Source organism: Bradyrhizobium sp. HKCCYLS3070 (genome assembly GCF_051167575.1).
Classification (GTDB): Bacteria; Pseudomonadota; Alphaproteobacteria; order Rhizobiales; family Xanthobacteraceae; genus Bradyrhizobium.
In genome coordinates this window covers 113,549-171,219 of record NZ_JBNPTI010000001.1, presented here as the reverse complement: position 1 = coordinate 171,219, position 57,671 = coordinate 113,549, and the positions used below count along the sequence as shown (strand labels likewise).

Here is a 57,671-nt window from a genome sequence, read left to right as displayed (position 1 = left end):
CATCATCGGCGGCATCTCGTGCACATTGGCGTCGCCCGCGACCTCCCTGGCGGCGCGGATCGCGATCTCGGTCTGCTCGGCGTGATTGATGACGACAGGATAGCCGCGTGCATAGTTCAGGTCGATCTTGGCGCCGGTCATCTGGGCGACGCCGGTCACGACCTCGCGCACGCGCTTCTCCATCAGCTCACGTACCTTCGGCGTCAGCGTCCGCACGGTGCCGCGCAGCACCGCGCTCTGCGGAATCACATTACGGGCATTGCCGGCGTGGAACTCGCAGATCGACAACACCGCGGCCTCCAGCGGGTCGACGCTGCGCGACACGATCTGCTGCAGCGCGGTGACAAGCTGGGCGCCGACCAGCAGGGAGTCGATGCAATTGTGCGGCTTGGCGGCATGACCGCCATGGCCCTCGATCGCGATGTCGACCGCATCGGTCGATGCCATCAGCGGGCCCTGGCGAATGGCAAACGCGCCGACCGGCAGGCCGGGCCCGTTGTGCATTCCGTAAACCTGGTCGATCTTGAAACGGTCGATCAGCCCGTCCTTGATCATCGCGTCCGCACCGCCACCGCCCTCCTCGGCGGGCTGGAAGATCACCGCGACCTCGCCGGCGAAGTTGCGGGTCTCGGCGAGATAGCGCGCGGCGCCGAGCAGCATCGCGGTGTGACCGTCGTGGCCGCAGGCATGCATCATGCCCGGGGTCTTCGAGGCATAGGGCAGCCCGGTCGCCTCCTCGATCGGCAGCGCGTCCATGTCGGCGCGCAGTCCGAGCACCTTCACCTCGCCGTGGCCGGGCTTGCGGCCCTTGATGACGCCGACCACGCCGGTCTTGCCGAGGCCCGTCACGACCTCATCGCAGCCGAACTCGCGCAGCCGCTCGGTGACGAAGGCCGCCGTCCGGTGCACGTCGTAGAGCAGCTCCGGATGCGAATGGATATCCCGCCTCCAGGCCTGGATATCGGGCTGCAGATCGGCGACGCGGTTGACGATGGGCATGGGGAATCTCGTAACTCCGGTGGGACTTTGCGCCTGTTTAGCATGCAAAAGCCGCACCGCCCAAGATAAGGGCTGCGCCCGTCTCATGGCTCGGTCAACCAGCCATGAACGTGGCGCTTGTCCGGTCCCGTCTGAGCTGACTAAAAGCTGGCAACGATGGGAAGGGAATGCCGATGCCGAGACAGCTCGAGGGGGATTACGACTATATCGTGGTGGGCGCCGGCACCGCCGGCTGCATCCTCGCCAACCGGTTGTCGGCCGATCCGAAGCGCCGCGTCCTGATTCTCGAGGCCGGCGGCAATGACAATTGGATCTGGTTCCATATTCCGGTCGGCTACCTCTTCGCGATCGGCAATCCGCGCTCGGACTGGATGTTTCGCACCGAGGCCGAGCCGGGGCTGAACGGCCGCTCGCTGGCCTACCCCCGCGGCAAGGTGATCGGCGGCTGCTCGGCGATCAACGCCATGATCTCGATGCGCGGCCAGGCCGCTGACTACGACCATTGGCGCCAGCTCGGTCTCGCCGGTTGGAGCTATGCCGACGTGCTCCCGGTGTTCAAACGGCTGGAGGATCATTTTCTCGGCGAGAGCGAGCATCACGGCACCGGCGGCGGCTGGCGCATCGAGGCGCCCCGGCTGTCCTGGGCGGTGCTCGACGCGGTCGGCGATGCCGCCGAGCAGATGGGCCTCCGCCGCATCCCCGACTTCAATACCGGCGACAACGAAGGCATCAGCTATTTCCACGTCAACCAGAAGCGCGGCCGGCGCTGGTCCTCCGCGCGGGGCTTTCTCAAGCCGGCGCTGAGCCGGCCGAACCTGCGGCTGGAAACGCAGGTGCTGGTGGATCGCCTGATCGTCGAGAACGGCCGCGCTGTCGGCGTGCGCTACCGGCAGAACGGCGAGACCATCGAGGCGCGCAGCAGGGGCGAGGTCATCCTCAGCGCCGGCTCGATCGGCTCGGTGCAGGTGCTGCAGCGCTCGGGCATCGGCCCGGCCGACTGGCTCGGCGAGCTCGGCATCGATGTCGTCCTCGACAGACCGGGCGTGGGACGCAACCTGCAGGACCATCTGCAGCAGCGCGCGATCTACAAGGTCACGGGCGTGAAGACGCTGAACGAGACCTACTACTCGTTGGTGCGCCGCGGCCTGATGGGTCTCGACTACGCGTTCCGGCGCCGCGGGCCGCTGACCATGGCGCCGTCGCAGCTCGGCATCTTCACGCGCTCGGATGCGACGCGCGACCGCGCCAACATCCAGTTCCACGTGCAGCCGTTGTCGCTCGACAAGTTCGGCGATCCCCTGCATCGCTTTCCCGCGATCACGGTCAGCGCCTGCAACCTGCGCCCCACCTCGCGCGGCACCGTTCGCATCCGCTCGGCGGGGATCGACGACGCGCCGTCGATCGCGCCGAACTACCTGGCAACCGAGGACGACCGCCAGGTGGCGGCCGACGCCATCCGCGTCACCCGCCGGCTGATGAAGCAGAATGCGCTCGCCGCCTACAGGCCGGAGGAATACCTGCCGGGCCCGTCCGTCGGCGACGACGACGCGGCGCTGGCCAAGGCCGCCGGTGACATCGGCACGACGATCTTTCATCCGGTCGGCACGGCGAAGATGGGCTCCGCTGATGATCCGATGGCCGTGGTCGACGAGCGGCTGCGCTTTCGCGGCATCGACCGCCTGCGCGTCGCCGATGCCTCGATCATGCCGACGATCACGTCAGGCAACACCAACACGCCGACGGCGATGATCGCGGAGAAGGCGGCGTCGATGATCTTGGAGGATGGGCGCTAGGCGCTCACGTCCAACAACCACCGCTGCCGTCATTGGGAGCGAAGCAGCGAAGCGAAGCGATCCAGAGCCCCGTCCCGACTCTGGATTGCTTCGTCGGCTTCGCTCGCAATGACACCATCAATGAACGGTGGCCTTTGACGTCAGAGAGGTTCAGCTTCAAATGATCCGCGCCACCAGCGGAACCCGGCGCAACAGTGCTGCTGCGAGCCAGCTCACCGACAGCGTGCCGATCAGCACGATCGCGAACTTCACTCCCGCCGGCCACGCCGGGTCGTAGACCAGATATTGCAGCCACAGCAGCGGCAGGAAGTGCAGCAGGTAGATGCCGTAGGCCGACGGCTGCAGGCGATCCATCAGCGCCAGCGGTGCCTTCGCCCAGCGCAGGAAGAAGGTCGGCACGCCGAACGCCATCGCGGCGCAGAAGCTCGCCACCGCCATGCCATAGGCCGCGCGCCACCACAGTGGCGGGGAATCGAAATCGGCGATCCAGTTGTGATGCGCGTAGGCCAGCAAAAGGATCGCGCCATAGCAGCCGTAGGAAAGACCGAACCAGATCGACCAGCGCCGCACCAGCGCGCCGTCGGCTGCGAACGGCCCCGTCCGCAGCCCGGCTGCGCCGATCGCGACGCCGCCGACGAAGAAGGCCGGATAGAGCAGCACCCGGCTCGCCTGCAGCGGCAGCGGAAAATGTCCGGGCATGAACCAGAATCCGTCACCGAAGCCGAGATGCGGCGGCAGATAGACCAGGTTGGCGATCACGAGGAAGATCAGGAAGCCAGTGAGCGGATAGTGCAGCACCATTCCCGCCCAACGCCCGAGTGCGCCGACCGCCTGCGGTGCCAGGACCCAGACGAGCGCAGCCAGCATATCAAACCCCAGCAGCACGCCGAGAAACCAGGCCGAGCCGGACGGCCACGGCCCCTCGCTGATCATCCGCCACCACACCGCGCTGAACTGATCCTCCGCCACGTAGTAGCGGTAGTAGGCGATCGGCATGATCACGAAGATCGACACGATATAGGGCACGCCGAGCCGCAGCGCACGGCGCCCGACATAGTCCGACGCGCCCCTGCCCGCCAGGCTTGCCGGCACGAACAGGCCGGAGATGAAGAACATGCACGACATGAAGTAGCTGTCGTTGAACAGCGCGACGAGATCGAAGCCGAGCCAGTGCATGCGGTCGCCGCCCTGGCCGAAATCGGTGTAGTTGATGGCGGAGTGATAGAGCACGACCGAGAGCGTGATGAAGGTCCTGGCGCGGTCGAGCAGCACGATCCGATCGCGCGACGTCTCGGTTCGTTGCAGGGTCGGGGTCACGCGCTCATGCATCGACGTCGCATCCAGTCCATCAGCCGCCCCTCGGCGGCGCGCGCCGCTCATGTCATTCGCGCGGCCCTGCGCCACATCCTGCGTGACCAGGTGAGCCGCCAGCCATGGCCGGCATGATCACGAACACGTCATCGCGTTTCGATCGCGAGAAGCCGGGAATAAAACCGGGCCGCGACCGCTCTTCTCACCCGCAAGCCCGATGACGGGCAACGGGAGATGACGATGAGCCTTGGTGATCATGACGAGAACGGCGTCAGCCGCCGCAAGGTGCTGGAGTGCATGACATGGGCGGGCACGGGCGTGCTCTGGACGCTGTCGGGCGGCGTGCCACGTTCGCTCGGCCTGGTCGACGCGGCGCGGGCGGCCGAGCAGCCCGCGCCCGGCCTGACCTTCCTGCAGATCAGCGACAGCCATGTCGGCTTCGACAAGCCAGCCAATCCCAACGCGACCGGCACGCTCGAGGAGGCCGTCAACCGCATCAAGGCGATGCCGGTGAAGCCCGCCTTCATGATCCATACCGGCGACATCTCGCATCTGTCGAAGGCAGCCGAGTTCGACGATGCCGACCGCATCATCTCGCAGTCCAGGCTCGACGTGCACTACGTGCCGGGCGAGCACGACTTCCTCGACGAGGACGTCAAGCTCTACAAGGAGCGCTACGGCAAGGGCACGCGCGGTTCCGGCTGGTATTCGTTCGATGCCAATGGCGTGCACTTCGTCGGGCTCGTCAACGTGGTCGATCTCAAGGCCGGCGGGCTCGGCAATCTCGGCGCCGAGCAGCTTGCCTGGCTCGAGCAGGATCTCAAGGGCCGCTCGAAATCGACGCCGATCGTTGTGTTCGCGCACATCCCGCTGTGGACGGTGTATCCGCAATGGGGCTGGGGGACCGAGGATGGCGGGCGCGCGCTCGACAGCCTGAAGGGCTTCGGCTCGGTGACGGTGCTGAACGGCCATATCCATCAGGTGATGCAGAAGGTCGAAGGCAACGTCACCTTCCATACCGCGCGCTCGACCGCCTTTCCGCAGCCGGCGCCGGGCACGGCGCCCTCGCCCGGCCCGATGAAGGTCGAGGACGCCAGGCTGCGCAGCCTGCTCGGCATCGCCAGTATCGACTTCAAGGTCGGTGACGAGCGGCTCGCGATCATCGACACGCCGCTTGCGGGCTGAGGGACGAAAACGCGATGATCCAGCCTGTTCTTCGCGGTGCCGGCTTGGCCGCCGTACTGCTTGTTTGCGCCACGCCGCTGCGCGCCGAGACCATCAAGGTCACGATCGACAATTTCACCTTCACCCCGACCGAAGTGACGGTGAAGGTCGGCGACACCGTCACCTGGACCAACCACGACGACATTCCGCACACGGTGGTGTCGGCCGGGAAATACCGATCGAAAACGCTCGACACCGACGACAGCTTCTCCTTCACGTTCGCAGCCGCCGGCGACTACAAATATTTCTGTTCGCTGCATCCGCACATGACGGGGCTGGTCAAGGTTGAGTAGCATCGCGAACCAGGGCATGAGCATCGTCGGATGGGCCGGTCGGCGGCGTACCGCCGGCCGCGCCGTGCGACCGCGAACCGGGCCGGAGACCTCGCCGGTGACGACAGCCAGTGACGATCCCGAGAAGGCGCGACGCTTCCGCGAGGCGGCGCTGCCCTATCTCGACGATGCCTACACGCTGGCGCGCTATCTGCTGCGCAACGCCGCCGACGCCGAGGACGCGGTGCAGGAATGCTACCTGCGCGCGCTGAAGCATTTCGACACCTATCGCGGCCCGGCGATGAAACCGTGGCTGTTCGCGATCCTGCGCAATGTCTGCCACGCCGAATTCGCGCGCCGGGCCGGCGCGCCGGTCAAGGCGCTCGATGACGCGCCGGAAGCGGCCGAGCAGCCCCCGCTGTGGCAGGAGAGCGCCGAGACGCCGGAAGGCGCCGTGTTGCGGGAACGTGATGCCTCGGCGATCCGCCGGCTGATCGACACGCTGGCCGAGCCGTTTCGCGAGACGTTCGTCATGCGCGAGGTCAACAATCTGTCCTATCGCGAGATCGCGGAGGCCGCCGGCGTGCCGGTCGGCACCGTGATGTCGCGTCTTGCCCGCGCCCGCGCGATGCTGCGCGCCGCCTGGCTCGCGCAGGAGGAGCCTTAAGCCATGACCTGCGATGAAGCCGAGATCCTGATCCACGCGCTGGCCGATGGCGAGCTCGATGCCGGCCACGCTCGTGAGGTCGAAGCCCATGTTGCGACCTGCCCGCGCTGCGCCGCGGAGCTTGCCGCGGTCAGGCAGATGAAGCAGATGCTCGCCGGCACCGACCTCGGCTACAGGGCGTCCCCTGCCTTGCGCCAGCGCATCGAAGCCGCCCTGCCGCCGGCCGATGCGGCCTCCATCATCCCGCTCGCTGCCGTGCCGCCGAGCCGCCGCACGCTGCTGCGAGGCTTCGCCCTGGGCTCGGCGGTGTCGGCGCTGGCCGCCACCGGCCTCGTCGCCATCGTGCTGCGCAATGACGACCAGCAGCGGATCGAGGCCGAGATCGTCTCGGCGCATCTGCGCTCGCTACAGGCCGGCCACCTCACCGACGTCATCTCGACCGACCAGCACACCGTCAAGCCCTGGTTCAACGGCAAGCTCGACGTCGCGCCGCCGGTGATCGATCTGACCGCGCAGGGCTTCACCCTCATCGGCGGGCGGCTCGATTACGTCGACGCACGCGCGATCGGCGCGGTGGTCTATCGCCGCCGCCAGCACATCATCAACCTGTTCGTGGCGCAGACCTCGTCCACCGAGCGCCGCGCCGCACGGATGGACACGATCCAGGGCTTCAACATCCGCTCTTGGCGCGACCGCGGCCTGAGCTATTGGGCGGTCAGCGATATCGGCGCCGACGAACTCAACGAGTTCGGCGAGCGGTTCGAGCGCGCGATGGGTGCGAACAAGGAGGGGTGACGCGCTCTTGCGCTTCAGTCATTGCGAGCGAAGCGTGCCCACGGTCTGTCCGGAGACGAACTGAAACGGTGGGCACGGCGCCACGCGCCTTTGCCCACCCGATGCGAACATCACGCGGACTTGCGGATCGCGTTGTCGACCAGGGTTTTGCCGAGCGACCAGATCGCGCCGGGGACCTTGTGGCTCTGCGCGATGACGTCGTCGAAGGCGCGCTCGATCCAGGCGCAGTCCTCTTCGGTGATGGTCAGCGGCGGCAGCAGCTTGATCGTATGCAAGCCGTGGCCGGCGACCTGGGTCAGGATCTTGTGATCCTTGAACAGCGGCACCGTGATGAGCTGGCAGAACAGGCCCTTGTTGGCGCTCTCCAGCATGGTCCACGACGCCTTGAGGCGCAGCGATTTCGGCGGACCGAACTCGACGCCGATCATCAGTCCCTTGCCGCGCACTTCCTTGAGCAGCTCGTAGCCCGGCACCATCCGCGTCAGCGCCAGCCGCAGCTCGGCGCCGCGCTTGGCTGCGGCCTCCACCAGCTTCTCGGCCTTCATCACCTCGAGCGTGGCAATGCCGGCGGCCATCGCGAGGTCGTTCTTGGCGAAGGTCGAGCCGTGCACCACGGCGCGGTCCATGCGGTTGAAGATCTTGTCGAAGATCTGCTTGCGCGTCAGCAGCGCGCCGACCGGGACATGGCCGCCGGACAGCGCCTTCGACAGCAGCACCATGTCGGGTTCGACGTTCCAATGTTCCACCGCAAGGAACCGGCCGGTGCGGCCCATGCCGGTCTGGATCTCGTCGGCGATGAAGATGGTGCCGTATTTCTTGCAGAGCGCCGCGGCGCCGGGCAGGAACTCGTCGGAGGGCATGTTGACGCCCTTGCCCTGGATCGGCTCGACGATGAACGCTGCGATCTCGCGCGACGACAGCGCCTGCTCGAGCGCGGCGAGATCGTTGAAGGGGATCGCCGTGCAGCCCGGCAGCAGCGGCTCGAAGCCGTTGCGGAAGTTCGAATCATCGGTCAGCGACAGCGCGCCGTAGGTGAGACCGTGATAGGAGTGCCCGCAATAGACGATGCCGGGCCGGCCGGTCGCGCCACGCGCGAATTTGATCGCGGCTTCCACCGTCTCGGCGCCGGAATTGGCGAAGAACACCTTGTCCAGATACGGGACATATTCCAGCAGCCGCTCGGCAAGAACGCCCGCCAAGGTCGAGACGTCGAGCTGAACGAGATTCGGCAGATCGGTGTCGAGGACGCTTTTCAGCGCGGCGCGCAGCGTCGGATGATTGCGGCCGATTGCAAAGACGCCAAAACCGCTGAGCAGGTCAAGATAACGGGCGCCATCACGATCGTAGAGATATTGCCCTTGTCCCTTCTGGAACCCAACATCATATCCAATCGTCTTTAGAACGCGGACAAGCTGCTCGTTCAGATGCCGAGAGTGCATCGTGCTGCGCTGCGCTTGGCGCTCCACAAACATCTCGGAAACGTCTAGATTGGGTTTTAGCATCGGCTACATACTTCGGTTGATGGACGTGACGTCAACTGAAAACGCGCAATGCGGCGTTTTGCCCTCATTCGCACCATCAAAGCAAGCACGGGTTTCTGCCAATGTTGCATCGCCTTAGATATCTCATGTCGACGACACTAGCATACTCCGCAGTCGTGTTCGCAGCAGGAATTTCTTCCGCGCTCGCGGCCGACCCCACCGGCGACTGGCGGGTCGCCGACGGCGTCGCTAACATCCGAGTCGCACAATGTAATGGCAGCATGTGGGGCGTCGTGGCCTGGGAGAAGACCCCGGGCGGACGCGACAGCAACAACCCCGATCCGGCCCGCCAGAGCCGGCCGACGCTCGGCATGCCGATCCTGATCGACATGAAGAAGAAGCCCGGCGCAGACGCGTGGGAAGGCCAAGTCTACAACGCCAAGGATGGGCAGCTCTACAGCTCCACCATCACGCCGGTCGACCCCGATCACCTGGAGATCAAGGGCTGCGTGCTCGGCTTCCTGTGCGGCGGCGAGACCTGGACGCGGGTTGCTCCGCCGATCCCGTCGAGCCCCGTGAACAGCATGGCCAAAGGTACACAGAAACCAATCGCGCCGGCCCCTGCCCCAGCGGCCAGGACGACGACCGGCGTCGGCAGTGGCGCAACCGCATCGGCCAAGCCGGGACACAAGCCCGCCGACCAGGTCGGCGATATCTGCCTGCTGCCCGATATTGCGCGCGCCCGCTAGTTGGCGTCCGTCACCCGAACAAAAAAGCGGCCGAGAGATCGGCCGCTTTTTCTATTCGGTGATCAAGAGCTCTCTTGCTCCTTGATCTCGCGAGGCTTGCCCATCAGGGCCGGCTGGAACAGCAGCACGGCGGCGAGCGTGGTGACCAGCGACAGCGCCAGCAGCTTGCCCATGCTGGACGTGCCGGGATGGCTCGACAGCCAGAGGCTGCCGAATGCGGTCGCCGTCGTCAGTGCGCTGAAGAAGATCGCCCGGGTCAGGCTGGTCTGGAGCAAATTGGTGCGGCCGCCGCGCCACGCCACCACGTAGTAGATCTTGAACGCGACGCCAATGCCTAGCAGTAGCGGCAGGGCGACGATGTTCGCGAAGTTCAGCGGCAGCTTGATCAGCACGCAGATCTCCAACGTCACGGCGCCTGCGACCAGCAGCGGCACGATCGTCATCAGCACGTCGGTGAAGCGCTTCAAGGTCACCCACAGCAGCAGGCTGATCACGACCAGCGAGTAGATGCCGGCGTGGATGAACGCCTTCACGATCGTGTCACCGGACTTCAGGATCGAGACCGGCCCGCCGATCGCGTTGGGCTCGGCCGTCAGGACGGCGTTGGCGAATCGCCTGAGATTGTCGTTGTCGTTCGGATCGCCCTTGGGCTGCGCCTCGACCCGAATCAGTCCGTCCTTGCTCTTCCACTGCGACACCAGTTCCGGCGGCAGGTTCGCGAGGCTGACCGGCTGCGCCTGCAGGGTGGCGCTGAGCTGCGTCAGCGTGATCTTCCACGGCTCGACGAACACCGCCTGTGCCTTGTTGCGAACCGCCTCGCTCGCGCCCGCGAGCCTGGCAAGCGCATCTGCGAGCCGCCGCGCCGCGACCGCGCCCGGCCCATTGCTCTCGCCCGCGGTGCGCCGGAGATTGTCGACGGTCGAGTTCAGGGCGTCGACATTCTCCTTGTCGCTCGGCGCCGCATCGACCTGATCCGGATTGAGCGCAGGCCCCAACACCTTCGCGCCCTGCGCGATCAGCTTCAGCTTGGCCGGCTGGTCCTCGGGGACGAAGCTGTCGAGCGACATCACGCGCGCCACCTCGGGGAGCTTCCCGAGCTTGGCCTCGATCGCCTTGGCCTCGGTCTCGGAGCGCGTCAGCACGTCGATCGCGTTGGCGCCCGTGTTCGGATCCTTTCGCAGGTCGAGATAGGTCGCGATCGACTCGGCGCGCGGATTGCGCAGGTTCATCGGGTTGAAGTCGAACTTCATGTAGTAGAGCAGCGGCAGGCCGGCGACGACCAGGCCGAGCGTGCCGACGATGATCGGCACCCGGTGCTTCTCCAGGAAATGATCGACCGGCGCCAGGAAGGCATAGCCGACCGGCTCCTTCTCGCCAGGCGGATTGAGAATCCTCAGCAGCGCCGGCAGCACCGTGATCGACGACAGGAACGCGATGATCATGCCGGCGCCGGCGATGGCGCCGAGCTCGGAGATGCCCTTGTAGTCGGTCGGCAGGAAGCACAGGAAGCCGGCAGCCGTCGCCATCGCCGCGAGCGACAGCGGCACCGCGGAGCGGCGCGCGGCTTCCGCCAGCGCCTCCGGCAGATTGTCGTTCTTGAATCGCTCGGAGCGGTAGCGCACGCTGAACTGGATGCCGAAATCGACGCCCAGGCCGATGAACAGCACGGCGAACGCAACCGACAGCAGATTGAGCGAGCCGACCATCATCAGGCCGACGGCCGTGGTGAGGGCGAGGCCGATGAACAGGTTGATGAACACGGCCGAGATGATCTTGGCCGAATGCAGCGCCAGCCACAGGATGATCAGCACGACGACCACGGTGCCGATGCCGTTGACGACGGCGCCCTCCTGCACGGTGGCGTATTCCTCGTTGGCGATCGGCACCGGACCGGTCAGCCGCACGCGCGCGTGAAAGCGGTTGGGGAAATCGAGCTCGGCCGCGGCCTGCCGGATCGCATCGGTGGCGGCCTTGCCGGGCTCCAGGGCCTGGTAGTCGAGGATCGGCTTGAACTGGATGAAGGCGCGCTTGTCGCTGTCTTCGAGCGGCTTGTCGGAGATCAGCTGGCGCCAGGAAAAGGTCGCATCGCCCTTGTCGAGCACGGTCTCCACCGTCTGGGAGATGTAGTCGAACGGCCGTGCGGCATTGTCGAGCTTGACCTGGCCGCGCTTGACACCGGCAAGGCCGGTCTCCAGCGCACCGGTCAGGCCGCGGATCGACGGGTCCCCGGCCATGATCTCGACGAGCGGCGCTGCCGCCGCGAACTGGTCCGTGAGCTGCTTGACCTCCTCGGTCGGCAGGAACAGCAGGCCGTTCCTGGCGAAGAACTCGCCGCCGCCGAGCAGCTCGACCGATGAGAAGTTCGCGGTGTCGCCCTTGAGCTTCTTGGCGAGCGCATCGGCCGCCACACCTGTCATCTCGGGCGTCGCCGCTTCGACCACCGCCAGGATCATCCGATCGCGATCGAACGCCTGCTCATATTGCTGGTCGCGCTTGCGCCAGTCGAGCTCGGGCGAAATCAGCTTGTTGATGTCGGTATTGATCGAGAAATGACGCGCCGTATAGAAGCCCGCGCCTACGGAAAGCAGCAGGGCCGCAATCAATGTCGGCCAGGCAAACCGGGTGCAGGCCTTGACGATCGAGACGACAAACGTGGTCAGCACTTCGTGACTTTCTAATGTTTAGAGAGCTGGGCGGAAACGTCCGCTTCATGGCGGAGTTCCCCGATCAGGGCGAGCCCCGGACGCACACATCCTGAGCGGCGCCCCGACCCGGCCTGGCCCAACCTTGAAGACGAGGGTGGTCCGTCGACGGCGGATCAGGTCGAACGATGCACGGAACCGTCGGGGCGGCTGATATAGCGGCTGTTCTCGGCGGTAAAGTGACGAACGAGTGAGAGCATAACCAACTCAATTAATTGATCTAATTTATAATTACTAAATTACCGGCGACCTGTCGCGAGCTGTGTGCGACGTGTCACATGCGAGCCACTTGCAGACCGGCTTTCTTCTTCGCTCGATTTTTGACACAAAGTCCTGCGTTTCCATCCGTGTGGCGGGCCATTGGGCATTCGCTGGTGCGATTATTGCAACCCTGTCGCACGCACGGAGGTGCCAGGTCGAAAGTGAGGCAACGTGGCTGGACGTCCAATGCAGGTGTATCTCGCGCAGCCGCGCGGTTTTTGTGCTGGAGTCGTGCGTGCGATCGAGATCGTGGAGCGCGCGCTGGAGAAGTATGGCCCGCCGGTCTATGTGCGTCATGAGATCGTCCACAACAAGCACGTGGTCGAGAGCCTGAAGGCCAAGGGCGCCATCTTCGTCGAGGACCTCTCCGAGGTCCCCCCGCGCGCCGTCACCGTGTTCAGCGCCCACGGCGTCGCCCGGACGGTGGAGGAGGAAGCGGCCGCCCGCGGGCTGCCGGTGCTCAATGCCACCTGCCCGCTGGTGACGAAGGTCCACAACCAGGGCAAGCGCTACATGTCCAAAGGCCGTACCCTGGTACTTATCGGCCATGCGGGCCACCCGGAAGTCGAGGGAACCATGGGCCAGGTTCCCGGCCCGGTCCACCTGGTGCAGAACGTGGCCGATGTGGCCACCCTGCCCCTGCCGGTCGATACCCCGCTGGCCTATATTACCCAGACTACGCTCAGCGTGGACGACACAAGAGACATCATTTTAGCCCTCCAAGCCCGCTTTACAGACCTTCAAGGTCCCGATATCCGGGATATCTGCTATGCGACACAGAACCGGCAATCTGCGGTAAGGGACTTAAGCAAGCTGGTGGACGTCATCCTGGTGGTGGGCGCCGCCAACAGCTCCAACTCGAACAGACTGCGCGAGATCGGCACCGAGGCCGGCGTCGCAAGCTATCTGATCGCTGATGGCAGCGAGCTCGATCCGGTTTGGCTGAAGGATGCCAAGGCCGTCGGCATCACCGCCGGCGCCTCGGCTCCCGAAGTTCTCGTCGACGACGTCATCGAAGCCCTGCGGCGCATCGGACCGGTCGAGGTCGCGGTGGTCCCGGGGCGGGAAGAAAACATCGAATTCCGCCTGCCGGCCGAATTGGTCGCGGGCTGATCGGTCCTCGTTTGGTCCAGAAAGAAGAGACGTAATGGCAATCCCCTTCCATAAGGAACTGCGTATCGGGGCCTATCTGATGAAGCAGAAGCTTCTCGGCCGGAAACGCTATCCGCTCGTGCTGATGCTGGAGCCGCTGTTCCGCTGCAACCTGGCGTGCGCCGGCTGCGGCAAGATCGACTATCCCGACGCGATCCTCAACCGCCGCATGAGCGCGCAGGAGTGCTGGGACGCGGCCGACGAGTGCGGCGCGCCGATGGTCGCGATCCCCGGCGGCGAGCCGCTGATCCACAAGGAGATCGGCGAGATCGTGCGCGGCCTGGTCGCCCGCAAGAAGTTCGTCTCGCTCTGCACCAACGCGCTGCTGCTGGAGAAGAAGCTCGACCTGTTCGAGCCGTCGCCGTATTTGTTCTTCTCGGTGCACCTCGACGGCCTGCGCGAGCATCACGACAAGGCGGTGTCGCAGAAGGGCGTGTTCGACCGCGCCGTCTCCGCGATCAAGGCCGCCAAGGCGCGCGGCTTCACCGTCAACGTCAACGCCACGGTGTTCGACGGCCATCCCGCCGAGGAGATCGCCAAGTTCCTGGACTTCACGACCGAGCTCGGCGTCGGCGTGACCATGTCGCCCGGCTATGCCTATGAGCGCGCGCCGGACCAGGAGCACTTCCTCAACCGCACCAAGACCAAGCAGCTGTTCCGCGACGTCTTCAAGCTCGGCAAGGGCAAGAAGTGGAATTTCATGCATTCCGGTCTGTTCCTCGACTTCCTGGCCGGCAACCAGGAGTTCGAGTGCACCCCCTGGGGCATGCCTGCGCGCAACATCTTCGGCTGGCAGAAGCCCTGCTATCTGCTCGGCGAAGGCTACACCAAGACCTTCAAGGAGCTGATGGAGACCACCGACTGGGACTCCTACGGCACCGGCAAGTACGAGAAGTGTGCCGACTGCATGGCGCATTGCGGTTACGAGGCCACCGCCGCCAATGCGGCGCTGACCAACCCGATCAAGGCGATGTTCGTGTCGCTGCGCGGCATCAAGACCGAGGGTCCGATGGCACCGGAGATCGATCTCTCCAAGCAGCGCCCGGCGCAGTACGTGTTCTCGTCGGAGGTGCAGAAGCGCCTCTCCGAGATCCGTCACGACGAGGCGATCGAGGCGCAGCAGAAGGCCTCGACGGCCGCCTGATCTTCACGGCTCTGATCAATCAAAAGGCCGCCGAGTGATCGGCGGCCTTTTTCATTGAACTGATCTGTGGATCGGGATGGACGCTACGCTCGGCGATGAGCAAACGGCTCACGCCTCGGCAGCGGCCAGCGTCTCGGTCTCGAGGAAATGCTCAGCCGCCAGCATGCCGCTCAGCAGCAGGTCGCGCGCGCCGCGCAGCGAGCGCAGGGCGCGATTGAACTCGATGCCCGTCGACACCAGGCCGCGCAGTACGGCCGGATTGCGGGCGACGCCGCGCAGGATCATCGGCAGGTCGATGTCGCCGTTTGGCTTGATGGCGTCCTTGGCAAGCGACGGGAGGGTGCGATGGGCGGGATCGGAGATCACCCGCAGCGCCGCGAACGGCAGCCCGTACTCGGCGGCATAGGCGGCGGCGATGTGGCTCTCCATGTCGACCGCGGCCGCACCGGTCTTCATGCGCAGCGCCGCCTTGCGGGCCTGGGCCACCACCACCTCTTCGGCCCCGGCGAGCACGCCGCGCACAACGCGGCGCTTCTTCAGGGCGGCGCGGGCGATGTGCTCCTCGCGCAGCGACAGGCCCGACAGCCAGCGGGCATCGCCGGCGGTCACTTCGGTGGCGACGACGATGTCGCCGGCCTTGAGGCTCGGATCGAGACCGCCGGCCACGCCGAAGCTGACGACGCCGCGGATCGAGGTCGGATCGAACACGGTGAGCAGCGAGCGCAACTGCCTGGGGTCGCTCGAGCTGCAGATCACCATCATGCCGGGCCCGGCAGCAATCCGGGCCTCCTGCACCAAGCCCGTCACGACCAAGACCGGCCGCGAATCAATCGGGCGATCCGCGGACGTGTCGTCCCCCATCCCCAACTTCACAATCCGACCCCTGACACCTTCTCGGACGTCGCGTGATCCGACGTCTCCGTCTCTTGTTCCAAAGCCTCAGCCACGGCGGCGCCAGAGCGGAAAGGCCTTAACAAACCGAGGATTACGCAGAAAAAATCCGCGAGGAAACCCCGTTTGCGCCGCACTGCACCGGCACCTGATGCGTTTTTTGCCCGGTGTTGCCATTTGGCCCCGCCGATCCCTGTTCCGTCCTGGAACAGATTGCGCCGGTGCCACCGGGCGTGGAACTTTAAGCAAGAACCACGCCACGAAAATGTGAGACTCACGGCAGGCGGCATGACGGCGCGGGCAGATTCGGCCGCCCCTGCGCGGGTCAACCGTGCCCGAGCAGGAGATTCGCAGCGCGGTCGCCGGAGCGCACCGAGCCTTCGATGGTTGCCGGCAGGCCGGTATCGGTCCAGTCCCCCGCCAGAGCGAGATTGCCGAACGCCGTCTTCGCTCCCGGTCGGAGCGCGTTCTGCTCGGGCGTCGCCTCGAAGGTGGCGCGACGCTCGCGCACGATCTGCCACGGCGGCAGCTCCGCCGTGATCCCGGCGGCCTTGCAGACGTCGGCCCAGATCGCGGCGGCGAGCTCCTCGCGCGGCATGTCGACGAGGCGATCGCCATTGCTGATGGTGACCGAGAGCCGTTGCGGGAAGGCGAACAGCCACTCGACCAGGCCGCCGACCACCCCGAGCAGAGCTGGTGCATCGCGCGGCGGCGTGATGCGGAAATGGGCATTGACGATGGCACGATATTTCGTCGGCCCCGTGAGCCCCGGCAGCAGGGCCATCGCCGGCCGCGGCGGCACGGCGAGCACCACGACATCGGAAGGACCGAGCGCGACGGTTTCATCGCCGCCGAACCTGAGCCCGGTGACGCGACCGCCCCCATCGTCGAGGCCGCGCAGCTCGCGGCCGATCCGCACGCTGCCGCCCTTGCCTTCCAGGAATTTCACGGCCGGATCGATCAGCACGCCCGACAGGCCGTCGCGCGCGATCAACGGCCGGCAGGCCTGGCCGCCGGCGAGCAAGGTCTCGCGAACGATGGCGCCGGCCAGCCCCGCCGACCCCTCCGGCGGATCGCAGTTGAGCGCCGCAAGCAGCAGCGGCTGCACCAGACGGTCATACAGCGTACCCTTGCAGGGGATCGTGCTGCCGATCGTCCTGGACGTACCGGCCCAGATCAGCGGCGACAGCGCGAGATAGTCGCCTAGCTTGGTATCCGGCACGCGGCGGCCCTCGTCGAACACCCACAGCGGCAGCCGGCCGTTGCCGAGATCGAGCAGCCAGCGCTGGCCGCTCCGGATGTCGACGAAGGCGAACTCTGCCTTCGCCGGCCCCACGAGCCCCGCCTCCGAGCCGATCGCGCGGGCATAGGCCAACACGTGATGATTGGCCGACAGCAGCAGATGGTTGCCGTTGTCGATCACCAGGTCGGTCGCGGCGTCGTAATAGGACCGGCAGCGGCCGCCGAGCTGCTGCGTCGCCTCGTGGACATGGACGATGTAGCCCGCATTGGCGAGCCGCACGCCGGCGGAAAGGCCGGACACGCCGGCGCCGATGATGTGAGCTGTCTTGTGCATCAGATGATTGCGTAACGAAGGATGATGCCGATCTTCGTGAGCTTGCTCACGCGGACAGGCTCGCGCGGCAGCGCGAAGCCTCGTTCGAGCAAGAGGTCGAACACGGCACGATAATATTTTGACATGATCCGCGGCGCCCGCACGGCGCGCCGGCGATTTCGCCGCATGATCTCGTCGGCCTTCTCGAAATGCGTCTTGGCCCTGACCGCAACCGAGTTGCAGACCTTGGGCAGCGCGCGCTCCTGCGTGACCTTGACCGGATCGTCGCCGGTGATGCCGGCGAACAGCAGCGCCTCGCGCGGCAGATAGAGCCGGCCGATGCCGGCATCCTCGTCGATGTCGCGCAGGATGTTGGTGAGCTGCAGCGCGCGGCCGAGATGGTGCGCGAGCAGGATGCCGTCCTCCTCGGGCATGCCGAAGATGCGCACCGAGAGGCGGCCGACCGCGCTCGCCACGCGGTCGCAATAAAGGTCGAGCGTCGCGAGATCCGGCGCGCGGATCTCCTGCGGCACGTCCATCTCCATGCCGTCGATGATGGCGAGGAAGTCCTCGCGCTTCAGCCCGAAGGTCTTCACCGAGCTGACATAGTCGCGCAGCCGCGGCGGCGGGTTGCCCTGGTACAGCGCGTCGATGTCGTCGCGCCATTTCTGCAGCGCCGCCAGCCGCTCGGGCCGCGGGCCGTCGGAATCGGCGATGTCGTCGACCTCGCGGCAGAAGCTGTAGACTTGGAACATCGCGTCGCGCTGGGCGCGCGGCAGGATGCGCATGGCGGCATAGAACGAGCTGCCGGAGGCTGCCGTGCCGTGATCGATATTGTCTGCGGTTGCCTCGAGGGTCATGCGCCGGCTGCCGATTTGGTGACGGGATGACGCCCGGCCACGCGGCGGCCGATCTCGCCCATGACCGACGTGAAGGTGAGGCCGAGCATGCCGACGGGCGACAGGTGCACGCGCTCGCTCAGCGGATCGCGCACCTTCAGCAACGCCACGATGCGGTCGGCGAAAGCCTGGATCACGGCGATCTCCAGTCCGAAGCGGAAATCCTTGACGCCGCTGTTGAGGTCCCTGCCCTCATCGAGCAGCGCCGCGTTGCGCACCGCGAGCTTCTGCAGGCAGGCCAGCAGAGGCGGCGGCGACTTGGCCTCGCCGAGCATCTCGACGGTCGCGCCGGCTTCCGCCAGCGCATCGCGCGGCAGATACACGCGGTTGAGCGCCTTGTAGTCCTTGCCGCAGTCCTGCAAGTGGTTGTTGATCTGCAGGCCCGCACAGATCGCGTCCGAGGCCGGCCAGGTCGCGGTGGACTCGCCGTGCACGTCGAGCATGAAGCGGCCGACCGGCATCGCCGAGTAGCGGCAGTAGTGGATGACCTCGTCCCAGTTCTCGTAGCGCAGCTTGGTCACGTCCATCCGGAAGGCAACCAGCAGATCGAGCGCGTGCCGAGGCGGCATGCCGCGCTCGGCGAGCGCCCGGCGCAGGCTGACGGCGACGTCCTGGGTTTCGCCAGTCCCGGTCAGCTCGGCTTCGAGCAGATCGAGCAGCCGCAGCTTCTCGTCGCCCGGCAGGCTCGGATGGTCGGCGATGTCGTCGGCGGTGCGCACGAAATTGTAGAAGGCGAGGATCAGCCCCCGGTGCTCGGGACGGATGATCCACGACGCCACCGGAAAGTTCTCGTCCCGGTGTGTCTTGCCGGATCGCAAATCGCTCGCGGTGGTCATGGACGAAACAGCTATCAGGTTGAAAGGGCGCTACCGAAAACAATGCCCGCCGCTTCGCTCATGCGAACGGATTGCTCGCCCCATATAGGCGAAGATCCCGCCAAAACCAATGCAATCGATGTCGGGCAGCCCATAGGACCGAACCGCCGGCCTCCCCCGAGGGGCGGGCCGGCGGTCGTTAACCAAGGGAGTTCGGAAACAACCGTTCCGAACGGCAACCGCTTACTGGTTGTGGGTCTTCAGCACCTGGTCGCAGGCCGGGCTGATCTTGGGCCGGTTCTCCTTGAGGCACGCCAGAATGGTGAAGTCACCCTGATCGATGACGGCACGGCAGAACTTCTGAACGTCACGCGTGCAGGCCGCCTGCTCTTCGGGCGTGCCGCCGCGGCCTTGCGCAAACGCACCGGTGGAAACGGACACCGACGACAGCAGGGAAAGTGCCAGGAAAATCTTACGCATCGTGTTCCTTCATTTTGACAGCAGAGGAGACCTCCCGGATCGCCGATGCTGCCCGGGAAACACCTGTTTGGTTTGGCAAGGACCGCAAGCCCCCCAGCGCCGGAGGTACGCTGCCAAATGCGGCCAAATTTGCGCCCTATGATCCCGAGCGGATCAAGCTCGGAGATCACAGCTTTGGCACAAACAAGGCGTTGATACTAGGGCGTTATTCTCGGAACACGTTTTTCGCATTTGGCTGTTGCAAGCATGCCGCGCGGACCGTTAGATGCAGCGCCGTCGAGGCGGCTTGCGTGCAGCCGTCTTGCGAGGACGACCATTCGGCGCCGACCGGTCGCACGGCGTCGGCGGGCATCATGGCATCCGGTCGCAGCGCCCGACCGGCCGTCATTTGAACCTAACCTTCGGCGAGAACACCAAGTGTTCGAAGCGGCGGCATACGCCGACACAGCGGTGTCATTTTGGATGGGAAACTCGATATGAAACTGTTCGGCTCATCTTTCTCGGGGCACGTCATCAAGGCCGCCGGTCTCGGAGCGGCACTGTTCGTGGCGGCGACCGCAGTTCAGGCTCAGTCGGGCCCGTTCGCCGGCTTCGACGGCTCGTGGTCGGGCAACGGCACGGTCGCGCTGTCGGACGGCACCACCGAGCGCATCCGCTGCAAGGCCAGCTACAAGGTGGCCGGCGCCAATCTGAAGCAGAGCCTGCAATGCGCCAGCGACAGCTACAAGTTCCTCCTGTCCAGTGACGTCACCAGCCAGGGCGACCGCATCTCCGGCAACTGGAGCGAATCCAGCCGCAACGTGAACGGCGAATTGCAGGGCACCGCCGGCAACGGCCAGATCGACGTGTTCGTGCAGGCCGCCGGCTTCGCCGCCAGCATCACCCTGAGGACCAGCGGCAACAAGCAGGTCGTGCAGATCTCCTCCAAGGGCGAGATCCGCGGCGTCAACATCACGATGTCGAAGACCTGATCCTTGGACCGGAGCGTGTCGCGCGCTCACGGGCAGTCGAATGCGCAAACGGCCCTGACAATGTCAGGGCCGTTTTGTTTTGCGGTGCTTCCGCAGCCCTCGGATACGAATGAGACCCGCCGCTGTCGTCGCCCGGCTTGAGGGCGACCCAGTCTTCCGGAGGCTGTCGTGATTGAACCGATAGGCCGCGGCGTGCTGGATCACCCGCTTTCACGGGTGATGACGGCCTGGTTTACGCAATAGCCTGGGCTAAAGCGGCTTGCGCTTCAGCTTCTGCGACAGGTTGATCAGGAACATCGCGGTCGGGCGGAGGATGAAGAGGTCGGCAAACAGCGCCGCCACCATCGAGAACGCGCTGAGCCAACCGAACAGCCGCAGCGACGGCAGATCCGAGAACACGGTGACGACCAGGCCGCAGGCCAGCACCACGGTGGTGAGGATCAGCGCCGGTCCGACCAGCACGGTGGCGCGCTCCACTGCGACGGCGGCACTGACGCCGGGCGCGCTTTCCATCCGCAGCCGGTTCAGGAAGTGGATAGTCGCCGACAGGCCAAGGCCGAAAGAGACCGTGAGCGCCACCACGCTGGCAAATTGCAGCCCCTCACCCATTGCCCACAGCACGGTGCCCGACATCACGACAGGGAAAATGCCGGGCAGGATGCAGGCGAGCATCACCACCCAGGAGCGGAAGGCCAGCCCGATGAACATCGCGACCAGCGCGAACTCGATCGTCAGCCCATGGTTGAGCTTTTCGATCATGCCGGCGGAGTTGCGCGCGGCGATGGCGGCGAGACCGGTAACGGCGATTTCATAGCCGGGATGCTTCTTTCTCACCGCATCGAGCTCGCGGTCGAGCTTGTCGACCACCGGCAGCAGCTGGCTGGAATCGACATCCGGCACGCGGCCGGCGACCACCACGGCATCCTGTTCCTTGTCGATGAAGCGGCGCACGAGGTGCTCGGGGATCAGATTGACATATTCCTGCAACGTCGCCGTATCCGACGAGCCGGCCTTCTCGGCCAGCCAGCGCCGGAGCGTCTCGACCGACCAGACGTTGCCGACACCAGCGGTCTTTTCGACGGTGGCATGGACGTCGGCGATCGCCTGCAACGTCTCCGGCGCATAGAGCGAGGCGCCCTTCGGAAACTGGATGAGCACGTTGACCGGATTGGCGCCGGTCAGCTTGGCATCGAGCCGGTTGCTCGCTGCAACCGCCTGCTGCTTGTCAGGCACCTGGTCGGCGAGGCGATAGCGCGGCTCCAGGGTCGAATACACCACCGCGAGCGAGCCGACGAACAGCACCGCGATCAGGCTGAACAGGCCGGGACGGCCGACCATGCGCACCGCGATCCAGTAGCAGAAATTGCGCAGCGCCTGGACGCCGGCGTCGGCGCCCTGGAATTTGACCGCGAATGTCTTCTCGTTGCGCACCAGCAGCACGCCGAACACCGGCACCAGCGACAGCACCGCGACCAGCGCGATGATGGTGGCTGCGAGCCCCGCCTCGCCGAACTTGCGGATCAGGTCGCTGTCGGAAAACTGCAGGGCGATGAAGGAAATGCCGGCGGTGGCGTGGGTCAGCACGCAAGCCGGGCCGACGACCAGCACGGCGTTCTTGAACGCCGTCACCTTGTCCTGCCCCGCGATCAGGCGGTCGCGGGCGGCGAAGGTAAGCTGCATCGAATCGGAGAAGCTGATGACCATGATGAGCGGCGTCATCACGTTCAGGAACATGTTGAGATTGAAATTGGCCCAGCCGAGCGCGCCGAGCGCGAGCATGATCGCGATCAGCGGCGGAAACGCCGCTGCGATCATGAAGGAGACCTTGCGGAAGAAGATGATGGCGATGATGCAGCCGGCGAGAATGCCGAGAATGTTGTAGGTCAGCCCGTCACGTTCCACCGCGTTGCGGATCTCGAGCTGCATGACCGGCACGCCGGAAAGCTGGACATTCAGGCCGGTGTCGCCGAGGTCCTCCGCCATCAGCTTCCGGATGTCGCCCACCACCTTCCCGAGATCGTTCGAGGCCACCACCTTGGGCTCGAGCGACAGCACGATCAGGGCGAGCGTACCGTCCTCCGACAACAGCTTGCCGCGGATGATCTCGTTCGACTTCACCGTTTCGATGAACTTGTCGTAGGCCTCGCCCTCCGGCAGATCCGACGGAAACAGCGCGGCCGGCAGCTTGCCGGGCGCCGGCGCCTGACGGGCCGAGAACAGCGACACCAGGCCACGGGTACCCTCGACCAGTTGCAGGTCGGTCACGAAGTCACGAAGCTTCTCGAGGTTCTGGCGGGCCAGCAGGGTCTTGCCCTCGACCACGACGAGGACGTCGAATTCCTCGGCCGGGAACTTCTTCGTCACCTCCTCGTACTGGTGGAATTCCTTGCTGTCGGAGCGAAACAGCTGGCTGAGCGAATCGTCGATCTGGATGCGCTTGATGCCGAACACCGCCGCCACGATGAGGACGAGCAGGACGACGCAGGAGAAGATCGGCGCCTTGACCGCGAGGAGGCCGAGTCGTTCGATGCCAAAAGCGATGCTGTCGGCCGGCCGGTGCTCGACCTTCTCGACATGGACTTCGTTGTCGTGCCTGACTTCCAGCATGCGGTGTCCAGTGGTTGGGGTGCGGCCCAATTCTGAGGGCCTGAGCGCATAGGGCAGAAATAAGGCCGCTCAGCGAAGCAGAGATGACCGCATTGTGGCCCGCAGCCCAAGCTAATCCTTGAAAACACGTGAAAATTCGTCGAGGCGATCTAGCAGGGTTCACTCCCCGGCCGCAACCATGCGCGGCCACACAATACGGCGAGCCGCCACGGCTTCCGATCACGCCACGATTCTGCCGTGCTTGAAAAGAGCGTGGATGGCCCCGACGGACGCGGGGCCTCGAAACCTGAACGACTCAAGGACCGGTATCCGACCGAGCCGTCCCTTGCTCTGGGCAGGCCGCGAGCCGGTGCTGGCGAGCACCACCCGCCGCCCCCAGTTCCACAGAGGACCATCACCCTGCGGGAAGGGCGGCCTCGCGCAGCCGGATCGAGTAGTTCGACGCGTTCTGATGCCCGCGCGAGGCGGCGCGCGCAAACATGATGAGGTGATGCGCGATCAGCGCCACGGCGATGAAATTCTCGATCTCGCCTCGCTTGAGCTGGCTCCAGGCAAAGCGCCAGAACGGCCGCTTGTAGTCGCCGAGCACGCCCACCTTCCAGAAGATCTTGCCCATCATGACCAGGCCGCGCCTGATGTTCGGCCAACTCTTCATCTCGTCGCTGACCGGCACCTCGATGCGGTTGGCATAGGTGGTGTCGCATTGGTGCTTGTAGCGCGCGAACAGCCGCTCCGGCTCGTAGGCCACCTCCATGCAGCGCCGCCACGCCGTGACCACCTCGTCATAGGGCATCAGGAATTTCACGTTGGAGTCGCGACCGTCATCGTGGACAAGCCTGCCCTCGCGCTCGAGGCGGTCCCACAGGGGCGTCTTCGGCAGCGCCTGCAGCAGATTGATCGTGAGCAGCGGGATCCGGCTCTCCTCGACGAACTGCAGCAGCGCGTCCGCGGTCTGCGGCGTGTCGGTGTCCAGCCCCATGATGATACCGGAGACGACCTCCATGCCGTAGCTGTTGATGGTCCTGATCCCCTCCAGGATCGGCACCATCATGTTGTGATCTTTCTGCATCGCCGTCAGCGCATCCGGATCGGGCGTCTCGATGCCGCAGAAGATGGTGATGAAATAGGCCTCACGCATCTTCTCCAGGATCTCGGGCCGCTTGGCGATGTTGAGCGTGGCCTCGCAGGCGAGCCGCATCACATAGCCGGTGCGCTTCTGCCATTCGATCAGATGCGGCAGCAGCTCCGTCGCGGCTTTGCGGTTGCCGATGAAGTTGTCGTCGACGAAATAGACCGAGCCGGTGACGCCGCATTCCCTGAGCTTGTCCAGCTCGGCGATGATCTGCTGCGGCGACTTGATGCGCGGGTTGCGCCCATAGAGGCCGGGGATGTCGCAGAACTCGCACTGATAGGGGCAGCCGCTGGAATACTGGATACTGCCGAGAAAGTACTTCTTCACCTCGGCGAGCTCGTAGGCCGGCACCGGGAAATCCGTCATCGCCACCCGCTCGTTGGTCCGCAGCACGACCTGCTGCGCAGGCCGTGACGGATCCCGCGCCAGCCGCGCGATCAGCTCGTCGGTCGCATCACCGAGCTCGCCGACATGCAGATAGTCGAAGCTCGGGTAGTAGTCCGGACAGGCGCTGACCGAGGGGCCGCCGAGCGCGACCGGCAGGTCGAACGCGTGCGCCCGCTGGCAGATGTCGTTCATCTGCTGACGCTGGATGTGCATGCCGCTGACGAACACCGCTTCGGCCCATGAGAAATCCTCGTCCTGCGCCGGGCGGATGTTCTCATCGATGAAGCGCACCTGCCAGGAACCCGGAAGATAGGCCGCGATCAGCAGCAGCCCCTGCGGCGGCATGAAAGCCTGGATGCCGTCGGTGAGCGGATAGGCATGCTCGAAGGTTCCGAACGACGAGGTGTAGCGCGGAAACACACAGAGAATGCGACGTACCGTTTCGATGCCCTCGAATCTCATCGACTGCCCCTCGCGACAACCCGCTAACCGGTTACCTTACGGCCGAAGATAAGGCTTCGCTACCCCTTCCGGAAAAGTTGAGTGCGATCGCGCCTTCCGCTCCTGTCGCAAGGCGCGAGGTCCCGCCGCGTGCCAGATGCTCACGCTGCCTGGCATGATCAGACGCGACCTGACGAGGCGACCTGATCCGATGCATCGCAATACGGATGGCGGAATGCGAAGGGCGATCCAAAGTTCCAATCGGATGGATAATTGATCGGTCGAGCGCGACGACTGCTCCCGCCTGTCTCCGACCGGCGAACCAATTGCGGAGCGCGCGTGCGCGGCCACTGGTTTGCAATGCATTTGCAGGGGAACGAGGAGCCTCGAAATGGCGCATGCCCTCCGTAGTCGACCGGATGCCCCGGCGCCCGCCCCTGCTGCGGAGCACCAACTAATCGATTGAAACGCCAAGCAAAGTACGCTGTGGTTGCATAATACTGACGGTGTCCACTTAACGCTTTCTCCATGAAGGTTTTGCATAACTATTAACAATCAGCGCCTCCTCCGTCGTAGCAAAAACTCGCGGTATCTCACCTCATGACCTCACGCCCGACGTCAACGAAGACGGCCACGCGCCAATCCATCGCAGTCAAGCTCTATGCAATCTTTGCGTTGTTTGCGCTATTGACCGCCGCAATCACCTGGCTGTCCGACTACAACTCGCGGCGAGCCACGGAGCTCATCAAAGCCATCGAGACAGCCAATCTCGCCGCTCACAACGTTCAGCTGGTCAACGGCCTCGTCTATGCCGTCGTCATGGAGTCGCGCGGCGTCTACATGTCGACAGACCCCGCCGTCGTGAAGCAATACGGCAACGGCTTGCTCAAGTTCAATGCCGAGATCCTGAAGGTCGTCGACAAGTGGCAGGCGATCGTCCAGGCCGACGACGCCCAGCAATTCGCAACGTTCAAGAAGCGGATCGAGCAGTTCGTCGAATTCCGCGCCGAACTGGTCCGCCGCGCCAATGAAATCAGCCCGGCTGCGGGACGCGAGTGGGGCGACAACGATGCCAATCGCTCCGTGCGCAAGGCGCTCAACACGGATCTCGAGGCGCTGTCCAAAGTCTATGTCGAGCGCGCAGGAAAGATCGCCGAGGAAACGGCGCTGAACAACAAGCTCTCGCTCGTGCTGACCGGTCTTGGCGGCCTGATGCTGGTTCTGGTCGCAGCCGGCGTGGTGATCATCGCCCGCTCGATCGCTCGGCCGCTGTCGCAGATCACCGATACGATCCGCCAGGTCGCGACCGGCGCCGAGAACGTCGAGGTGCCGCATGCCGGACGGGCCGACGAGATCGGCGAGCTCGCCCGCGCCATCGGCGTGTTCCAGCAGGCGATGGCCCATAACCGCGACCTCAATGTCCAGGTCTCGCAGGACTCGGAAATCCGCGAAGCCCGGGCCCGCCACATCGAGACCGCGGTCGAGCAATTCCGCACCGCGATCGGCAGCGTGATGCGGACCGTCACCGAGAACGCCGCCGCGATGCGCCAAACCGCCGAGATGATCACGCGGCTGACGGCCGATGCCAACGAGCGCGCGGTCACCGCGGCCGGCGCCACGTCGCAGGCCTCGACCAACGTCTCCGCCGTCGCCAGCGCCGCCGAGGAGCTGTCGACGTCGGTCGAGGAGATCGGCCGGCAGATCCGGCAGTCGGCCGGCGCCGTCGAGCAGACCGGCCAGCGCACCGAGAAGTCGGTCACGGAGATCGAGGGCCTTGCCGCCGCCACCCAGCGCATCGACGGCGTACTGACCCTGATCCAGACCATCGCCGAGCAGACCAATCTCCTCGCGCTGAATGCGACCATCGAGGCCGCCCGCGCCGGCGAGGCCGGCCGTGGTTTTGCCGTGGTCGCTCACGAGGTCAAGGCGCTGGCCGGGCAGACGGCCAAGGCGACCGAGGAGATCAGCCAGAACGTCGGCCTGATCCAGGCCTCGACCAAGACCGCGGTCGACGCCGTCCGCGAGATTGGCCAGGCGGTCCGCGGCATCAACGAGATCACCTCGAACATCTCCAATGCCATCCAGCAACAGGACCAGGCGACGCGGGAGATCTCGACCAACGCGCAGTCGACCGCCCAGGGCAACCAGACGCTGGTCATGAACATCGACTCGCTCCGCGACGCCATCAGCGAGACCTCGACAGCCGCCGCCTCCGTCCTGTCGGCGTCCGGCGACCTCAACGCGACCGCGCAGACGCTTGCCAACGAGGTCGAGAAGTTCTTCCAGAACCTCCGCTCGGGTCCGTCTGCGGAGATGCGGCTGCGCAAGGCGAGCTGACGGCGGCGAGCCATCGGTTGCGGAAATCGCCCCCACAAGACGTGATCCGTTCCGACACCGGAACCGTTTCTTGGTTTTTGGAGAGCCATCGTGCGCCAGACAGCCAAGAAACTTCCGTTCGCCTGCGACCCGGTTGCGGTCACCCAGGATGACGTCGAGGACGCCATCCGCACCATCCTGACCTGGATCGGCGAGGACCCGTCACGCGAGGGTCTCTCCGAGACCCCGGCCCGCGTCGCGCGGGCCTACAAGAGCTATTTTTCCGGCTATGAGCAGAACCCCGAGGAGTATCTGCGCAAGACGTTCGAGGAGACCGCCGGCTACGACGAGATGGTGCTGTTGCGGAACATCCCGTTCCAGAGCCATTGCGAGCACCACATGGCGCCCATCATCGGCCGCGCCTGGGTCGGCTACGTGCCGCGCAACCGCGTGGTCGGGATTTCCAAGCTCGCCCGGGTCGTCGAGGCCTATGCCAGCCGGCTGCAGATCCAGGAGCGCATGACCGCCGAGATCGCCAACATCATCGACGAGGTGCTGCAGCCGCAGGGCGTGGCGGTCGTGATCAAGGCAGCCCATCACTGCATCAGCTCGCGCGGCGTCAAGAAGCACGGCGTCGATCTCACCACCAGCCGCATGCTCGGCTGCTTCCGCACCGACCCGATGAGCCGCCAGGAGTTCCTGGCGATGGTCAATTCCGATCTGAAGGATTGAGGGGCACGGAAAATCGTCCGCCCGCTGTGATCCAGCCGTCCATGAGCCACGTTATCCGGGATCAAGCATGCGTGCCGGGGACCATGACCACGCGATGAGAGCGGCTGGATTAGCGCAATGGAACGTGGCATCGTCCCGGCATCGATTTGCACGGGCCTTGGGCGCCCGTACCAAGGTGAATGTGAGCAGAGGGCCGAAGGCGACTGTGGATTGGGCTGAATTGATCGGACGCGTCGCCGCGCGCGGCGACCGCGAGGCGTTCAAGGCCCTGTTCGCGCATTTTGCGCCCCGCATCAAAGGTTTCCTCATCAAGACCGGCTGCAACGCCGACGACGCCGAGGAAATCGCCCAATCCACCATGGTGGCGGTGTGGACGAAGGCGGGGCAATTCGATCCGTCGACGGCCGGCGCGGCCGCCTGGATCTTCACGATCGCGCGCAACCAGCGGATCGACGCCGTGCGCAAGGCCGCCCGCGACAGCCGGCTGAGCAGAGAAGTGGGGCGCGACGAGGAAGCCGATCCGACGCTCGCAGCCGACCAGATCGTCTCGCGTGTCGAAGATGCCACACGGGTAGCGGCCGCGATCGAAAGATTATCGGCGGAGCAATCCACCGTGATCCGCCTGTCGTTCGTTGAGGAACGACCGCATTCGGAAATCGCGGCGGTGCTCGGCCTGCCGCTGGGTACGGTAAAGTCACGAATCAGACTGGCGATGAACCGCCTGAGAGACCTGTTGGACGACGCGACATGACGATCAGCCACCACCCGCCGGAAGACCTGCTGGCCGACTTCGCCACTGGTGCGCTCGACGAGGCCGAGCGGCTGGTCGTCGGTGTACATGTCGCCGATTGCGGCCGATGCCAGCGCTTCGTCCGCGCCATCGAGCAGCTCGCCGGCGCCTCGCTGGACGCGGCCGAGCCGATCGCGACGGGCGCGGACGCTTTCGATGCCGTGATGGCCCGCATCGATCGACGCCCGCAGGCGGCGCCGCAGGTGAGCGAGGTCGCCGAGCACGATCCCGAGCTCGCGGATTTGCCCGAGATGGTCAAGCGCTGCAAGATCGGCAAGCGCCGGCGCGTGGCGCCCGGCATCAGCATGCGCCCGATCCTGCTGCCTGGCACCGGCAAATCGCGCGCCTTCCTGCTGCGCTCGGAGCCAGGGGCGCGGATGCTGGAGCATACGCATTCCGGCAATGAGCTGACCTGCGTGCTGAAGGGCAGCTTCAGCCATCTCGGCGGCTATTACGGACCCGGCGACTTCGACTATGGCGACGACGAGGTCGACCATCGTCCGGTGGTCGGTGACGAGGGCCCCTGCCTCTGCCTCGTCGCCATGACCGGCGACCTGCGCATGCACGGCCTGCTCGGCCGCCTCATCAGCCCCTTCGTCCGGCTCTGAGCTCTGATCGCATCGTGGCGTGCCGCCGCGGAGCAATCAAGACGAGCTAGATCGGCTGGACGATTCGCCACTTCCCTCCGCGCGATACCGACAGCACGCTGGCGGTGATCCGCATCTGACTCTGACCCGTTTCCGTTCAGAGAGAGCGCATGGAGGAGAATGATGCGATCAGCAAGCGCGGATCAGAAGGGTTGCGTCGCGCATCTTGGCAGCCTGCTGGCCCGTGCCGGACGCAACGATGAGCAAGCCTTTGCCGAGCTCCATGCTGCAACGATCTTGAAGATGCGGAAGACCGTGCGCGCCTTGCTGCCGTCCGCGGCTGACCTCGACGACATCCTGCAGGATGGCTACCTGAAGATCTGGCGGCATGCCGCGAGCTTCGACCCGACGCGCGCCTCGCCCATCACCTGGATGTGCAGCATCATGCGCAACACCGCGATCGACGCGCTGCGCGCCACCGGCGTGCCGACCTCGGAGCTCGATGAGGCCCTCGCGATCCCTGATCCCGCCGACAGCGCCGCCGACGAATTCGACTACGCGCTGGCGGAACCGATCGCCCGCGAGGCGCTTGAGCGGCTGCCGGAGGAGCGCCGACGGCTGCTGGCGCTCGCCTATCTCGAGGGCGAAAGCCGGACGCGTTTGTCGGAACGGTTTGGCGTGCCGGTCGGCACCATCAAGACCTGGCTGCATCGCAGCCTGCTCACGGTGCGCAAGGACTGTCTTGGCCAGGCCCACGCGGTTACCGCGGCGGCCGCCTGATCGGCTGCATGGCGTGATGACCAAGGTCCCATGACCAGGACACGTGCCGTAAGACACCTTGTCATCGTGCTGGGCGACCAGCTCGATGCGGACTCGGCGGCCTTCGACGGCTTCGACCCGGAGCAGGACGTCGTGCTGCAGATGGAGGTCAGCGACGAGGCCAGCTACGTTCCGCAGCACAAGATGCGCATCGCGTATTTCTTCGCGGCGATGCGCCACTTCCGCGCCGATCTCGAGAGCCGCGGCCGCACCGTCCATTACGTCCGGCTCGATGATCCCGCCAACACCGGCGCACTCGACAGCGAGATCGCGCGGCATCAGGCGGCGCTGCGGCCTGCGGCGACCATCGTGCTGGAGCCCGGCGATTTTCGCGTGCGCGAGGGCTTGCGCAAGCTGCCGCAGCGGCCCGACATCCGCGCCGACCGCCACTTCCTGTGCACGGCGGAGGAGTTCGACGCCTTCACCGAGCGCCATCCGCGCCCGATCATGGAGACGTTCTACCGCGCGATGCGGCGCAAGACCGGCATCCTGATCGACGAGAGCGGCCGCCCGGTCGGCGGCAGCTGGAATTTCGACGCCGAGAACCGCAAGGGATTCGGCAAGTCGCGCCCGCCGATCCCCGTCGCCAGATCCTATGCGCCCGACGCGATCACGCGCGACGTGCTCAAGCTGGTCGCGGCGCGCTTCTCCAACAGTCCCGGCAAGCTCGACCGCTTCGACCTGCCGGTGTCGCGCGTCGACGCGCTGACCGAGCTTTCCGATTTCGCCGGCTGGCGCCTCTCCTTGTTCGGCACCTATCAGGACGCGATGCTGAGCGACGAACCGTTCCTGTATCACTCGCGGCTGTCGGGCGCGCTGAACCTGCACATGCTGAATCCGCGCGAGGTGGTCGCGGCCGCGCTTCAGAGCCGCAACGCGCCGCTGAACGCGCTCGAGGGCTTCGTCCGCCAGATCATCGGCTGGCGGGAATTCGTGCGCGGCATCTATTGGCAGCGCATGCCTCACTACGCCGATGAGAACGCGCTCGACGCCGGCCTGCCGATGCCGCGCTTCTACTGGACCGGCGAGACCGAGATGCGCTGCCTGGCGCAGGCGATCGGCCACACCATCGACCATGCCTATGCGCATCACATCGAGCGGCTGATGGTGCTCGGCCTGTTCGCGATGCTGCTCGGCGTCCGGCCCTACGATGTGCACCTCTGGCACATGTCGATGTTTCACGACGCCATCGACTGGGTGTCGTTGCCCAACACGCTCGGCATGAGCCAGCATGGCGACGGCGGCGTGGTCGGCACCAAGCCCTATGCGGCGTCGGGCCACTACATCGACCGCATGAGCGACCATTGCCGCAACTGCCGCTACGATCCGAAGCAGGCGACCGGCGACAGGGCCTGCCCGCTCACGACGCTGTATTGGAGCTTCCTTGCCAAGCACCGCCGGCGCTTCGCCAATAATGGCCGCATGCGCAACCAGTACGTCAATCTCGAGCGCCGCAGCGCGGCGGAGATCCGCGCCATCCGGAGCCACGCCGACGCGATCGCGTCGGCCCTGGTGTAACCGGCGTTCGTCCAGCCTGAACAGCGCTCACGGCTTGCTGGCCGGACGCCGATCGGTCATATCTTGGGCAGTTCCATCCGTCTCCCGCCGATCCAGCACGGAATGCCCTGCCCATGACCGCCGCCATCGTCGCCGTCTTCACGCTCGCCTATGCCGTGGTGGCGCTGGAGCATCCGTTCCGGATCAACAAGGCAGCCACCGCTCTGGTCGGTGCCGGCCTGATGTGGACCATCTACGCCGTCATGGGCGGGACCGCGCCGGCCGTTGCGGCTGAACTCAACGAGTCCGTGGCCTCGACCGCGCAGATCATCTTCTTCCTGATCGGGGCGATGACCATCGTCGAGGTCATCGACGCGCACAACGGCTTCGAGGTCGTGACCTCGCTGATCAGCACCAGGAATCAGGTCACGCTGGTCTGGTTGGTCGGCTTCGTGACCTTCTTCCTCAGCGCCATGCTCGACAACCTCACCACCGCGATCGTGATGGTGTCGCTGATGAAGAAGCTGTCGGGGCGTGACGAAGATCGTCTCGTGTTCGCCGCCATCATCGTGATTGCCGCCAATGCCGGCGGCGCGTGGTCGGCGATCGGCGACGTCACCACCACCATGCTGTGGATCGGCGGCCAGATCACGCCGCTCGCGATCATGAAGTCGGTCTTCATCCCCTCGCTCCTGAACCTGCTGGTGCCGCTCGCGGTCGTCAGCGTCACGCTGCGCGGCAAGCAGCTCGCGCCTCCGGCGAGCGCAGGGCTCGCCTCGATCAGCCCGATCCTGCCGTTCGAGCGCAACCTGATGTTCTTCATGGGCCTCGGCATCCTGGTCGCCGTGCCGGTGTTCAAGGCGCTGACGCATCTGCCGCCGTTCATGGGCATCCTGTTCGGCCTCGGCCTGCTCTGGATGGTCGGCGAGATCATCCATCGCGAGAAGGCCTCGGAGCAGAAGCAGCGCCTGACGCTCGTACATGCGCTGACCCGCATCGACATGCCCTCGATCGTGTTCTTTATCGGCATCCTGCTGGCCGTCGCAGCGCTGGAGCACACCCACATCCTGCAGGCGCTGGCGCAATGGCTCGATCGCACCGTCGGCCGGCTCGACCTGATCGTGATCGTGCTCGGCCTCGCCAGCGCGGTCATCGACAACGTGCCGCTGGTCGCAGCATCCATGGGCATGTACAGCCTGAGCCAGTTTCCGCCGGACAGTTTCCTGTGGGAGTTCGTCGCCTACTGCGCCGGCACCGGCGGCTCGATCCTGATCATCGGCTCGGCGGCCGGCGTCGCCGCGATGGGGCTCGAGAACATCCACTTCTTCTGGTACGTGCGCCGCATCAGCGGCATCGCCCTGCTCGGCTATTTTGCCGGCGCCGCCGCCTACATTATCCAATACAATCTGCTTCACTGAGCGGGACCGACGCATGGAATGGTCGTGGCACAGTCTTGCAGCCGTCGCGACCGCCATGCTCATCGGCATCGGAGCTGGCCACGCCGACGACGCGACGATCCGCAGCGGCTACGCGCTCGGCCCGGCCAGTTGCGGCGACGGCGCCCTCACCTTTCCGCGCCTCCAGATCGACATGAAGCCCGGCTTCTGCGCCGGCCTCGTCGCCAGTCGCGACGACGGCCTGCGATTTCCCCGCAGCATCGTGCAGATTCCCGGCCATCAACTGTTCGTGGTCGCGGACATGGGCGGCTGGGGCCATGACGACGGCCGCCTCCTCATCCTCGATCCCGTAGCGCCCGCGGGCCAGCGCATCCGCGAGGCGGTCACGCGACTGTCCTATCCATTCGGCCTCGCCGCGGGCCTCGACGGCAGGATCTACGCCTCGACCGACACCGCGATCTTCCGCTTCGATCCGCTCGCCGCGAACCCGAGAGCGACCATCGAGACCATCATCCGCGATCTGCCTGGGCGCCGCCTGACCTTGCCGGACGGCACCCGGATCGCGGAGAGTGCGCATCCGCTGAAGGCCTTCGCTTTCGACCGCAATGGGCGGCTGTTCGTCAACATCGGCTCGCACAGCGACAACTGCCTGTCGCCGGCGCCGATCACGCGCCCCTGCGCGGCGGGCGACGGCACCTCGCCGCTGGCTTCCATCTGGTTGTTCACGCCGCCCGCCGGCGGCCTCTTTCCAGCGCTGAAACCCGGCGATTCCGCTCCGCCTCATGAGGTGTTCGCGCGCGGCTTGCGCAACTCGATGGCGCTGGCGCTGCATCCGCGCTTTCCCGATCCCGGCACCGCGTTCCTGCAGGGCGAGAACGCGCGCGACCTGCAGGACATCTTCGCGCCCAACGAGGAGATCAACGCGATCGAGCAAGGCCGCCACTATGGCTGGCCCTATTGCTACGACCTGACGACGCCGAGCCCGGAATTCAAGCGTGTGCTGCAGTCCGGCGCGCTCAAGAACCTCTGCAACACCACCACGCTCTACAAGCAGCCCTGGTCGCTGCTGCCGCCGCATGGCGCGCCGCTCGGCATGCTCTACTACACCGGCGATCGCTTCGACGACCTGAAGGGCAAGCTGCTGGTCGGCCTGCATGGCTATCGGCCGACCGGCAGCCGGCTACTCGCCTTCGAGGTCGACGACCACGGCTTGCCCAAGCTGAGCCCGGCGCCGGTGCGCTACCATGTGAGCTGCGCCGCCGAGCCAACCCGCGCTTTCCAGACCGCAGCCGGTCCCGCGCCGGCCGCGGCGTTCGACGAGATCATCACGGGGTGGCATCGCGTCAACGGCATCCGGCCGCAGGGCGCGCCGGTCGGCATGACCATCGCCGACGACGGCGCGATCTGGCTGGTCGAGGACAAGAACCAGACCGTGATCCGCATCGACCGCTCTGGCGAGGCTGCCCCCGAACCCCTGCCCTGCGACATCAGGAGCGAGGCGCTGATCGACCGGCTTGCGGCTTTCGTGATGCAGGACGCGGCGAGTCGCGCGCGGCTCACGACCGTGCGCAGGAGCCTGATCGAAAAACATTGCAGCGGCTGCCATTCGGATTTCGGCCTCAAGGCCGGGCAATCCGATGACGACAAGGACCGCGCCGTGCTGCGCTTCATGCTGGCGCAAGACGGCTGGATCTATCCGGGCGATCCCGAAGCCGGCCGGCTGCGTCAACGATTGCGCGGATTGGGTGCCGAGCGGCAGATGCCGCCGGGCGCCAACCTCATCAAGACGGAACCAGGCTACGCCAGGGTGCTTGATGTGGCGGACGATCTGGTCGCGCGCATGATTCCAGGAACCAGGATGCGGGTGAAACCGGGCGGCCCTCCGCATCGCAAGTTCTTCGCCGGCGACGGCCGCGAATGCGGCGAGATCCCGTTCGGCAAGGTCGTCGTGATGACCGAGAGGTCTGCCGTCAATAAGCCCGGCTTCAGCCGTTTCTTCCGGCCCGCCGATACCTACCTCAACGGCACCTGTACGGACGACAATGGCTATTACATCCAACAGCAGTTTCTGGTGCCGCTCTGACCGGCTTGCGATGGCCCGTAGGGTGGGCAAAGCGACCGCCGCAGGCGGCGCGTGCCCACCGGCCGCGCGCACCGGTGCTGCGGCTGGTGGGCACGGCGCGAACGAGCGTGCGTTCGGGCGCAAGCGGCGTCGTCCTGCGCCTTTGTCCACCCTACGCATCTCGGGTTTGGCGACTGTTCTCATGCTCTTGCTTGCGAGCGCGCCCACCCTCGCCGCACCAAAACTGTTCGAGAGCACCCAGCTCACTCCATCCGGCGAATACACCTTCGGCATCGAGGGGCCCGCCGTCGACCGCGACGGCAATCTGTTCGTCGTCAATCTCGGCAAGGCCGGCACGATCGGCAAGCTCGCGCCGGAGGCGACGGCCTCCGAAAAATTCACCGAGCTGCCCGACAACAGCATTGGCAACGCCATCCGCATCGACGCCACAGGCACGATGTTCGTCGCCGACTACAAGCGCCACAACATCTTCGCCATCGCCCCCGGCACGACCGAGCCCCGCCTCGTCTTCCATGCCGATGACATGAGCCAGCCCAACGACATCACGCTGGCGCGCGACGGCACGATCTATGCGAGCGATCCCAACTGGAAGGCGCGCAGCGGCCGCATCTGGCGGATCGCGAAAGGACCCGACGGATCCCTGCAAGGCGCAGCCATGTCGGCGCCGCGTGCCATGGGCACCGCCAACGGCATCGATCTCAGCCCAGACGGCCGCACGCTCTATGTCGGCGAATCCAACAGCGGCGAGCTCTGGTCCTATGCGATCGACGGCGACGCGCTGACACGGCCCAAGCTGATCAAGACCTTCGAGCCGAACACGATCGACGGACTGCGCACCGACGCCAGCGGCCGGCTGCTGGTCGCGCACATCCTCAAGGGCAGCATCGCCATGCTGGCGCCGGATGGGCGCATGATCCGGGAGATCGCGCTGAAAGCCAGGGAGCCGACCAACCTCGCCTTCGGCGGCAGCGACGGCAAGACCGTGTATGTGACCCAGCGCCAGGGCGGCTTCATCGAGTCGTTTCGGACTGATGTCGAGGGGCGAGAGCATTGTTTGCAGATGCGGAAGTGCTGAGCTTCTCTGCTGGTGCCGGATTCAGCATGGCGCTCGCTGTCTGAACGACAACTAATAGATCGCGCATATCCGCCATGCCCGAATTGCCCGTCGTGCCAGTTTGTCGCACGCTTGCCCACTTGTGTCGTCGGGCAAATCAGACCGATGTTTCCGGCCATCCCGGGCTCGTGAGAGGGGCGTATCGCGGTCGTCACGAACGTGGAGCCTGGGGAGCGGTGGGCGTGTGATGCTGCAGCGTGATCAGTCGCGCGGACGAACGGCATGATGCGCACGGTGAAGTCGTGATGTCCCGACACCCCGATGCTGGTGTCAACCTGGCGCAATACGATCGCGCTGGGGATGGTGGCCAGAAAGCCCGGCGCACCAGGGAGACCACGTATAAGCCGTAAAGCCATCGCGCAGGGAATGCCGGGTTGATCCGGCTGCACCTGTGGTTCCTGCCGCCTGCATTCTTTTCGCAGGCGGGCCATGGGTGAGGCCATCACCCGGCATTCCCTGCGCCCTCTTGTTCTCAGAGGGTTCGAGCTATCCTTCATGACTCGGACAGATCGTGTCGCGAGAACGCCGCCCCGTACCCCGTGTCATGTCCGCGCAGGCGGGCATCCGGTACGCCGCGGCGTCTCGATTCATCACCCCTTCCGGCGAGTACTGGATCGTGAGGCCGGCACCTTTCATCTCACCCGCAAATCAAGGCCCCCGCGTGCGCGAGAGCCTCGATAGCAATGGCGATCGCTTATCGCCCGTACACCACCGGCGCGCGGCGGACGATGAGCGGCGGCGGCAGGTCGCGCTCCCAGACACGGCCGTCGTCGAACTGGATGCGCATGCCGTCGGGCGAATACACTGCACTTTCGTCACGTGCGTCGATCCAAAGCCGGCTATTGGGAGCATTCCAGTCCGGCCAGGCCTGGAGGGACTCGCCGGTTTCGGTGGTCAGGTTCACGGCATCGCCGTTCTGCGTCACGAAGGCCGGCGCGCCGATCATTCCGTCGCGGCACATCTGGATGCAGCGGTAGGTGCCGGTGAGGTTCGCACTCGGCTGGGCCGAGGCGCTGCCGGCGACGCAGGCGCCGACCAGGCCAATGACGATTGCAACACGTTTCATGTCGATCACTCCATCGCTCGAAAGGGTCAGCCAGCCCCCATTCGGGCCCCTCGGGCGGATCAAGTGCGATGCGGGAAAAATGTTCCGACCGTTCCCGGTCAGGGAACCCTACTCGACCATCACGACATCGACGGCGACGCCGAGCTTCTGCTTGCGCGAGCCGACGATGATGCCATCGACCGGCGAGACATCGGAGAAGTCGCGGCCCATGCCGAGGATGATGTGATCATTGCCGACCAGGAGATCATTGGTCGGATCGAAGCCGATCCAGCCCAGTTCCTCGCCGCACCACAGCGACACCCAGGCATGGGTGGCGTCGGCGCCCTGCAGCGGCGGCTGGCCCTCGGGCGGGATGGTGCGCAGATAGCCGCTGACATAGGCTGCGGGCAGGCCGAGGCCGCGCAGGCCGGCGATCATGACGTGAGCAAAGTCCTGGCAGACGCCGTGGCGATTGTCGAACACCTCGCGCAGCGGGGTCGAGATCACGGTCGCCTTCGGATCGTATCTGAACTCCTTGCGGATGCGCCGCATCAGATCGGCGGCGCCGGCTACGATCCCCGTCTCGGCGGAGAAGCTCGCCGCGGCGTAGTCCGTCACCGGCTCCAGCACCGGCGCCAGCGCGCTGGCGAAGACGTAGCCGATCGGCGACGACGGGCCGAGGCTCGTCGCCTCGAAAGCTGCATCGCGCACCTGCTCCCACTCCGCACTCGGCGCATCGCGCTCGGGCGGCGTGCGCGACAGCTTCACCCGCGAGCGCGAGTCGATGCGCAGGTGGCGGTGCTGAGTGTCGATCACGATGCTCTCGGTCAGTGTGCCGAAGAAATCGCGCCGCGCCGTCCGCTCCGAGGGACGCGGGCGGATGTCAACGCTGTGCGAGATCAACTCCTGGCCGTCGCCGCTGAGCGGCTCCAGGCGCAGCGAGCAGCGCGCGAAGCTGACGGCACTCCCGTATTCGTAGGTGGTGACATGGCGGATGTCGTAGATCACGCGAGGCCCGTCAGCTTTTCCGGCCGCGTCGCGTTCGGACCGTGTGGGAAGTAGTGCTGACCGATCGCCTCCGCCAGATTGAGCAGGTCCTGCTCCAGTGCAAACAAGGCGCGGCCATCGAGATGGGCCGCCTCCGCCGCGGTCAGCCGCGCGCCCAGCGAGATCGCGAGGCGTTGCGGCCGCTCGATCAGCCCGTTCTCCTTCAGCACCGGGAGGCTCGCGATGTGCTCGTTGAGCAGCTCGACCTGGAACGCGACCGAGCGCGGATTGTAGAGGTCGAGCACGACGAGATCGCGGATCGGCGCCAGCGACGGGCCGATCAAATAGCGCGAGCGGTAGGTGATCTGGCAGTCGACCAGCGTGAGCAGGACGTCGAGATCCTCGGGCGTCGCCTCGTCATAGCCGAACTGGCGCGCAAACCGCGCGGTGTTGATGGCGCGTTCGGCGCGGCGCCCCATGTCGAGGAAGCGCCAGCCGGCGGCGCGGTTCATGTTCTCCTGGGCAAGGCCGGCGAAGCTCGCAAGCCGGTCGAGCGTGAGCTCGGCGATGCTGACGACGGCGTCCTCATCCTCGGCCTCCTGCGCCAGGCGATTCGGCATCTCGGTGATGACCTGCCAAGCGTCGGGCGAGAGGCGCTCGCGCAGCGAGGTCGCGGTGCGCTGAGCCGATCTGAGCAGCGACAGCGCCGAGCCGAACTGCGCCTCGGCCTGCAGGGCCTCAGCCGCCACCTGAAATCCCTTGCTGCGCGAGGTCTGCTCAACCGCGCCCCACGCCAGCAACAGCCGCTGGATACGCTCGGAGGTGTTGAGCTGCGCCGGCGATCCCTTGCCGGGATCACGATGCTGGGCTGCGAGCGCCCGGATCAGCCGCACGGTGGCCTCGGCGCGCTCCAGATAGCGTCCGAGCCAGAACAGATTGTCGGCGGCGCGGCTCGGCAGCACGCCGGCGATGCGGCGTATCCGCACGTTGTCGGAGCCCGGCAGCAAGGTGCGCGCCGCCACCGCCTTGTCGGCGACCACCCAGACGTCGGCGGCGCGCGCGCCATCGCCCATCGACACCGCGCGCGCATCGAGCTTGTCGGCGATGCGACAGAAGCCGCCGGGCATGACGGTCCAGCCGTCGGGCGTGGCGGCCGCGAACACCCGCAGCACGAACGGCCGCGGCGCGATCCGACCGTCCTCCCACACCGGCGTGGTCGACAGCCGCACCACCTCCTGTCCGACATAATCGATGCCGCGCTGGCTGATCGCAGCGCGCAGCCGCTCGCGCTCGGCGGCCGAGAGCTCACCAGCCAGCACCGGACCGCTGCTTGCGAAGCCCGGCACGGCGCGGCCATAGGCGCCTTCGATCGCGAACTCCTCGAGCCGCGACAGCACCTCGTCGCGTGCGGACTTCTGGCCGCACCACCAGGTCGCGATGTGCGGGATCTTGAGATCCTCACCGAGCACGCGCCGCGCAAGGCTCGGCAGGAAGCCGAGCAGCGCGCGCGCCTCGAGCACACCAGAACCCGGCATGTTGGCGATCACCACACCGCCCTTGCGCACGACGTCCATCAGGCCGGCGACGCCGAGTCGCGAGCCGGCATCGAGTTCGAGCGGATCGAGCGAGTTGGAATCGAGCCGCCGCAGCAGCACGTCGACGCGCTTCAGGCCGGCGACGGTGCGGATATGCACGCGGTCGCCGCTGACAGCGAGATCGTCGCCCTCGACCAACAGAAAGCCGAGATAGCGCGCCAGCGTCGCGTGCTCGAAATAGGTCTCGCTGAACATGCCCGGCGTGAGCACGCCGATGCGCGGCTCGTCACGATCGGCGCTGGCGCGCAGAGCATCGCGGAATGCTTCGAAGAACGGCGCGAGCCGCTCCACGTTCATGGACTTGTAGATCGAGGAGAAGGCGCGCGACAGCACGAGCCGATTTTCCAGCGCATAGCCCATGCCGGACGGCGCCTGGGTGCGGTCGTTGAGCACCCACCAGCCGCCGTCGGGCCCGCGGCCGATATCGGCGGCGTAGATGCTGAGGAAGCGGCCGCCGGGCGGTTTGACGCCGCAGACCGGGCGCAGATATTCGCTGGACCCGGCGACGGCGGCTGCCGGCAGCGCGCCGCTCGCCACCAGCCGTCCCTCGCCATAGATGTCCTGCAGCACCCGTTCGAACAGTTCGGCGCGCTGGACGATGCCCTGGGACAGTTGCGCCCATTCGGACTCGTCGATCAGCAGCGGCAGATGGCTCAGCGGCCACGATCGCTCGGCGTTGTCGCCCGGCGAGCGATAGGTGACGCCGGCTTCGCGCAGATGGCGATCGGCGGAGGCGAAGCGGCGCTCGATGTCACTCGGCGCGAGTGCGGCGAAGGTCTCGGCAAAGCGGGTCCAGACCGGTCGCGGACGGCCGTCGGCCCCGATGAACTCATCGGGGATGCCGGGGAGCCGGGCATAGTCGCGGGCCCAATGCTCGGCCCGGCGCAGCGGAGAACGTGCCGCCGGCCGACCGGCGGCGCTCGCTCCCTGGTCCTGGCCGCTCGAGCCGTCCATACCCTGGTCCTCCGCACAAACTCCGTGCCATCAATGCAGGAGCGGCCTGCGCAAGTCGAGGGTCATCGGGAATTCATTTGTGCGTTCCTCCGGCGGCAGCGCGATTCGTCCCGGAGTGTGGCCGTGATCCTGGAAGCGGGCGAGCCGCCGTGCCTCCGCCTCGTAGGAGTTGATCGGCTTGGTATCGTAGTTGCGGCCGCCGGGATGGGCGACGTGATAGACGCAGCCGCCCAGCGAACGGCCGTTCCAGGTGTCGATCAGGTCGAAGGTCAGCGGCGCATGCACCGGGATCGTCGGGTGCAGGCCGGAGGCCGGCTGCCATGCCTTGAAACGAACCGCCGCCACCGCTTCCGCCGACCGTCCGGTCGAGGTCATCGGCATCCTCCTACCATTGCAGGTGATGAGGTGGCGGCCTTCGATGAAACCTTCGGCTTTGACCTGAAGTCGCTCGACCGAGGAATCGACATAGCGCACGGTGCCGCCCGCGGCGCCCTCCTCGCCCAGCACGTGCCAGGGCTCCAGCGCCTGCCGCAGCTCCAGGGTCACGCCGCCATGCTGCACGCGGCCGAAGGTCGGAAAGCGAAATTCGAGCTGCGCCTGGTACCATTCCGGCGAGAAGTCGTAGCCGGACGACCGCAGCTCATCCAGGACATCAAGAAAGTCTTCCCAGATGAAGTGGGGCAGCATGAAGCGGTCGTGCAGCGCCGTGCCCCAACGCACGAACCGGCCGTCTTGCGGCTCACGCCACAATTTGGCGATCAGCGCACGGATGAGAAGCTGCTGCGCCAGCGACATCCGCGGATCGGGCGGCATTTCCAGCGCGCGGAACTCCACGAGTCCGAGCCGGCCCGTCGGTCCCTCCGGCGAGTACAGCTTGTCGATGCAGATCTCCGAGCGGTGGGTATTGCCGGTGATGTCGACGAGCAGATGCCTGAACAGCCGGTCGACCAGCCACAGCGGCACGCTCTGCCCGATCCTTGGCACGTTGGCGAGCGCGATCTCGAGCTCATAAAGGCTGTCGTGGCGCGCCTCATCGATGCGCGGAGCCTGGCTGGTCGGCCCGATGAACATGCCGGAGAACAAATAAGACAGCGACGGGTGCCGCTGCCAATACAGGACGAGACTCTTCAGCAGATCGGGGCGGCGCAGGAAGGGCGAATCCTGCGGCGAGCTGCCGCCGACGACGACATGATTGCCGCCGCCGGTGCCGGTGTGGCGGCCATCGATCAGGAAGCGATTGGCGCCGAGCCTCACCTTCGCGGCATCCTCATAAAGTCCGAAGGTGATGTCGACCGATTGCCGCCAGCTCGCGGCCGGCTGGATGTTGACCTCGATCACGCCGGGATCGGGCGTCACCTTGATGACCTCGATGCGCGGATCGAACGGCGGTGCATAGCCCTCCACGTGAACCTTGATCTGCATCGACTCGGCCGTCGCTTCGACCGTTGCGACCAGCTCCAGGTAGTCCTCGATGGTTTCGACCGGCGGCATGAACACGCACAGAATGCCATCGCGGATCTCGACCGACATCGCAGTGCGGACGCCGAGCCCTCCCCAGTACTGATACTGAACGTCCTGCTGCGGCTTCGGCGCGCGATCGAGCTTCGGCAGCGGCGGTACCTGCGGCACGATCACCGGACGCCCCTGCGTGAACATCGGCAGCGGCCCGCGCTGCTCCATCGGGTCCTGCTCGTGGATGTACGGGAAATCCTTCGGCGGAATGTGGGCCAGCGAGCCGATCGGCAGCCGCAGGCCGAGCGGTGAGTCGCCGGGAATCAGGAACAGCCGCTTGCGCCGCAGGCCCCAGCGCTCGCTGCGCCAGCGCCGCGGCTGTGCATTCCAGCGCTGGATCGGCAGCACGAAGCCGCGCGGAATGTGCAGCCCTTCATCGAACACCCGCGCCATCCGCGCGCGTTCCTCGGGATCGGCGAGCTTGGAGTCGAGCGCATCGACGTTCTCGGGCAGTGCGGCTTCCTTCTGCAGCCAATGCGCGGGATCTTCGAACGCGGGCAGCACGTAGTCCGGTTCGAGCCCGAGCGTCTCGGCGGCCGTGTCCAGGAAACGCTCTGCATCCTGGATCGTCGCCCTGCGCGGGCCATCGACGTTGGCGATCAGATCCGGATTGCGCCAGATCGGCTCACCGTCCTTGCGCCAATACAGTCCGAACGCCCAGCGCGGCAGGCTTTCGCCGGGATACCACTTGCCCTGTCCGTAATGCAGCAGGCCACCGGGCGCGAAACGCGCGCGCAGACGCCGGATCAGGCTGTCCGCGAGCCCGCGCTTGGCCGGGCCGACGGCAGCCGTATTCCACTCCGCCGATTCCATGTCGTCGATCGACACAAAGGTCGGCTCGCCGCCCATCGTGAGGCGCACGTCGTTTTCGGCGAGATCGGCATCGACGGCTTCGCCGAGGCGGTCGAGCCGGTCCCACGCCTCATCCGAAAATGGCCGGGTAATCCGCGGCGCTTCGCGGATGCGCCTCACATTCATCTCGAAGTTGAAGTTGACCTCGGCAACTCCGGCACTGCCGCTGATCGGCGCGGCCGAGTGATAGTGGGGAGTCGCAGCAACGGGGATGTGTCCTTCGCCCGCCAGCATGCCCGAGGTGACGTCGAAGCCTATCCATCCAGCGCCGGGCAGATAGACCTCGGCCCAGGCATGCAGATCGGTGAAATCATTCTCGACCTCGACCGGCCCCTCGATCGGATCGATGTCGGGACGAAGCTGAATCAAATAGCCGGAGACGAAGCGGGCGGCGAGCCCGAGATGCCGCAGCGTCTGGATCAGCAGCCACGCCGAGTCGCGGCAGGAGCCGGCGGCCGACGACAGCGTCTCCTCCGGCGTTTGAACGCCAGGCTCCATCCGGATGATATAACGAATCTTTTTCTGCAACTGCGCATTGAGTTCGACGAGATAGTTGACCGTGTTGTCCGCATCGCGGGGAATCGACTTCAAGTATTCCGCGAACAACGGCCCCGGCTCGATTGTCTCGAGATAGGGCGCCAGTTCCACCTTGAGGCCCTCCGGATAGGCGAAGGGAAAACTGTCGGCGTAAGGCTCGACGAAGAAGTCGAACGGATTGATCACGGTCATCTGCGCCGTGAAGTCGACCTCGATTTTGAGTTCGTTCACCTTCTCGGGGAAAACGTAGCGGGCCAGCCAATTGCCTTGCGGATCCTGCTGCCAGTTCACGAAATGGTTGGGCGGCGTGACCTTGAGCGAATAGCTCAGCACGGGGGTCCTGGTATGTGGTGCAGGACGCAGGCGGATGGTCTGCGGACCCAGTTCGACCGGACGATCATATTTGTAATGAGTGACGTGATGTAATGCGACGTAGATTGACACGAGGCTTCGGCGCTCCAGCAACTTTTTTAAGCAGAACATTGCTGTGCTTAGGGATCAAGCACTAACAAAGGGCAGAGCTGCCTATTGGACGATCCTAAGCCCGAAAGGCGGCATTTGGACCGCGCCGGCCCAGTTGAGCCGCCCTATCAGGTGTCTCCGCTGCACGCACCGGTCGCTTTTCCGGCCGCTGCGCGCCTCAATCAGGCCCGTCACGAAGAACGAGAGAAGAACAAACAACCTATCCGGCCGCACGCGGAGAGTTGTCCACAGGACGACGCGCAGGCGCTCACGGAAGATTGACCAGTCCCTCAAAGCAGGGATTAACCCCGAATGATGAACTAACAAGAACTAATAGCGTTGCATTTGCCGCAATCGCTTGATAGCTCGACTACACATGCTATTTAGGACCATCATTGCCAAAAGGAGAATCAAGTGGCGAAGACAGCTAAGAAGGCAGCTACCAAGAAGTTGGCGCGGAAACCCTACACGCCCGCCGACATCAAGCTGCTGAAACAGCACTCGAAGTCCAAGACCCCGGTTGCCAAGATCGCCAAGGCGATGAAGCGGACCGAAGGCTCGCTCCGTCAGAAGGCTCTGGCGCTCGGCATCGGCCTGGGCCACCAGCGGTAAATTGCTCGGCGCCGCTGTCGCGCGAGCGTCGGCAGGGCCAGCCCATGACGGACTGCCCACGACAGCCAGCCCATGGCGGCGCGCTCACCTGTCATCTGATCTCAGTTGCGATCCAGTCTCAGTTAACTTGCGATCTCAGCTGCGATCAGATGCCGGGACACCGAACCGCAGCCCCGATAGGGCCGCCGAATAGCTGAGTGATCCAGCTACATCGTCGCGCCGAGCACCCAGGGCGCGAACTCGGCCCCGCCGAAATCGAAGCTCTCGCTCTTGGTCGGCTGCCCCGAGGCGGTCTTCAACATCAATTCGAAGATGCGCTGGCCGCATTCCTGCACCGTCTCCTCGCCGTCGAGGATCGTGCCGCAATTCACGTCCATGTCGTCTTCCATCCGCTTGTACATCGGCGTGTTGGTCGCGAGCTTGATGGACGGCGCCGGTTTGCAGCCGAACACGCTGCCGCGGCCGGTGGTGAAGCAGACGAGATTGGCGCCGCCGGCCACCTGCCCCGTCGCCGCAACCGGGTCGTAACCGGGCGTGTCCATGAACACGAAGCCCTTCTTGGTGACGGCTTCCGCATAATGCAGCACATCGACCAGATTGGTGCTGCCGGCCTTGGCCATCGCGCCGAGCGACTTCTCGAGAATCGTCGTCAGGCCGCCGGCCTTGTTGCCCGGGCTGGGATTGGCGTTCATCTCCGCCCCTTCACGCGCGGTATACTCTTCCCACCAGCGCATCAGGGAGACGAGTTTCTCGCCGACGTCGCGGCTGACTGCGCGGCGCGTCAGCAGATGCTCGGCGCCGTAGGTCTCGGGTGTCTCCGACAGGATCACTGTGCCACCATGTCGCACCAGCAGATCGCTTGCCGCACCGAGCGCCGGATTGGCCGAGATGCCGGAATAGCCGTCGGACCCACCACATTGAAGGGCGACAGTCAGCTCGCTAGCCGGAACCGTCTCGCGCTTGACCCTGTTGGCGTCGGCGAGCGCTTCCCTGACGAAAGCGATGCCGGCCTCGACGGTCTTGCGGGTGCCGCCGACCTCCTGGATGTCCATGGCGCGCAGGCGGCCGGCGAGCTTCTGCTCCTCCATCAATCCGCCGATCTGATTGGCCTCGCAACCAAGGCCGAGCACGATCACCGCAGAGAAGTTCGCGTGCCGCGCGTAGCCGCCGAGGGTTCGCCGCAGCAGCTTCAACGGCTCGTCGAGCGTCATGCCGCAGCCGGTCTTGTGCGTCAGCGCCACGACGCCGTCGACGTTCGGGAAGTCGGCGAGCGGATCGTCACCGGTGAAGGGATTGCGCTTGAACACGTCGGCAACGAGGCCCGCGACATGCGCGCTGCAGTTCACCGAGGTCAGAATGCCGATGTAGTTGCGGGTCGCGACCCGGCCATCGGGCCGGCGAATGCCCTCGAACGTCGCCGGAAGATCGAAATTCGGCGTCGGCTTCACGTCAACGCCATAGGCGTAGTCCTTGGCGAAATCGCCCATGCCGCAGTTCTGCGTATGAACGTGCTGCCCGGGCGCGATCGGCGCGGTCGCGAAGCCGATGATCTGGCCGTAGCGGCGGATGGGCTCGCCCTGTGCGATCGGACGCACCGCGACCTTGTGACCGGCCGGAATCCGGTCGGTCGTGGTGACCCCATCGGCGATCGACAGCCCCGGGGGCAGGCTGGCGCGCGCGATCAGGACGCTGTCCTCGGGATGAAGACGGATGACGGGGGTGGGAGCCATGGCTGTCTCTCTCGTATCAATACGTCGATCGCGAACACATATGCGAATGGCGAGCGGCTCATAGCGAATGGACGGATCCCCGTTCGCTACGCCCTCCTCGCCATTCGCCTTTCTCGTTACGCTTTGCCGCCGGATTCCTTGCGGGTCTGCGCGACCTGCTGGCGGGCATAGACCTGCATCAGGCCGACCTCGTTCGACAAGGTCACGAGCTTGAAGCCCATGTTGATGGCGCGGACCGCACCCTCGGCGCCGCTGCAGTGAATGCCGGGATTGAGCCCACGCTTGCCACACTCCTTCACGATCTTCTCATAGATCTTGAGGATTTCCGGCTCGTCACGATCGAGCTTCGGCACCAGGCCATAGGAAAAGCCGAGATCGGAGGGCCCGATATAGACGCCGTCGATGCCTTCGACATCGAGAATGGCTTCCATGTTCTCGACCGCGGTCCTGGTCTCCATCATCGGCAGCAGCACGATCTCGTCGTTGGCCGTCTTCTGATACTCGCCCGCACCACCATACATGCCCGAGCGGATCGGACCGTTGGAGCGCACACCCTTCGGCGGATATTTGGAATAGGAAACGAGGTTGCGCGCTTCCTGCGCTGTGTTGACCATCGGGCAGATGACACCATAGGCGCCGCCATCGAGCACCTTGCCGATGATGCCGGGCTCATTCCACGGCACGCGCACCATCGGCGTGACCGGATGGCCATGCATGGCCTGGAAGCATTGCACCATCGACAGATAGTCCTGCACCCCGTGCTGCATGTCCACGGTGACGCTGTCGAAGCCGCACTGAGCCACGACCTCCGCGGAGAAGCCCGAGGGGATCGCGAGCCAGGCATTCACCACCGTCTTGCCTTCGGCCCAGAGTTGCTTGACCTTATTGTTCGCCACGACTGCGTTTCCTTCCCTTGTTGTTCAACCGATCCGTCTCGTTAGAATTCGTTCTCGCCGATGGCGCAACGCAATGCAATCCCGCTCAATCTGAGCATGGATGCTTCGCACCACCCGCAGTCACACTGATTTCACGATGTCGCCCGCTGAATGCTCGCTTCGCTGACACCCACTTCGCGTGCCGTGTTCACTATTGCCGCCCAGGTGTCATCGGGCAAGGGCACGCCATTGGCCGTACGCTCGGCCCGCATCTTGCGCTCGGGATCGCCCGGCACCAGCACCTGATCAACGCCGGAGACCGGCTTGGTCGCCCGGATGAAATCCGTATAGCGGCTGATCTCACCATCAAAGAAGCTCGCCGGATCGACCACCTTCGGGTCGATGTAGATCGCGAGCATGCCGTTGGCAAAGCGCCGATTTGCCGACGTCGCCCCGGTGCCGGTCAAGGCGCCGCCGAGCAGCTCGCAGATGAAGGCGAGACCAGAGCCCTTGTGCTCGCCGAAGGCGCGGATCGCTCCCGTCCCCTTGGTGTGGTCGCGCGTCCCCTCGGCCTCATAGGGTCCATAGAGCACCGCCGGATCCTCGCTGAGCGTCCCGTCGGCATCGATCAAGGCGCCCTTGGGCAGCTTCTTGCCGCCGCGGCTCGCCACCAAGACCTTTCCCTCGGCCACGATCGAGGTCGCGAAATCGAGCACGATGGGATCCTTTCCCTGGCGCGGAATGCCGACACAATATGGCGCGGTGGAGAACCGCTTCTCGACTCCGCCATAGGGCGCCACCAGCAGTGAACCTGCGGCCGTGACGAAATGAATGGAGACGAGCCCCTCGGCGGCGGCCATTTCCGCCCAGTCGCCGACCCGGCCGAGATGGCCGGAATTGCGCAGCGCCAACGCAGCCAAGCCGCCCTTCTTGCAACGCTCGATGCCGATCCTCACGGCCTGTGGTGTCACGGTCTGACCGTAGCCGAACTTGCCGTCGACGACCACCAGCGACGGGGTGTCGACCACGACCTCTGCGGTCTGGTTGGGCACGATCGAACCCATCTTCTGCCAACGGATATAGACGGGCACGCGGATCACACCGTGGCTGTCATGCCCTGTCAGGTTGGCCGTCGTCAGATAGGTCGCGATCCGGCGGGCCTCCTCCGGCGAGGAATTGGCGTGTTCAAAGACGTCGGCAACGAAATCGATGAGATGCGCAACCTTGATAGTGACCATGACAACTCGCGGGTTCGATCAGCATGCGAAAACAGAGTTAGCATGGTTTGCCATGCCTGCGACGCACGCCCTCTCCGCTGGACTGCATCGCTTCTTATCAAAACGCCGAACGGCCTGCCAAGCATGAGACCGCGTCATTGCGCTTGGTCCGCGGCAGATCAGCCATCGCCGTCGTCGGAGGCGTCGAGATCGCCGCCGATGCTCTGCTCCAGCTCGCCCAGCATCTTGTGCAATGCGGCAAGCTTGCGGGCGCCATACCGGCTGGCAATCGATGCATAGATCGCCTCTGAGCTCGGCGCGACCTGTGCGATCAGCTTCATGCCCTTGGCCGAGATCGACAACACGCCCCTGCGCATGTCGCGGCTATCGACTTCGCGCTGAATCAGGCCGCGCGCCTCGAGATCGCGCAGGATGCGGGACAGGCTGGGCCCGAGCAGGAACGCGACCCTCGCCAGCTCCGTCACCTCGATCACATCGACCGCCGCCAGCGCGCGCAAGATACGCCATTGCTGCTCGGTCAGGCCGTGCTGTCGCAGATTGGGGCGAAACTGCCGCATCACGGCCTCACGCGCCCGCAACAAGGCCATCGGCAGCGACTGCGAGAAGTCGCGCATCGGCACCTTGCGCGCTTCCTTCGCAGCCTGCCTGGCGACCTTGGCCCTGGTCTCGCTCACATCAATCTCCTCAATCTCCCGTGGGCCATTCTGAACATTTGCACTGCAGCAAACGTCCTTTCGGTTTGCCGACTGAAACTTAACATGTTAATCATCTGCCGCCATCTCTTTTCTGAGCGATAGACCATGCCTCTTGCGAGCGACCAGATTCATAGCTGCGCCTTACGCCTGGATCAGGCCGAAAAGAGCCGCCGCCAGATCAGGCAGTTGTCGCAGGAGTTTCCCGATATCACCATCGCAGATGCCTATGCGATCCAGGAAGCCTGGATCAGCATCAAGGTGGCCGCGGGCCGCGTCATCAAGGGTCACAAGATCGGGTTGACATCGAAGGCGATGCAGAGCGCGCTGAACATCGATGAACCGGATTCGGGCGTGCTGCTCGACGACATGTTCTTTGCCGATGGCGGGCTGGTGCCGTCCGACCGCTTCATCGCGACGCGTATCGAGGCGGAGCTTGCCTTCGTCATGAAGCACCGTCTGTCTGGACCGGACTGCACCTTGTTCGACGTACTCAACGCGACGGATTTCGTGGTGCCGGCACTCGAGATCCTGGATACGCGGATCGAGCGGGTGGATCCCGCGACCAAGGCGACCCGCAAGATCTTCGATACGATCGCCGACAACGCCGCCAATGCCGGCATCGTGCTCGGCGGCCGGCCGCTGCGGCCGCTCGATGCCGACCTGCGCTGGATCGGCGCACTCTGTTATAAGAACGGTCAACTGGAAGAGACCGGCTTGGCCGCCGGCGTGCTGAACAACCCGGCAACGGCCGTTGCGTGGCTCGCCAACAAGATCGCGGCAAGTGGATTCGCGCTGGAGCCGGGACAGGTGGTCCTTGCCGGCTCGTTCATCCGGCCGATCGAGGCGCGCAAGGGCGACACGATCCAGGCCGACTACGGCCCGTATGGGACGGTGAGCTGTTACTTCGCCTGAAGCCTGCCCCGGAGCGACCGCATCATGCCGCATTTCAGCATCGAATACTCCGCCAATCTCGACGCCTTTGTCGTGATGGCCAACGTCTGCGAAGTGGTCCGCAAGGCCGCCAGCGAGACCGGGATCTTTCCGATCGGCGGCATCCGCGTGCGCGCGATCCGCTGCGAGCACTACGCGATCGCCGACGGCAAGCCCAACTCCGCCTTCCTCGCCATGCTGCTGCGGCTCGGCGAAGGCCGCGACCTCGCGGCACGGCAGAAGGCCGGCGAGCACGTCTTCAAGGCACTCTCGGCGTATCTCGATCCGGTCTTCGCAAGCACCAAGTTCGCATTGTCCTTCGACATGCAGATCAACGACGCCGCGACCAGCTGGAAGCGCAACAACATCCACGACGCCCTGAAAGCGGAGGCATCCCATGGATAAGGCCACCCCCAAGACCGACATCTACAAGGCCAATCTCGACCGTGCCGCTCCCCTGCTCGCGAAGCTGAAGGACGAGGGCATCGGCCACTTCATCGACGGCAAGGTGGTGCCGGCGATCTCGGGCGCGACGTTCGAGACGAAGTCCCCGATCGACGGCACTGTTCTGGCCAAGGTCGCTCGCGGCAATGCAGAGGACATCGACCGCGCGGCGACATCGGCCGCACTCGCCTTCAGATCCTGGCGCGACATGGCGCCGGCGATGCGGCGCAAGCTGCTGCATCGCGTGGCCGACGCGATCGAGGATCATGCCGACGACATCGCCGTGCTCGAATGCATCGACACCGGGCAGGCCTATCGCTTCATGGCCAAAGCCGCGGTCCGCGCGGCGGAAAACTTCCGCTTCTTCGCCGACAAATGCACCGAGGCGCGTGACGGCCTGAGTACGCCGAGCGACGAGCATTGGAACATCTCGACGCGGGTGCCGATCGGCCCGGTCGGCGTGATCACGCCATGGAACACGCCGTTCATGCTGTCGACCTGGAAGATCGCCCCGGCGCTCGCGGCCGGCTGCACGGTCGTACACAAGCCGGCGGAATGGTCGCCGATCACGGCGCAGTGGCTGGCCAAGCTCGCCAAGGACGCCGGCATTCCCGACGGCGTCCTCAACACCGTTCATGGCTTCGGGGAGGAGGCCGGCAAGGCGCTGACCGAGCATCCCGCGATCAAGGCAATCGGCTTCGTCGGCGAGAGCTCGACGGGATCTGCGATCATGGCGCAGGGCGCACCGACCCTGAAGCGGGTGCATTTCGAACTCGGCGGCAAGAACCCGGTGATCGTGTTCGACGATGCCGATCTCGACCGCGCGCTCGATGCCGTCGTGTTCATGATCTACTCGCTCAACGGTGAGCGCTGCACCTCATCCAGCCGCCTGCTGGTGCAGCAGAGTATCGCCGAGACCTTTACGGCCAAGCTTGCGGCGCGCGTGCGTGCGCTGAAAGTGGGTCATCCGCTCGATCCCGCCACCGAGATCGGGCCGCTGATCCACGAGCGGCATCTCGCCAAGGTCTGCTCCTATGTCGACGTTGCACGCGAGGACGGTGCGATCATCGCCGTCGGCGGCAAGCGGTTCGACGGCCCGGGCGGCGGGCACTACGTCGAGCCGACGCTGGTGACCGGCGCGCGCCAGACCATGCGCGTGGCGCAAGAAGAGGTGTTCGGGCCGTTCCTCACCGTGATCCCGTTCCGCGACGAGGCTGACGCGATCGCGGTCGCCAATGACGTGCAATACGGCCTCACCGGCTATGTCTGGACCGGCGACATGGGCCGCGCGCTGCGCGTCGCCGACGCGCTGGAAGCCGGCATGATCTGGCTGAACTCGGAGAATGTCCGCCACCTGCCAACCCCGTTCGGCGGCATGAAGGCATCGGGCATCGGCCGCGACGGCGGCGACTATTCGTTCGACTTCTACATGGAGACCAAGCACGTTTCGCTCGCGCGCGGCACCCACAAGATCCAGCGGCTCGGCGTCTAAGGAGAACTGCCCATGACCTCCCCTCGCCTCGCCACCTATGCCGTCGATGGTTCGGTCCGCTACGGGCTCGTGACCGACACCGGCCTCGTCGATCTCTCCGCGCGCTTTGCCAAGGACTATCCGACCCTGCGCGAGGCGATTGCCGCCGGCGCCCTGCCCCGGCTGATCGATGCTGCAGCCGGCTTGTCGCCGGATCACGGCCTCGACGCGATCACCTGGCAGCCGCCGATCCCCTCGCCGGAGAAGATCATCTGCATCGGCGTCAACTATCCGGACCGGAATGCCGAATACAAGGATGGCCAGGACGCGCCGAAATATCCGTCGATGTTCATGCGGACGCCGCGCTCCTTCGTCGGCCATGAAACGCCCCTGGTGCGTCCCTGCGCTTCGCCGCAGCTCGACTATGAAGGCGAGCTCGTGCTGATCATCGGCAAGGCCGGCCGTCACATCCCGGAGGCCCAGGCGCTGGATCACATCGCCGCACTCACGCTTTGCAACGAGGGCACCATCCGCGACTGGGTGCGGCATGCCAAGTTCAACGTCACCCAAGGCAAGAACTTCGATTCGACCGGCAGCCTCGGGCCTTGGATCGTGCCCTACACGAATGAGAGCCAGATTGCCGATATCCGGCTGACGACGCGCGTCAATGGCGAATTGCGCCAGGACGACCGCACCTCACGGCTGATCTTCGGCTTCCGCTACCTCATCAACTACATCTCGACCTTCACCACGCTCGTCCCCGGTGACGTGATCGTGACGGGCACGCCCACCGGCGCCGGTGCACGGTTCGATCCGCCGCGTTATCTGAAGCCCGGCGACGTCGTCGAGATCGAAGCCGAGGGCGTCGGCACCTTGCGCAATGGCGTCGTCGACGAAGCTCTGTAAAGTCAGCAACGGAATGTCAGCATGACCACCATGACCGGCGGCGAAGCCATCGTCAGCGGGCTCGTCGCCCACGGCGTCGACACCGTGTTCGGCCTGCCTGGAGCGCAGGTCTATGGCCTGTTCGATGCCTTCCACCAGGCGCAGCTCAAGGTCGTCGGCGCCCGCCACGAACAGGCCTGCGGCTACATGGCGTTCGGCTATGCCCGCGCCAGCGGCAGGCCCGGCGTGTTCAGCGTCGTGCCGGGTCCCGGCGTGCTCAACGCCGGCGCGGCACTGCTCACCGCCTTCGGCTGCAACGAACCGGTGCTTTGTCTCACGGGCCAGGTGCCGACCGACTATCTCGGCCGCGGCCGCGGCCATCTGCACGAGATGCCGGACCAGCTCGCGACCCTGCGCACCTTCGTCAAATGGGCCGAGCGCATCGAATACCCCGACAGCGCGCCGACGCAGGTCGCGCGCGCGTTCCAGGAGATGATGTCGGGGCGGCGCGGCCCCGCTGCGCTCGAGATGCCGTGGGACGTGTTCACGCAGAAGGCGGCCACCGCCGCGGCGATGCCGCTGGCACGGTTCGCGCCGCCGCAGCCCGATCCCGACCGCATCGCCAAGGCGGCCGGGCTGATCACGTCCGCGAAGGCGCCGATGATCTTCGTCGGCTCAGGCGCAATCGAGGCGCGCGAGGACATCCTCGAGCTCGCCGAGATGATCGACGCGCCGGTCGTCGCCTTCCGGTCCGGGCGCGGCATCGTCTCCAATGCACACGAGCTCGGACTGACGATGGCTGCTGCCTACAAGCTCTGGCCGGCGACCGATCTGATGATCGGCATCGGCACCCGCATGGAGCTGCCGACCACGTTCCGCTGGCCGTTCAAGCCGGATGGATTGAAGTCGATCCGCATCGACATCGACCCGGTGGAGATGCGGCGCCTGATCGTCGACGCCGGCATCGTCGCCGATGCCAAGGCGGGCACGGCCGCGCTCGTCGCTGCTGTGAGCAAGGCGGGGTACCGCAAGAGCTCGGGACGCCGCGCCGCGATCCGGGAGGTCACCGCAGCGACCTTGCAGGAGATCCAGAAGGTACAGCCGCAGATGGCCTATCTGAACGTGCTCCGCGAGGTGCTGCCGCGCGACGCCATCGTCACCGACGAACTGTCGCAGGTCGGCTTCGCCTCCTGGTACGGCTTTCCCGTCTACGAGCCGCGCACCTTCATCACCTCGGGCTATCAGGGCACGCTCGGCGCGGGTTTTCCCACCGCGCTCGGTGCCAAGGTGGCGCATCCCGACAGACCTGTGATCGCGATCACCGGCGATGGCGGTTTCATGTTCGCCGTGCAGGAGCTGGCGACTGCCGTGCAATACAACATCGGCGTCGTCACCCTGGTGTTCAACAACAATTCCTATGGCAATGTCCGGCGCGACCAGCGTGAGCGCTTCGACGGCCGCGTCGTCGCCTCCGATCTCGTCAATCCGGATTTCGTCACGCTCGCCGAATCCTTCGGCGTCGCCGCCAGCAAGGTCACGTCACCCGATCAGTTCAAATCCGCGCTCGAGACGGCGCTGGCGCATGGCGGGCCATATCTGATCGACATCGAGGTGCCGCGCGACTCCGAGGTCTCGCCCTGGGCCTTCATCCATCCGTCGAAGCCTCCAGGGATCTGATCGACCTCACGGCGGGGACGCGCGGCGTCCCTGCAATCCGGCGGCGGCCATCGCCAGCAGGCCCGCGCCGGCCACGAGCCAGCACGCGACCGGCGCCCACTGCACCAGCGGCGCATAGTCTGGCAACTTCTGCAGACCGCCGGCGACGGCAGCGATCCGCGCGAAGGTTGCCAGCGCCAGCGCCGAGAACACGAGCCCGGTCACCTTGCCCTCGGCGCCGTTCGTCCCGATCGCGAGCGCCGCGGAAATGGCGCTCATCATCATGCAGCCCCAGGCCGCCCCGGCGATGAACTGCGCCGCGATCAGCACGGTCAATGCGCCCGCGAGCTCGGCGATCACGATCGCGAGCGCACCGAGCAGACCGGCGAATCCCATCACGATGAGCCCGCCGCGATGCTTGACGACCACGCTGGCCGGGAACAGCACGAGGTTGAAGCCGATCCAGAACACCGGCATCAGCCAGGAAAGGTCCTCCGGCCTGGCGAAGCGGAGATAGAAGGCCGAGCTGTTGATGCTGAAATGCAGCTGGTAGCCGAGCGCGAGGATCACCATGGCGCCGATGAACAGCAGGGGCAGTCCCCGCAGTGGCCTGGGCTCGAGCTTGGCCGCTGCTTGCGCTGCCCGACCGCTATCCTGCGGAATGCGCGAGAGACCGAGCGCCGTCAGCAGCAGCACGGCCGATGAGATGACGAACGGCAGGCGCGGATCGTAGTCGCGCAGGATCACGCCGAGATAGGGCGACACGGCGCCGGCCACGCCATAGCCGAGCATGACCAGCGCTGCCAGGAACGGAATGGCCGGCCGGGCCGCATGGCGCCCGAGCAGCGTCAAGGGCGGCGCGCGCAAGACCGACGAGGTCAGCGCCCAGATCGCGATCAGTCCGATGAAGACCGCTGGACCTGCGGACGCCGCCACGAAAGGCAGCGCGACAAAGGCGGCGCAGGATACCGCAGTCAGCAGGCCGATGAAGAGACCGAACCGCGCGGCGGCGCGCCCGATGCGATCGGCCGCAAGTCCCATCGCGGTATCGGACAATGTGAAGATCGCCTGGTCCAGCATCAGGATCAGAACGACGGCGGAGGGCGCGATGCCGGCCTGGGCGGCGAGCTTCGGCAGATAGATCACGTAGGTCGTCCACAGCAGCGTGAACACCAGCTGCAGCAGCGCAAGGTGAAGTCCTATTCGCGCCGCCGCAGGCGCCCGCTCGTCCGCAAGTTCGACAGTGCTCATGGCCCCTCTCCCGGGCGCAGCATAGAGCCAGGGATGCCCGCTGCAAAATGAGGAACGTCACAGAGCGGCCAGGACTATCGGGCGCGGCGGAACGTCAGGTTGATGCGCCGGCGGCCGAGCCGAGCATGCTCGCCATCGGCGAGCGGCGCGACGCCGTGAAAGGCGAGCCGCGCCGGGCCGCCCCAGACGACGACGTCGCCATGGGCCAGCCGATAGCGTTGCGTCTTGTCGGAGCGCTTGAGGCCGCCGAACAGGAACGTCGCGGGAAGGCCCAATGACACCGAGACGATCGGCGCGCCGACGTCGCGCTCGTCGCGATCCTGATGCAGCGACATCTTGGCGCCGGGCTCGTAGCAATTGATCAGGCAGGCATCGGGCGCGAAGGCGGCAAAGCCTGCCTCGCTCGCCGCCTGCTCGGCGAGCTGTCGCAACAGCGGCGGCATCGCCGGCCACCTCTGTCCGCTGTCTGGATCAACGGGATCGTAGCGATAGCCGCTGCGGTCCGTCACCCAGCCGACCGAGCCGCAATTCGTCATGGCCACCGACATCTGGTGCCCGCCGGGCGTGATCATCCGGCGGAACGGCGCCTGCGCGGTGATCGCCTCGATCGCGGCCAGAAGCTCCGTCGCATGTGGCTGCGCAAAACCACGCAGCAGCACCGCGCCGGGCGCGAGCGGCTCGCGCGCCGGTCCGGCGATCTCAAATCCATCGAACAGATCCGTCATATGCTACTTCGCATCGTGAAAGATCACGCCGAGCGTATGCCGCCGGCCGGAACGCAGCCGGCTCACGCCATGACGCATGTTGACACGGTAGCTGCCGCGCGTGCCCTGGACCGGGCGATTGTGGACCGCGAACACCACCGCATCGCCCTGCCGGAGCGGCACCACCTCGGCGCGCGACTGCATGCGCGGCCGCTGCTCGGTCAGCACGAACTCGCCTCCCTCGAAATCGCGCCCCGGCTCCGACAGCAGGATCGCGACCTGCAGCGGAAACACGTGCTCGCCATAGAGATCCTGATGCAGGCAGTTGTAGTCGCCCTCGACATATTGCAGCAAGAGTGGCGTTGGCCGCGTCTGGCCGGCCTGATGACAGCGCGCCAGGAAGTCGTCGTGCTCGGCGGGATATTGGATGTCGATCCCCATCGTCGCATTCCAGCGGTTGGCGATCGCGACCAGATGCGAATAGAGCCGCGGCCGCAACTGCGCGATCGGATCGGGCAGCGGATAACTGAAATATTTGTACTCGCCGCGGCCGAAACCATGCCGCGCCATGACGACGCGGCTGCGGAAGTGCCGGTCGTCCGGATAGAGCGCCGCCAGGGCGCGGCAATCCTCCGACGACAGCAGCTGCGTCAACACGGCGCAGCCGCTGGAATCGAGATCGCGTTCGACCATCGCCCAATCGAGCTGGTCGATCCCGATCGCGGCGGGAGTATCGATGTCGAGCGCAGCCTGTTTGAGCCTGGTCATTCGGACATTCCAGCTGTCATTCCGGAGCGGCGCGAAGCGACGAGCCCGGAATCCATACGCACGGTCGTGGTTATGTATTCCGCGCCTGCGCGCAAGGGCGCGCATCCCGGAATGACGACAGTGTTACGGAGTGGCCAGCGGGGCACCACCCGATTTCCGGTAGCATCCATGTCGATGATACCGTAACGACGACAGGTTCCCATCCGGCGTCGGAACGCCGGGCTCTTTCCCTACTCAGCCCCGCACCACGCCCTCGATGCCCGCCGCGATCTCCAGCAGCTTGCGGTCGTGGCCGCCGGACTGCGCCAGCATCAGGCCGACCGGGACCTCGCCGTGGCGGTGCGCCGGCAGCGAGATGGCGCAGCCGTCGATCATGTTGATGAAGGTGCAATTGCGCAAAGCGCG

47 protein-coding genes (2 of these 47 running past the window's edge) are annotated in these 57,671 nt (G+C 65.6%); 24 read left to right on the top strand and 23 right to left on the bottom strand.

Annotated elements, in window-relative coordinates:
* On the bottom strand, positions 1-999 hold the 5' portion of the coding sequence (locus tag ACQR03_RS00730; protein ID WP_316170549.1) for a M20 aminoacylase family protein. It extends 171 nt beyond the left edge of the window; 999 of the gene's 1,170 nt are visible here — the first part of the coding sequence; its start codon is at positions 997-999; the stop codon falls past the left edge of the window.
* Positions 1,000-1,172: 173 nt separating this feature from the next.
* Between ACQR03_RS00730 and ACQR03_RS00725 the strand changes: the two genes are divergently transcribed.
* Positions 1,173-2,792 (top strand): GMC family oxidoreductase, encoded by a 1,620-nt coding sequence (locus ACQR03_RS00725; RefSeq protein ID WP_316185216.1) that lies wholly within the window; start codon positions 1,173-1,175, stop codon positions 2,790-2,792.
* A 156-nt stretch (positions 2,793-2,948) separates the two neighbouring features.
* Here the strand turns inward: ACQR03_RS00725 and ACQR03_RS00720 are convergent, their stop codons facing one another.
* Complete coding sequence (locus tag ACQR03_RS00720; protein ID WP_316188179.1) at positions 2,949-4,121, bottom strand: acyltransferase; 1,173 nt, start codon at positions 4,119-4,121, stop codon at positions 2,949-2,951.
* 222 nt (positions 4,122-4,343) lie between these two features.
* Here ACQR03_RS00720 and ACQR03_RS00715 point away from each other — a divergent pair, with 222 nt between their 5' ends.
* The 4 genes from ACQR03_RS00715 to ACQR03_RS00700 all read left to right on the top strand — a co-directional run bounded on the left by ACQR03_RS00715 (position 4,344) and on the right by ACQR03_RS00700 (position 7,061).
* Positions 4,344-5,288 carry a metallophosphoesterase family protein gene (locus ACQR03_RS00715; RefSeq protein ID WP_316185213.1) on the top strand — a complete coding sequence of 315 codons (945 nt, stop codon included), beginning with the start codon at positions 4,344-4,346 and terminating at the stop codon, positions 5,286-5,288.
* Between the two features lie 14 nt (positions 5,289-5,302).
* On the top strand, positions 5,303-5,620 hold the full coding sequence (locus ACQR03_RS00710; protein WP_315714883.1) for a cupredoxin domain-containing protein: 318 nt from the start codon (positions 5,303-5,305) through the stop codon (positions 5,618-5,620).
* Positions 5,621-5,717: 97 nt separating this feature from the next.
* On the top strand, positions 5,718-6,266 hold the full coding sequence (locus ACQR03_RS00705) for a sigma-70 family RNA polymerase sigma factor (protein WP_315749251.1): 549 nt from the start codon (positions 5,718-5,720) through the stop codon (positions 6,264-6,266).
* A gap of 3 nt (positions 6,267-6,269) precedes the next feature.
* Entirely contained in the window at positions 6,270-7,061 is a 792-nt protein-coding gene (locus ACQR03_RS00700) for an anti-sigma factor family protein (RefSeq protein WP_316185211.1), read from the top strand.
* A 110-nt stretch (positions 7,062-7,171) separates the two neighbouring features.
* Here the strand turns inward: ACQR03_RS00700 and hpnO are convergent, their stop codons facing one another.
* Positions 7,172-8,563, bottom strand: coding sequence for an aminobacteriohopanetriol synthase HpnO (gene hpnO / locus ACQR03_RS00695; RefSeq protein WP_315714885.1), 1,392 nt, complete (start codon positions 8,561-8,563; stop codon positions 7,172-7,174).
* A 101-nt stretch (positions 8,564-8,664) separates the two neighbouring features.
* Between hpnO and ACQR03_RS00690 the strand changes: the two genes are divergently transcribed.
* On the top strand, positions 8,665-9,291 hold the full coding sequence (locus ACQR03_RS00690; protein WP_409998602.1) for a DUF2147 domain-containing protein: 627 nt from the start codon (positions 8,665-8,667) through the stop codon (positions 9,289-9,291).
* A gap of 62 nt (positions 9,292-9,353) precedes the next feature.
* Here the strand turns inward: ACQR03_RS00690 and ACQR03_RS00685 are convergent, their stop codons facing one another.
* Complete coding sequence (locus ACQR03_RS00685) at positions 9,354-11,954, bottom strand: MMPL family transporter (RefSeq protein ID WP_434841559.1); 2,601 nt, start codon at positions 11,952-11,954, stop codon at positions 9,354-9,356.
* A gap of 486 nt (positions 11,955-12,440) precedes the next feature.
* Here ACQR03_RS00685 and ispH point away from each other — a divergent pair, with 486 nt between their 5' ends.
* Both ispH and hpnH read left to right on the top strand, forming a co-directional pair.
* Positions 12,441-13,367 carry a 4-hydroxy-3-methylbut-2-enyl diphosphate reductase gene (gene ispH / locus ACQR03_RS00680; protein ID WP_315714888.1) on the top strand — a complete coding sequence of 309 codons (927 nt, stop codon included), beginning with the start codon at positions 12,441-12,443 and terminating at the stop codon, positions 13,365-13,367.
* A gap of 34 nt (positions 13,368-13,401) precedes the next feature.
* Positions 13,402-14,550: an adenosyl-hopene transferase HpnH gene (gene hpnH / locus ACQR03_RS00675; protein WP_315714889.1), complete on the top strand. Its 1,149-nt coding sequence runs from the start codon at positions 13,402-13,404 to the stop codon at positions 14,548-14,550.
* A gap of 108 nt (positions 14,551-14,658) precedes the next feature.
* Here the strand turns inward: hpnH and ACQR03_RS00670 are convergent, their stop codons facing one another.
* The 5 genes from ACQR03_RS00670 to ACQR03_RS00650 form a co-directional block, all read right to left on the bottom strand.
* Positions 14,659-15,423, bottom strand: coding sequence for a phosphorylase (locus tag ACQR03_RS00670; RefSeq protein ID WP_409977888.1), 765 nt, complete (start codon positions 15,421-15,423; stop codon positions 14,659-14,661).
* 343 nt (positions 15,424-15,766) lie between these two features.
* Positions 15,767-17,017, bottom strand: a complete 1,251-nt coding sequence (gene hpnE, locus ACQR03_RS00665) for a hydroxysqualene dehydroxylase HpnE (protein WP_316203758.1) — start codon at positions 17,015-17,017, stop codon at positions 15,767-15,769.
* Positions 17,017-17,856 (bottom strand): presqualene diphosphate synthase HpnD, encoded by an 840-nt coding sequence (gene hpnD, locus ACQR03_RS00660; RefSeq protein ID WP_316170558.1) that lies wholly within the window; start codon positions 17,854-17,856, stop codon positions 17,017-17,019. Before hpnD ends, hpnE begins: the two co-directional genes overlap by 1 nt.
* Entirely contained in the window at positions 17,853-18,731 is an 879-nt protein-coding gene (gene hpnC, locus ACQR03_RS00655; protein ID WP_315826343.1) for a squalene synthase HpnC, read from the bottom strand. Before hpnC ends, hpnD begins: the two co-directional genes overlap by 4 nt.
* A 222-nt stretch (positions 18,732-18,953) precedes the next feature.
* Positions 18,954-19,190, bottom strand: coding sequence for a hypothetical protein (locus ACQR03_RS00650; protein WP_315714894.1), 237 nt, complete (start codon positions 19,188-19,190; stop codon positions 18,954-18,956).
* Positions 19,191-19,666: 476 nt separating this feature from the next.
* Between ACQR03_RS00650 and ACQR03_RS00645 the strand changes: the two genes are divergently transcribed.
* Positions 19,667-20,161 (top strand): hypothetical protein, encoded by a 495-nt coding sequence (locus ACQR03_RS00645; protein ID WP_315714895.1) that lies wholly within the window; start codon positions 19,667-19,669, stop codon positions 20,159-20,161.
* Positions 20,162-20,410: 249 nt separating this feature from the next.
* On the opposite strand, the gene ACQR03_RS00640 is transcribed toward ACQR03_RS00645, so the two are convergent.
* Complete coding sequence (locus ACQR03_RS00640; RefSeq protein WP_315714896.1) at positions 20,411-22,768, bottom strand: efflux RND transporter permease subunit; 2,358 nt, start codon at positions 22,766-22,768, stop codon at positions 20,411-20,413.
* A 394-nt stretch (positions 22,769-23,162) separates the two neighbouring features.
* Positions 23,163-24,749 (bottom strand): B12-binding domain-containing radical SAM protein, encoded by a 1,587-nt coding sequence (locus ACQR03_RS00635; RefSeq protein WP_315714897.1) that lies wholly within the window; start codon positions 24,747-24,749, stop codon positions 23,163-23,165.
* Between the two features lie 579 nt (positions 24,750-25,328).
* Here ACQR03_RS00635 and ACQR03_RS00630 point away from each other — a divergent pair.
* The 9 genes from ACQR03_RS00630 to ACQR03_RS00590 all read left to right on the top strand — a co-directional run bounded on the left by ACQR03_RS00630 (position 25,329) and on the right by ACQR03_RS00590 (position 36,024).
* A complete protein-coding gene (locus tag ACQR03_RS00630; protein ID WP_316202247.1) occupies positions 25,329-27,065 on the top strand; it encodes a methyl-accepting chemotaxis protein in 1,737 nt (578 codons plus the stop codon).
* Positions 27,066-27,155: 90 nt separating this feature from the next.
* Positions 27,156-27,776 carry a GTP cyclohydrolase I FolE gene (folE, locus tag ACQR03_RS00625; protein ID WP_315714899.1) on the top strand — a complete coding sequence of 207 codons (621 nt, stop codon included), beginning with the start codon at positions 27,156-27,158 and terminating at the stop codon, positions 27,774-27,776.
* A gap of 205 nt (positions 27,777-27,981) precedes the next feature.
* Positions 27,982-28,527, top strand: coding sequence for a sigma-70 family RNA polymerase sigma factor (locus ACQR03_RS00620; protein WP_315826481.1), 546 nt, complete (start codon positions 27,982-27,984; stop codon positions 28,525-28,527).
* Positions 28,524-29,174, top strand: coding sequence for a ChrR family anti-sigma-E factor (locus tag ACQR03_RS00615; protein ID WP_315749232.1), 651 nt, complete (start codon positions 28,524-28,526; stop codon positions 29,172-29,174). Before ACQR03_RS00620 ends, ACQR03_RS00615 begins: the two co-directional genes overlap by 4 nt.
* A gap of 162 nt (positions 29,175-29,336) precedes the next feature.
* On the top strand, positions 29,337-29,933 hold the full coding sequence (locus ACQR03_RS00610; RefSeq protein ID WP_434841560.1) for an RNA polymerase sigma factor: 597 nt from the start codon (positions 29,337-29,339) through the stop codon (positions 29,931-29,933).
* Between the two features lie 30 nt (positions 29,934-29,963).
* The gene (locus ACQR03_RS00605) at positions 29,964-31,490 is read left to right on the top strand and encodes a cryptochrome/photolyase family protein (protein ID WP_434841561.1); all 1,527 of its coding nucleotides are present in this window, start codon (positions 29,964-29,966) and stop codon (positions 31,488-31,490) included.
* A 113-nt stretch (positions 31,491-31,603) separates the two neighbouring features.
* On the top strand, positions 31,604-32,887 hold the full coding sequence (nhaD, locus tag ACQR03_RS00600) for a sodium:proton antiporter NhaD (protein ID WP_315749228.1): 1,284 nt from the start codon (positions 31,604-31,606) through the stop codon (positions 32,885-32,887).
* 13 nt (positions 32,888-32,900) lie between these two features.
* The gene (locus tag ACQR03_RS00595) at positions 32,901-34,949 is read left to right on the top strand and encodes a PQQ-dependent sugar dehydrogenase (protein ID WP_316170563.1); all 2,049 of its coding nucleotides are present in this window, start codon (positions 32,901-32,903) and stop codon (positions 34,947-34,949) included.
* 181 nt (positions 34,950-35,130) lie between these two features.
* Positions 35,131-36,024, top strand: a complete 894-nt coding sequence (locus ACQR03_RS00590) for an SMP-30/gluconolactonase/LRE family protein (protein ID WP_316185201.1) — start codon at positions 35,131-35,133, stop codon at positions 36,022-36,024.
* Between the two features lie 733 nt (positions 36,025-36,757).
* On the opposite strand, the gene ACQR03_RS00585 is transcribed toward ACQR03_RS00590, so the two are convergent.
* From ACQR03_RS00585 to ACQR03_RS00570, 4 genes are all read right to left on the bottom strand, one after another.
* On the bottom strand, positions 36,758-37,138 hold the full coding sequence (locus ACQR03_RS00585) for a hypothetical protein (protein ID WP_315714907.1): 381 nt from the start codon (positions 37,136-37,138) through the stop codon (positions 36,758-36,760).
* 99 nt (positions 37,139-37,237) lie between these two features.
* Positions 37,238-38,116, bottom strand: coding sequence for a transglutaminase family protein (locus ACQR03_RS00580; protein ID WP_315826351.1), 879 nt, complete (start codon positions 38,114-38,116; stop codon positions 37,238-37,240).
* Positions 38,113-40,644, bottom strand: coding sequence for a circularly permuted type 2 ATP-grasp protein (locus ACQR03_RS00575; protein ID WP_315826352.1), 2,532 nt, complete (start codon positions 40,642-40,644; stop codon positions 38,113-38,115). Before ACQR03_RS00575 ends, ACQR03_RS00580 begins: the two co-directional genes overlap by 4 nt.
* A gap of 30 nt (positions 40,645-40,674) precedes the next feature.
* Positions 40,675-43,989: a DUF2126 domain-containing protein gene (locus ACQR03_RS00570; RefSeq protein ID WP_316202249.1), complete on the bottom strand. Its 3,315-nt coding sequence runs from the start codon at positions 43,987-43,989 to the stop codon at positions 40,675-40,677.
* 432 nt (positions 43,990-44,421) lie between these two features.
* On the opposite strand from ACQR03_RS00570, the gene ACQR03_RS00565 reads away from it, so the two are divergent.
* A complete protein-coding gene (locus tag ACQR03_RS00565; protein ID WP_008964013.1) occupies positions 44,422-44,619 on the top strand; it encodes a hypothetical protein in 198 nt (65 codons plus the stop codon).
* Between the two features lie 206 nt (positions 44,620-44,825).
* Here the strand turns inward: ACQR03_RS00565 and ACQR03_RS00560 are convergent, their stop codons facing one another.
* The 4 genes from ACQR03_RS00560 to hpaR all read right to left on the bottom strand — a co-directional run bounded on the left by ACQR03_RS00560 (position 44,826) and on the right by hpaR (position 49,076).
* The gene (locus tag ACQR03_RS00560) at positions 44,826-46,349 is read right to left on the bottom strand and encodes a UxaA family hydrolase (protein ID WP_315826354.1); all 1,524 of its coding nucleotides are present in this window, start codon (positions 46,347-46,349) and stop codon (positions 44,826-44,828) included.
* Positions 46,350-46,465: 116 nt separating this feature from the next.
* Positions 46,466-47,245 carry an HpcH/HpaI aldolase family protein gene (locus ACQR03_RS00555; protein ID WP_315749218.1) on the bottom strand — a complete coding sequence of 260 codons (780 nt, stop codon included), beginning with the start codon at positions 47,243-47,245 and terminating at the stop codon, positions 46,466-46,468.
* A gap of 131 nt (positions 47,246-47,376) precedes the next feature.
* Entirely contained in the window at positions 47,377-48,462 is a 1,086-nt protein-coding gene (locus ACQR03_RS00550; protein ID WP_315749216.1) for a malate/lactate/ureidoglycolate dehydrogenase, read from the bottom strand.
* A gap of 158 nt (positions 48,463-48,620) precedes the next feature.
* The gene (hpaR, locus tag ACQR03_RS00545) at positions 48,621-49,076 is read right to left on the bottom strand and encodes a homoprotocatechuate degradation operon regulator HpaR (RefSeq protein WP_409977900.1); all 456 of its coding nucleotides are present in this window, start codon (positions 49,074-49,076) and stop codon (positions 48,621-48,623) included.
* A gap of 186 nt (positions 49,077-49,262) precedes the next feature.
* Between hpaR and hpaH the strand changes: the two genes are divergently transcribed.
* The 5 genes from hpaH to ACQR03_RS00520 are packed head-to-tail and all read left to right on the top strand — an operon-like array spanning position 49,263 to position 54,564.
* Positions 49,263-50,069, top strand: a complete 807-nt coding sequence (gene hpaH, locus ACQR03_RS00540; RefSeq protein ID WP_315749214.1) for a 2-oxo-hept-4-ene-1,7-dioate hydratase — start codon at positions 49,263-49,265, stop codon at positions 50,067-50,069.
* Between the two features lie 24 nt (positions 50,070-50,093).
* Complete coding sequence (locus ACQR03_RS00535; protein ID WP_315749212.1) at positions 50,094-50,492, top strand: 5-carboxymethyl-2-hydroxymuconate Delta-isomerase; 399 nt, start codon at positions 50,094-50,096, stop codon at positions 50,490-50,492.
* Positions 50,485-52,023, top strand: a complete 1,539-nt coding sequence (gene hpaE, locus ACQR03_RS00530; protein WP_315749210.1) for a 5-carboxymethyl-2-hydroxymuconate semialdehyde dehydrogenase — start codon at positions 50,485-50,487, stop codon at positions 52,021-52,023. The genes ACQR03_RS00535 and hpaE overlap by 8 nt, the downstream gene beginning before the upstream one ends.
* 12 nt (positions 52,024-52,035) lie before the next feature.
* Positions 52,036-52,908, top strand: a complete 873-nt coding sequence (locus tag ACQR03_RS00525) for a fumarylacetoacetate hydrolase family protein (protein WP_315749209.1) — start codon at positions 52,036-52,038, stop codon at positions 52,906-52,908.
* A 21-nt stretch (positions 52,909-52,929) separates the two neighbouring features.
* Positions 52,930-54,564, top strand: a complete 1,635-nt coding sequence (locus ACQR03_RS00520) for a thiamine pyrophosphate-dependent enzyme (protein WP_315749207.1) — start codon at positions 52,930-52,932, stop codon at positions 54,562-54,564.
* Between the two features lie 6 nt (positions 54,565-54,570).
* Here the strand turns inward: ACQR03_RS00520 and ACQR03_RS00515 are convergent, their stop codons facing one another.
* From ACQR03_RS00515 to ACQR03_RS00500, 4 genes are all read right to left on the bottom strand, one after another.
* Positions 54,571-55,794: an MFS transporter gene (locus tag ACQR03_RS00515; protein ID WP_434841562.1), complete on the bottom strand. Its 1,224-nt coding sequence runs from the start codon at positions 55,792-55,794 to the stop codon at positions 54,571-54,573.
* A 74-nt stretch (positions 55,795-55,868) separates the two neighbouring features.
* Positions 55,869-56,519: a DNA oxidative demethylase AlkB gene (alkB, locus tag ACQR03_RS00510; RefSeq protein ID WP_315714921.1), complete on the bottom strand. Its 651-nt coding sequence runs from the start codon at positions 56,517-56,519 to the stop codon at positions 55,869-55,871.
* A gap of 3 nt (positions 56,520-56,522) precedes the next feature.
* Positions 56,523-57,266 carry a 2OG-Fe(II) oxygenase gene (locus ACQR03_RS00505; protein ID WP_315749205.1) on the bottom strand — a complete coding sequence of 248 codons (744 nt, stop codon included), beginning with the start codon at positions 57,264-57,266 and terminating at the stop codon, positions 56,523-56,525.
* A gap of 234 nt (positions 57,267-57,500) precedes the next feature.
* On the bottom strand, positions 57,501-57,671 hold the final stretch of the coding sequence (locus ACQR03_RS00500; protein ID WP_315749204.1) for an amidase. The gene runs 1,182 nt beyond the window's last position; only the last 171 of its 1,353 coding nucleotides appear in the window; its start codon lies off the right edge, out of view — the gene reads right to left on this strand; it ends in the stop codon at positions 57,501-57,503.

Bases quoted from the DNA above. Each gene is read 5' to 3' on its own strand.
- ACQR03_RS00590 (WP_316185201.1), top strand. From the start codon at position 35,131: ATGCTCTTGCTTGCGAGCGCGCCCACCCTCGCCGCACCAAAACTGTTC.
- hpaR (WP_409977900.1), bottom strand. From the start codon at position 49,076: ATGCGCGACTTCTCGCAGTCGCTGCCGATGGCCTTGTTGCGGGCGCGT.
- ACQR03_RS00710 (WP_315714883.1), top strand. From the start codon at position 5,303: ATGATCCAGCCTGTTCTTCGCGGTGCCGGCTTGGCCGCCGTACTGCTT.
- ACQR03_RS00575 (WP_315826352.1), bottom strand. From the start codon at position 40,644: ATGGACGGCTCGAGCGGCCAGGACCAGGGAGCGAGCGCCGCCGGTCGG.
- ACQR03_RS00560 (WP_315826354.1), bottom strand. From the start codon at position 46,349: ATGGCTCCCACCCCCGTCATCCGTCTTCATCCCGAGGACAGCGTCCTG.
- ACQR03_RS00610 (WP_434841560.1), top strand. From the start codon at position 29,337: ATGCGATCAGCAAGCGCGGATCAGAAGGGTTGCGTCGCGCATCTTGGC.
- ACQR03_RS00640 (WP_315714896.1), bottom strand. From the start codon at position 22,768: ATGCTGGAAGTCAGGCACGACAACGAAGTCCATGTCGAGAAGGTCGAG.
- ACQR03_RS00690 (WP_409998602.1), top strand. From the start codon at position 8,665: ATGTTGCATCGCCTTAGATATCTCATGTCGACGACACTAGCATACTCC.
- ACQR03_RS00520 (WP_315749207.1), top strand. From the start codon at position 52,930: ATGACCACCATGACCGGCGGCGAAGCCATCGTCAGCGGGCTCGTCGCC.
- ACQR03_RS00615 (WP_315749232.1), top strand. From the start codon at position 28,524: ATGACGATCAGCCACCACCCGCCGGAAGACCTGCTGGCCGACTTCGCC.
- hpnO (WP_315714885.1), bottom strand. From the start codon at position 8,563: ATGCTAAAACCCAATCTAGACGTTTCCGAGATGTTTGTGGAGCGCCAA.
- ACQR03_RS00535 (WP_315749212.1), top strand. From the start codon at position 50,094: ATGCCGCATTTCAGCATCGAATACTCCGCCAATCTCGACGCCTTTGTC.
- hpnH (WP_315714889.1), top strand. From the start codon at position 13,402: ATGGCAATCCCCTTCCATAAGGAACTGCGTATCGGGGCCTATCTGATG.
- ACQR03_RS00525 (WP_315749209.1), top strand. From the start codon at position 52,036: ATGACCTCCCCTCGCCTCGCCACCTATGCCGTCGATGGTTCGGTCCGC.
- ACQR03_RS00605 (WP_434841561.1), top strand. From the start codon at position 29,964: ATGACCAGGACACGTGCCGTAAGACACCTTGTCATCGTGCTGGGCGAC.
- hpaE (WP_315749210.1), top strand. From the start codon at position 50,485: ATGGATAAGGCCACCCCCAAGACCGACATCTACAAGGCCAATCTCGAC.
- ACQR03_RS00505 (WP_315749205.1), bottom strand. From the start codon at position 57,266: ATGACCAGGCTCAAACAGGCTGCGCTCGACATCGATACTCCCGCCGCG.
- ACQR03_RS00595 (WP_316170563.1), top strand. From the start codon at position 32,901: ATGGAATGGTCGTGGCACAGTCTTGCAGCCGTCGCGACCGCCATGCTC.
- ACQR03_RS00720 (WP_316188179.1), bottom strand. From the start codon at position 4,121: ATGCATGAGCGCGTGACCCCGACCCTGCAACGAACCGAGACGTCGCGC.
- ACQR03_RS00515 (WP_434841562.1), bottom strand. From the start codon at position 55,794: ATGAGCACTGTCGAACTTGCGGACGAGCGGGCGCCTGCGGCGGCGCGA.
- hpaH (WP_315749214.1), top strand. From the start codon at position 49,263: ATGCCTCTTGCGAGCGACCAGATTCATAGCTGCGCCTTACGCCTGGAT.
- nhaD (WP_315749228.1), top strand. From the start codon at position 31,604: ATGACCGCCGCCATCGTCGCCGTCTTCACGCTCGCCTATGCCGTGGTG.
- ACQR03_RS00635 (WP_315714897.1), bottom strand. From the start codon at position 24,749: ATGAGATTCGAGGGCATCGAAACGGTACGTCGCATTCTCTGTGTGTTT.
- hpnD (WP_316170558.1), bottom strand. From the start codon at position 17,856: ATGACCCTCGAGGCAACCGCAGACAATATCGATCACGGCACGGCAGCC.
- ACQR03_RS00645 (WP_315714895.1), top strand. From the start codon at position 19,667: ATGAAACTGTTCGGCTCATCTTTCTCGGGGCACGTCATCAAGGCCGCC.
- ACQR03_RS00725 (WP_316185216.1), top strand. From the start codon at position 1,173: ATGCCGAGACAGCTCGAGGGGGATTACGACTATATCGTGGTGGGCGCC.
- ACQR03_RS00550 (WP_315749216.1), bottom strand. From the start codon at position 48,462: ATGGTCACTATCAAGGTTGCGCATCTCATCGATTTCGTTGCCGACGTC.
- ACQR03_RS00715 (WP_316185213.1), top strand. From the start codon at position 4,344: ATGAGCCTTGGTGATCATGACGAGAACGGCGTCAGCCGCCGCAAGGTG.
- hpnE (WP_316203758.1), bottom strand. From the start codon at position 17,017: ATGCACAAGACAGCTCACATCATCGGCGCCGGCGTGTCCGGCCTTTCC.
- ACQR03_RS00650 (WP_315714894.1), bottom strand. From the start codon at position 19,190: ATGCGTAAGATTTTCCTGGCACTTTCCCTGCTGTCGTCGGTGTCCGTT.
- ACQR03_RS00700 (WP_316185211.1), top strand. From the start codon at position 6,270: ATGACCTGCGATGAAGCCGAGATCCTGATCCACGCGCTGGCCGATGGC.
- ispH (WP_315714888.1), top strand. From the start codon at position 12,441: ATGCAGGTGTATCTCGCGCAGCCGCGCGGTTTTTGTGCTGGAGTCGTG.
- ACQR03_RS00630 (WP_316202247.1), top strand. From the start codon at position 25,329: ATGACCTCACGCCCGACGTCAACGAAGACGGCCACGCGCCAATCCATC.
- alkB (WP_315714921.1), bottom strand. From the start codon at position 56,519: ATGACGGATCTGTTCGATGGATTTGAGATCGCCGGACCGGCGCGCGAG.
- hpnC (WP_315826343.1), bottom strand. From the start codon at position 18,731: ATGACCACCGCGAGCGATTTGCGATCCGGCAAGACACACCGGGACGAG.